Below are 57,671 nucleotides of genomic sequence, written 5' to 3' on the forward strand. Positions count from 1 at the left end.
CCCGACCCGCCGCGAACCCGACCCGCCGCGAACCCGACCCCGTGAAATTGTGGGATTGAATGGTTGGGGCGGCCGGCGACAGGCCGATCCCCGATCGCGGTCGCCTCCACGAAGAAACCATCCTGAGGCGGGCTCACGGCGATCACCTGAGGTCCACGGGCTTCTCGGCCGCCGAGCACATGGACAAGCCGATCCGCGGTCGGCTAATGTCCGACGGGCAAGGACGATCACCGGTTGAACGACRGTGGCGGTTACTTCCGACGGTCCGTCCCAGGGGGAAGCGGCGTGCTCGGCGCGGGAGTTTGGCCGAATGGTGGTCAGTTCGAGGCTGCGGTCTCCACTGGCGCGGAGGTATTCACGGATCCACGGCTGCGGACCGCCCGGTTCGAACGGGACGCTTTCGGTGCCCCGGTGCAGGTCACCGGCGAGTCGGCGGTCGTTTTCTTCGGAGCGGCGACGGGCAGTGCCTTCGCGCTGCGCTGTCCGACCCGGCCGCTGACCGGCGGAGCCGAACGCTATGCGGCGGTAACGAATCATCTACGTCGTCATCGGGTGCTGTCAGCCTTCCCGAAAGCCGAGTGGGTCGCGCAGGGAGTGCGGGTCGGCGAGAAATGGTGGCCGGTGGTCGTCATGGACCAGGTCCAGGGCACCACCCTGCGGACCTACGTCCGCCAGCACCTCGCATCTCCGGAAGCACTGCGTGACCTCGCCGCCGGATGGAAGCTTCTACTCGGTGAGATGAGCAAGGCCGAGATCGCCCATGGCGATCTGCAGCACGGCAACGTGTTCGTCACCGAACAAGGTTCAGTACGCCTCGTGGACCTGGACTCGGTTTGGGTCCCGGCGGTCGCGCACCTGCCGCCGGACGAGCATGGACATCGCCACTACCAGCACCCCCGCCGGCAGTCGACGGGCTACTGGGACCGCCGCGTCGACACCTTCCCGGGTCTCGTCATCTACCTCTCGGTGCTGGCGGTCGCCGCCGACCCGGCCCTGTGGGAAGAGTTCCACCGCGACGAGAACCTCATCCTGAGCGCGTCCGACCTCGCCCAGCCCGACCACACGCCGATCTGGTCACGACTCGCCGCAAGCCGGGACGGCGAGGTCCGTCGGCTCGTCCCGCTGCTGAGGCGCTTCTGTCTCGGGCCGCCGGCGGTTGACGTCGATTTGCCGACGCTGCTGCGCGACGCCGACAGCGCCCTGCCGGACGCGCCTGTCAGCGAGGCGGTCGCGCCGTCCCTCGGCGCGGGGAGTTCCTGGTGGGAACCGAGCCAGGCGTCCGTCCCGACGAAGCCGATCGATCCCAGCCAGGGCTGGGCGACCCCGCCGACCCCGCCCTCTCCGTCGGGAGCTCCAGCCACCCCAGGCACCCCGGCCACCCCAGCCGCGGGACGGAATCTCTGGGACGCGACGACCAGGACATCGCCGAACACCGGTCCCTCGGCGGGTCAGGGCGGCACGGCCGCGGGCGCCGGTGACGCCTCGGGTTCCAGCCGGGCCGGCGCGACCTCCGCGGCCGGCGACGGGGCGCGGCGGGCGTCGCCCTCCGGATCCGTGCCGAACCGCGGCTCCGGGTCGCGCACGGCGGCTCTCGTCCTCGCGGCCCTGGCCATCCTCGCACTCATCCTGATCATCCTCACCGTGGGATGACACCAGACGACCGAAGGCTCGAGACACTCGAGACAACCGATGGGAGGCGGCATGGCGCCGTCAGGCGGGCCGGACGACACCGCGTGGCCGAGCCGCCACCGGCGGATCATCGGGGTCTGCATCCTCGTGGCCGCGGTCACGATCGCCGTCGTCGGCCTGATCTCGGGCGGAGGCGGAACGGCTCCGTCGCCGATCAGGATCCTGGTGACGACCTCCGCCGACCAGGCCCTGCGGGCGGCCGGCGGCAACGACGTCAACCAGGTGATACTCGTGGCGTCGTCGGCGCCGCAGCCGGACGAGCCCGAGCTGTTCATCCAGTACAAGGTGCGGGCCGGGGAGACCCGGGAGCAGATCGCCGCGGCACTCGGGATCAACCCGGACGCCGTGGCCGATCATCCGTTCAAGGACGGTGAGCTGCTCCACGTCCCGCTCCCGCCCCGATTCACCCGCGGCACGGGAAAGGACGGCCCGGTCTTCACCGCCTACACCCCACCTGCGGCATCGTCCACGGCCGGCGTTTCGTTGCTCGGGGTGCCGGCCGCCGACGTCCCCCGGCTCGCCGAGGTCGGCGCCCGGCTGCTCGTCGCCGTCGGTCCGGGTGCCCGCCCGGACGTCCACAAGGTGGCCGAGGCACTTCCGGACACGGTCGAGGCGATCGGTGACGACGACAAGGTCCTGGTGCCGGCCTCGGTGCACGACGGCACCCACGGCCCCGGCCGGATCGGCACCGCGCTGCGCTGGCTTCTGATCTTCGCGGTCGGCCTTGCCGTGGTTCCGCTGGCCGGCTTCATCCACGCCGTGACCGGTCGCGGCACCTACCCGGAACCGACGTCGCCCCGGGACTTCCGGCCGGCCGACTTCCGGYCGGCTAGGTACCCGCGGCCGGCACCGCCGGCCGACTTCCCGCCGGCCGCCTCCCAGCGTCCGCTCCCGCCTCGGCGCCCGGCCCCCCCGGGACCGGGCGCCGCCGTCCATCCGATCGGAGTCGAGGTGATCGATCGACGGACGCTGCTGGAGGACCCGCAGTGCTCGTGCGGGAGCGTCCAGGTCGACGCGTCCTACGCCTGCCGCGCATGTCCGAACTCATGGCGGGTGGGCGCCGGCGAGCCCTGGCCGGACATCCTCCCGACGAACCCGGCGGACGATCCCCCGGGCGCTCTCTCCGCCGACGACCACCTCCCCCCGTACTGATCCGACTCCCCCGGTACTGATCCGATTCCTGAGGAAGCGCGACGCCCATGCCCTACACCAAGCAGATCGACCGGCGTGCCCCGGGCTGCTTCATCTTTCTGCTGGACCAGTCCGACTCGATGAACTACCCGATCGCCGGGCGTCCCGGCATCTCCAAGGCGCAGGCCCTCGCCGACATCGTCAACGACACCCTCGCGATGATCATCCGTCGGTGCAGCAAGGAGCGCGGCGAGGGTCCGCGTCCCTACTACGACATCGCCGTGCTCGGCTACAGCGGCCAGGAGGCCCGCTCACTGTTCACCGGAGCGCTCGCCGGCCAGTGGCTGGTCTCGGTACCGGACCTCTTCTCCTGCGTACTGCGCCGGGAGGAGCGGCACGGCTCCTCGATGCCAGTGTGGTTCGAACCGTTCGGGGCGGGCCTCACCCCGATGTGCGCCGCCCTCGACATGGCCGGGAGCCTCGCCTCCGGCTGGGCCCAGAGCCACCAGGACTCCTTCCCGCCGATCATCATCAACATCACCGATGGAGCCGCCACCGACGGCGAGCCCGAGAAGGTGCAGATGTGGGCCGACCGGCTACGGTCACTGCGCACCGCGGACGGCAACCTGCTGCTGTTCAACATCAGTATCTCCGCGGTCGCGCAGACCACCACCACCTTCCCCGCGGCCGAGTCCGAGCTGTCCGACGAGTGGGCTCGCGGGCTGTTCCGGATGTCGAGCGAGCTGCCGCCGCTGATGCGCACCGCGGCGGAGCGCCTGGGCGTGCAGACCCGGCCCGGCGCCCGGGGATTCGTCTCCAACGCGACACCCGACGCGATCGTCCTCGCCCTCACCGTCGGCACCCAGGTGGCTCAGGTCGACGCCTGAGTGGGGCGGTGGGCCGACGGCTGCGGTGGGTCCCGAGGAAGGAGAGGTGCGGGAGTGCGGGTCACGGGCCGTGTGCAGGTGTGGCTGCCGAAAAACAGCGGCTATGCCTCCGAAGACGCGACGATGGTGAGCACGGCGCGCCGGCGGGCGGCCGTCGCGGATGGCGCGTCGGAGGGGGTCGACGTGCGGCGGTGGGCAAACCTRCTGGTCACGCGATACGTCAACGCGCCGCCGCCGATCGGGGCCTCGGCCGAGGGCATCTACGAATGGTTCCGCGAGACGATCAGGATCTGGAACCTGAGCCCGCCGACGGTCGATCCCGACGACTGGCGGTTCCAGGGCGTCGGTGCGACGGAAGCGGCGTTCGCCACGTTTCTTGGGCTGCAGTTCAGGAGCGAGGAGAACGAACACGACGGCCGGCTGGAGTGGGAGGCGATCGCGGTCGGCGACTCCTGCCTGGTCCGGGTGCCCTCGCCGAAGGCCATCCTGGCGGGCGCGCAACCCGAGTTCTTCCCGTACTCCGCATCGGCAGCCTTCACGAGCACCCCCGACCTGGTGCCCAGCGACCTCGGGCGGGCCCGTCGGCTCGCGCCGACCGGGGAGGGCTGGCCGGTGCGGGTGCGGCGGGGCTTCGCCGAGGCGGGGGAGGTCTTCCTGCTCGGCAGCGACGCGATCAGCAAGTGGCTCTACACCCTGCCGTGGACTGATCCGGAGGTTTGGCGGCGACTTCCCGACCTACGCAAGCCGAACCTGGAGGGGCTCGCCCACCAGCTCAAGGACGCGGGCGAGATCGACCACGACGACCTCACGCTGGTGGTGCTCCGGGTGCGCGAGGACCCGCGGAGGTGACGCACGGGCGTGGATCCTAAACGACGGCCGGGCGCCACCCTCGCTGAGACAGATGGACGCCCGGCCGTGGCCGGTCCGCGGGATCGATCAGCCGGCCCTGCGCTTCTCGATCGCCTCGATGAGCTGCGGGACGACGTTGAACAGATCGCCGACCAGCCCGTAGTCCGCGAACTCGAAGATCGGCGCTTCCGGGTCCTTGTTGATCGCGACGATCGTCTTGGACGTCTGCATCCCGGCCCGGTGCTGGATCGCGCCGGAGATGCCGACCGCGATGTAGAGCTGCGGGGACACCGTCTTGCCGGTCTGCCCGACCTGGTTCTGGTGCGGGTACCACCCGGCGTCGGTAGCGGCACGCGACGCGCCGACCGCGGCGCCGAGGGTGTCGGCCAGCTTCTCCACCAGGGTGAAGTGCTCGGCGGCGCCCAGACCGCGACCACCGGAGACGACGACCTGGGCCTCGGTGAGGTCCGGGCGGCCGGACTTCGCCTCGACGACGCGGTCGACGATCTTGKCTCCCTTCGCGGCGCCGGAGATCGCGATGTCCACCGTCTGCTCGGACGGCGTCACCGGGGCGGCCTCGGGCGCCGTCGAGTTCGGCCGGACGACGACCACCGGAACACCCTTGACGACCTTCGACGTGACGATCGTCGAGCCGCCGAAGATACCCTGGGTGGCGACCAGGTCGGGGGTCAGCGCGACAGCGTCCCAGATCAGGCCCGAGTCGGTCTTCGCGGCGACGCGGGCCGCGATCTCCCGCGAGTCCGCGGTGGCGGCGACCAGAACGGCGGCCGGCGACGCGTCCGCGACCAGCTTGGCCAGCACCTCGGCCGCCGGCGCGCCCACGTAGCCGACGACGTCCTCCGACTCGACGACGTAGACCCTGGCGGCGCCATACTGCGCGAGGTACTCCTTGGCCTTCGCATAGGTGCCCGGCGCTCCGAGGAACACCGCGGCGGCCTCGCCGAGCGAACGGGCGAGCGTCAGCAGTTCCGCGGTGACCTTCTTGGGTTCACCATCGGCGTGCTCGACGAGCACGAGAACTTCAGCCATCGGACAAAACCCCTCAGATAAGCTTCTGCGCCGCGAGGAACTCCGCGACCTTCGTGCCGCCGTCGCCCTCGTCCTTGACGATCGTGCCACTCGACCGCGGCGGCGCGGGCTCCGAGGCAACGACCGTCGACGTGGCGCCGGCCAGCCCGACCGCACCGGCGTCCAGACCCGCGTCCGCGGCGGACAACGTCGTCAGCGGCTTCTTCTTGGCCGCCATGATGCCCTTGAACGAAGGGTAACGCGGCTGGTTGATCTTCTCGACCACGGCGACCACGGCCGGCAGGCTTGCCTCGACCAGGGCGTAGCCGTTGTCGGCGAGACGCTCGATCGTGACCTTACCCGCGGCCGGATCCACCGTGACCTTGCGGGCCTGGGTGAGCTGGGGAAGGGCCAGCCGCTCCGCCAACAGGGCACCGATGACGCCGCCACGGGCATCGGAAGCCTCGCTGGAGGTGATGACGATGTCGGGTGACAGCGTGGAGATCACCTTCGCCAGCGCGGCGGACGTCGCCAGCGCGTCCGACCCGTGCAGCAAGTCGTCCGTCAGGTGCACGGCCTTGTCCGCGCCCATCGACAGGGCCTTGCGGATCGTCTCGGCCGCCTTGGCCGGTCCCATCGTGACGACGGTGACCTCGCCCCCGTGCGCTTCCTTGATCTTCAGGGCCTCTTCGACCCCGTACTCGTCCATCTCGTTCATGACGCTGTCGACACTCTTACGGTCGACGGTCTTGTCCGCGGCGTCGAGCTTCTTCTCCGCCCAGGTGTCAGGAACCTGCTTGACGGTAACGACGATGTTCACGCGTTGGGGCCTCCGTAGCCAACATCCGATGTCAGTCCCTTGACATCGTCGCATCTGGGGCGCTCACGCGCTCAATGATCGACGACGTGACGCGGACCGCAGTACGCCCCTGACCTGGACAGCCGGGCCGAAACCGGGCGGCAACTACGCTCCGTTATGGAGCCTAGTCCGTCCGCGCCCATCTCCGGCCCTCCAGCGCTCTCGGGGCGCGCGGAGACACGCCATGCAGATGTATGTGCAGAAAATGGATCCGCCACTTTCCGTAATGATTGAGATATTCCGCACGTTCTTTTACCGACCATCCGGGGATCCGCTAGAGGCATCGGCCCCGACTGGTCGTRCATTCCGGCCGGGTTATGCACACCCTCTTCCTTGCAACGTGACTTCTCGGCTACTTTCTGCCCAAGAGGTGCGCAAGGCACCGACATTATGGATTTAAGCCATCTTTACCTCGACGGGGGACACATGTCGAATACGTCGTCCGGAGATCCCTCTCCCACGACCCAGTTCGAGCGTCTGCTGCGGGAGGCCGGGGTATCCGACACCCGGTTCGCCCGGCAGGTGAACGCCCGCGCCCGCCATCAGCGCCGGATCGAGCTGGGCCTGGCCAGGACCACCGTCGGTCACTGGCGTCGCGGGATGCGGCCGCGTGACCCGATGGTCGCCGAACTTGCGGCGGCCGAGATATCCGCGGCCCTGGGATACCCGGTCCGGCCGGTGGATCTGGGCTGGCGCGGGGAGTCCTATGAACGCGACGACCTCGGGCTGTCGAGCTCGAACGCACCCACCGAGACCCTAAGCACCCTTGCCGGACTATCGGGACGAGACATGCGGCGACGCGACCTGTTGCACGACGGAACGGCCTTTATCGCATCGGCCTTCGCCGATCCGGTCCTCTCCAGCCTCACCGGAGTGGTTGACCGGGTCGCCAGGCCGGAATCAACGGGAGCCTCCGCCGGCGCCGTGATCCGGGATATGACCGAGACCTTCCGCCGGCTGGACGCAAAGTTCGGCGGCGACGAGATCCGGCCTCAGGTCGTCGCCTTTCTGCACGACCGGACCCGGGCCGCCCGGGAGGGGCGGCCGAGCCCCGACCTGTTCAGTGCGCTGGCCGAGCTGACCCAGTTCAGCGGGTGGCTCGCCCAGGACAGCAACCGGCAGGCCCTCGCGCAGCGCTACTACATCCAGGCCCTCAGCCTCGCCGAGCACGCCGACGACGCCATGCTCGCCGGCCGGGTGCTGTCCGCGATGAGCGACCAGGCCGCCCGGCTGGGCCATCCCCGGCAGAGCCTCGCCCTGGCCCGGGCGGCCCTCGGCCGCGCGGTGCGGCACTCCTCGTATGCCGTGCAGGCCATGCTGCACGACAAGCATGCCTGGGCACTGGCACGCAACCGTGACGAGGCCGGTTGCATGGAGGCCCTGGACAAGATGGACCGGGCGATCGCGCGCAGCGACGGGGACGACGGACCGTCCTGGGCCGGCCACTACAACGCCGGCGACGTCGCCGAGTGCCATGGTCACTGCCTGTTACTGCTGGGCCGCGCCCGACCGGCCGAGACGAAACTGCTCGAGGCCCGGAGCCTGCAGGGCGCGGCGCGCGCCCGAACCCGCAGCTACGCCGAGGCCGACCTCGCCTTGGCCTACCTGCGCCGACCGACTCCGGACCTGGAGGCCGCCCTGGAGGCGGGCTACCGAGCCGTCGCCGTCGCCGGGCAGCTGTCGTCCTCTCGGGTCACCGAGAAGCTGCGGGAGCTGGACCGTGAGCTCGACACGCACCCGACGGTGGCGGTCCGCGAATGGCACGAACGGGCGCGCCCGCTGGTCGGCGCCGCGGCCTGCGCCACAGCCGCCACCTGACCAGTCACCGATAGCCGCCGCACGGGCGCCGACGGCTCCCGGCCCCGGCAAGCTACGGCCATCGGCCCCACCGTTACCGACCTCTCACCACCGAACGGGCCGTCCGGGAGCACCCGCCTCCCGGACGGCCCTGTCAGCCGGGCACTCTGGTGAAGTGAGTTCCGCGCAGGAGTCCGGTTCCGCCGTGCCGGATACCGACCCCACCTCCCGGCACAAGGACATCCCGGTCGCCGCCCCGGAGCCCCGGCCGCACCCGACCTTCCCGGTCCGCCCCCTGGTCGTGATCGTCGCGTGGGTCGCGGCGGCCGGACTCGGGGGGATCGCCCTCGGCCGGTTGGCCCATCTCGACGATGCGGTGGGCTGGCCCTACTCCGCGATCAACGCCGGGACCGAACTGCTCTACCTCCCGGCCTACGCCACCGTGGCGGTGGCCTTCGCGCTCCGTCGCAACCTGCTGATGATCATCTCCATGGCCCTGATCGCCATCCATCTGTTCTGGACCCTGCCCGAGGTTTTCCCCGGCGGCGCCGAGGAGGCCCCGCAGGGTGCCGCGCGCCTGCGGGTGATGTCGGCGAACCTGCTCTACTACAACGACCACGCCGACCGGCTGGGCGCGCAGATCCGCGCCGCGAACCCGGACGTGCTCGTCCTCGTGGAGCTCTCCCCGCTCACCCTGGCGCGGGTCACCTCGTCCGGAGCGCTGGCGAGCTACCGGTACCGCGAGGTGCACCCGGAGCCGGGTGCGTTCGGCGCCGCCGTGTTCTCCCGCTTCCCGCTGCACGACGCCGCGGCCCCGATCGTCGGCGGAGCAATGTCATTGCGGGCCACCGTGGAGGTGGATGAGCGTCGACGCTTCGTCGTGTACGCGGTGCACACGATCTCACCGACGACCAGCGCCTACACCGACCGCTGGCGGACCCAGCTCGACACGCTGCGCGCGCAGCTCGAGCACGCCACGCTGCCGGTCGTCATGGCCGGCGACTTCAATGCCACCCGGGACCACCGGCCGTTCCGTCGGCTGGTGAACTCGGGGGTACGCGACGCGCACGACGTCGTCGGCGGCGGATGGCAACCGACCTGGAACTCCAAGAGCCTGATCCTGCCGCCCGTGCTGCGCATCGACCACGTGCTGGCCTCACCCGCGTTCGCGGTGACGGGTTTCGAGGTCGGCGGCGACTTCGGCAGTGACCATCGGCCGGTCATCGCCGACCTGGCCATGCGGTAACCCCCGGATGGCGCCTTCGGCGCAATCCGGGGACCCCTACCACAGACACCGCACGGGGTCTCCGTCGAATCGCCTCCGGCGATCCTCCTGGGACAACCATCGCGCGCCTTCGGCGCAATCCGGGGACCCCTACCACAGACACCGCACGGGGTCTCCGTCAGCGGCCGATGAAGTCGGCCTTGCCGGGCCCGCTCTCGAGGAAGGACTCCATTCCGATCCGCCGGTCCTCGGTGGCGAACAGCCCGGCGAACAGCGCCGCCTCCAGACGTAGCGCCTCGGCCAACGCGATCTCCGCGCCGTCGTCAACCGCCTGCTTCGCCGCCGCGAGCGCCATCGCCGGGCCGTTCGTGTACCGGCCCGCGATCCGCTTCGCCTGCACGTACACCTCACCCGCGGGAACGACGGCGTCGGCCAGACCGATCTCCGCTGCCTCGGCCGCCCGGACCTGCCGGCCGCTGAAGATGAGGTCCTTGGCGCGGGACGGGCCGATCAGGCGCGGCAGCCGCTGGGTGCCCCCCGCGCCGGGGATCACTCCGAGCAGGATCTCGGGCTGGCCGACCCGGGCGTCCTCGGCCAAGACCCGCACGTCCGCGCACAGGGCAAGCTCCAACCCGCCGCCCAGGGCATAGCCCGTCACCGCGGCGACCACGGGCTTCGGGATCCGGGCCACGACCTCGAAGGTGGAGTTCAGATCGCCCACCCAGGTGGATACCTCGGCGTAACCCATCGGCGCCATCTGCCGGATGTCGGCCCCGGCGGCGAACACCTTTTCCCCGCCATAGAGCACCACCGAGCGGACGTCCGACCGCCGGGTCGCCTCGACCGCGGCGGTCCGCAGCTCCGCGGCGACCGTGGAGTCCAGCGCGTTCATCGGCGGCCGGTCTAACCGGATGGTGCCGATCCCGCCGTCAACCTCGAGCCGCACCACACTCATCCGCGTTCCTCCCGCTTCAGGCCCTCGATGACCGGCGAGGCGTCCGGCGCCCCGGCGTTCCCCACCCCGTCCGACCCGCCGAGATCGTCGACGGTGCCGGCTTTGAGGATGGTTTCGATGTCGCTGTAGATGTCGGTCGCCACGATAGGCCGACACCCGCTGATCTTCATCAATCATCTCCAGATCGGGTTCGGGGATCGCTCGGTTCCACCCGGCGCACTAGCCCATAGCAGAAAATAGCGGACATTGCCAACGGTCGGCCGCCGGCCGGTCCCCTCTCACGCCCGGAACCTGCCGACCGCCGGAACCTGCCGCGCAACTCCTGAGAGTTGACGGGCCTTCGTGGTAGACCGGGGGGGCAGCGTGTGACCGTRCTGTTCGTCCCGAGCCGACCCAGGAGGAGCCGTGACCGACACAGGTGTCAGCGTCTCGACCGGTCTCGAGAACGTCGCCGATCTCGAGGCGACCCTGGAGAGTCTGCTGTCGGTGGAGCGTTTCGACCCATCGGCAGCCTTCACCCGGCGCCTGCCGATGGACGCCGACCGGGCCGCCGCCGAGGCGGACCCGAACGCGTTCTGGGCTCGCAAGGCCGAGGAGCTGCTGACCTGGCACACGCCGTTCACGCAGGTACTCGACGACTCGAACCCGCCCTTCTACACCTGGTTCGCGGACGGGATGCTGAACCTGTCGGAGAACTGCCTGGACCGGCACGTGGCGGCCGGGCGCGGCGAGCGGGTGGCCTTCCACTGGCACGGGGAGGAGGGGGAGCGGCGCACCGTCACCTATGCGGACCTGCTCGCCGACACCCAGCGGCTGGCGAACGGGCTGCGTTCGCTCGGCGTGCGCGCCGGCGACGTGGTCGGGATCTTCCTGCCGATGATTCCCGAGGTGGCCGTCGCGATGCTGGCCTGCGCCCGGATCGGCGCGGTCCACAACGTGGTCTTCGGCGGTTTCGCGCCGTCCGCGGTCCGGKAGCGGATGGAGGTCTCCGACGCCAAGGTGCTGATCACCGTGGACGGCGCGCGGCGCAAGGGACGGACGGCGCCGGTGAAGGCCGCCGTCGACGCGGAGCTCGGTGACCTCCCGGCGCTGGGGCACATTGTGGTCGTGTCCGGGCCGGGCGGTACCGGGGCGCCGATGACCGCGGGCCGGGACGTCTGGTACCACGAGCTGCTGGCCACGGCGGCGCCCGACTGCCCGCCGGAACCGCTGTCCGCGGAGCATCCCCTGTTCATCCTCTACAGCTCCGGGTCGACCGCGAAGCCGAAGGGGATCCTGCACACGACCGCGGGTTACCTGCTCGGCGCCACCTACACTCACCGGGCGGTCTTCGACATCGACCCGGACACCGACGTCTACTGGTGTTCCGCGGACGTCGGCTGGATCACTGGGCACTCCTACATCGTCTACGGCCCGCTATCGAACGGCGTGACCAGCGTGATGTACGAGGGGGCGCCGGACTACCCCGACTACGACATCTGGTGGCGGCTCATCGAGGAGTACAAGGTCACCGTGTTCTACACGGCRCCGACGGCGATCCGTACGTGCATCAAGTGGGGCGCGCGGTATCCCGGTCGGCACGACCTGTCCTCGCTGCGGGTACTCGGCACGGTCGGGGAACCGATCAACCCGAAGGCGTGGTTGTGGTACCACGTGGTCATCGGCGGTGGTCGMTGCCCGATCGTCGACACGTGGTGGCAGACCGAGACCGGCTCCGCGCTCATCTCGCCGCTGGCCGGCGTCACGTCGACCAAACCGGGTTCGGCGACCCTGCCGCTGCCCGGTATCAGCCCGGCGCTGCTCTCGGAGGACGGCGAGCCGGTCACTGAGGGCACCGGAATCCTGGTGATCACCAAGCCGTGGCCGTCCATGCTGCGCACCCTTTACAAGGACGACGAGCGATTCGTCAAGACGTACTTCTCCCGCTTCGGCCCGTCAACCTACGTCGTCGGCGACGCCGCACGCCTCGACGCCGACGGCTACTTCTGGATCATCGGGCGGATCGACGACGTCATCAACGTGTCCGGGCACCGGCTGTCCACCGCGGAGGTGGAGTCGGCGATCGTCGCCCATGAGGCCGTCGCCGAGGCGGCGGTGGTCGCACAGTACGACGAGCAGACCGGCCAGGCGATCGTCGCGTTCGTGACGCTCGCCGGTGACCGCTCGGGCGACGAGGCCACCGAGGCCGAGCTGCGCGAGCACGTGGCCAGGCGGATCGGCAAGCTCGCCCGGCCGCGGCGGATCATCTGGGCCGACGACCTGCCGAAGACCCGGTCCGGCAAGATCATGCGCCGGTTGCTGCGTGACATTGCCGAAGGCCGGGAACTCGGCGACGTCACGACCTTGCGCGACCCCGCGGTGATGGCCGCGCTCACGGCCAAGGTGGGCACCGCCCGAGACAACGAGTAAGGGCGGTTCCGGTCCCCGATTCCGGACAATTCTGGCTGTCATCGGGTCGACATGACAGTTGTTTCCCGGCCGGGACCAGCTGGCCGCACCCGGGTGTGTCGACGTCACCGGCACTGTCTAGGCTCACGTCTTCGTGAGAGCCCTCCGACGGTTCACCGTCCGTGCGCAGCTCCCCGGGCAGCTTGCTCCACTGGGGGAACTAGTCCTGAATCTTCGCTGGTCCTGGCATCCCGAGACGCTGGACCTGTTCGAGTCTGTTGATCCGGAGCTCTGGCGGGCGACGAAGGGAGACCCGGTCCGCCTGCTCGGCGAGGTGGATCATAACCGGCTGCTCGCGCTGGCCGCCGACCGCCGGTTCGTGCGCCGACTCACCGACGTCGCGGACGACCTCCAGGAGTACCTGACGGCCGATCTGTGGTATCAGCAGCGGAAGGCCGAGGGCGCCCCGTCGGCGATCGCCTACTTCTCCCCGGAGTTCGGTATCACCGAGGTGCTGCCGCAGTACTCCGGCGGCCTCGGCATCCTCGCCGGGGACCATCTCAAGACCGCGAGCGACCTCGGCGTGCCGATCATCGGCGTCGGCCTGCTCTACCGGGCCGGGTACTTCGTGCAGTCGCTGTCCCGGGACGGCTGGCAGCAGGAACGGTACCCGGGCATCGATCCGCACGGGCTCCCCCTGACCCAGCTGACCGATACGGCGGGGATGCCGGTGAAGGTGGCCGTCGGGCTGCCCGAGGGTCGCACGCTGCACGCGCAGATCTGGAAGGCGCAGGTCGGACGGGTCCCGCTGCTGCTGCTCGACTCGGACGTCGAGGACAACCAGCCGGCCGAGCGGGGGGTGACCGACCGGCTCTACGGCGGCGGAACCGACCACCGGCTGCTCCAGGAGATGCTGCTGGGCATCGGGGGTGTCCGCGCGCTGCGCGCCTACGCCGCGGTGACCGGGACTCCGGAGCCCGAGGTGTACCACACCAACGAGGGGCACGCGGGCTTCCTCGGCCTGGAGCGGATCCGGGAACTCGTCGAGAACGGGCTCAGCTTCGACGAGGCGCTCCAGGCCGCCCGCGCCGGCACACTGTTCACCACCCACACCCCTGTCCCCGCCGGCATCGACCGGTTCCCTCGCAGCCTGGTCGCCCGCCATTTCGGCGGGGACAACGGCTGGCCCGGCGTGCCGGTCGAGCGGATCCTGCAGCTCGGGGTGGAGGCCGACCCCAACGTCTTCAACATGGCCCACATGGGCCTACGGCTCGCACAGCGTTCGAACGGCGTCAGCAAGCTGCACGGCATCGTCAGCCGGGAGATGTTCGCGGGGCTGTGGCCCGGCTTCGACACCGCCGAGGTCCCGATCGGCTCGGTGACCAACGGGGTGCACGCCCCGACCTGGGTGTCCCGGCCCATTATCGAGCTTGCTGACCGCGAGCCCGACCCGGGCCTGCTTTCCGACGACGCGGCCGGATTCGAGAAGATCTCCACGTTGCCCGACGAGGTCGTGTGGGCCGCCCGGCGGCAACTGCGGGAGCGCCTCGTCACCGAGGTCCGCCGCCGGCTGCGGGCCTCCTGGCTCGAGCGCGGCGCGGCACCCGGTGAGCTGGAGTGGGTGGAGTCGGTTTTCGACCCGGACATCCTCACGATCGGTTTCGCCCGGCGTGTGCCGTCCTACAAGCGGCTGACCCTCATGCTGCGGGACCGTGACCGGCTGCGCCGGCTGCTGCTGCACCCGCAGCGGCCGATCCAGATGGTCATCGCCGGCAAGGCGCACCCCGCCGACGACGGCGGCAAGCAACTCGTCCAGCAGATTGTCCAGTTCTCCGACGACCCGGCCGTGCGGTCGCGCATCGTCTTTCTCCCCGACTACGACATCGGGATGGCGCGCTTCCTGTACTCCGGATCGGACGTTTGGCTGAACAACCCGCTGCGTCCGCTGGAGGCGTGCGGCACGTCGGGGATGAAGGCCGYGCTGAACGGCTGCCTGAACCTGTCCATCCGGGACGGCTGGTGGGACGAGATGTTCGACGGCCAGAACGGCTGGGCGATCCCGACCGCGGACGGGGTCGAGGACCCCGACCGGCGCGACGACATCGAGTCCGCCGCCCTGTACGACCTGTTGGAGAACACTGTCGCCCCCCGCTTCTACGACTCGGAGCCCGGCGACGGCATCCCGCGGCGCTGGGCCGCGATGGTCAAGCACACCCTGTCGGCCCTCGGTCCTCAGGTCCTGGCCAGCCGCATGGTCCAGGAGTACGTCGAGCGCTACTACGTGCCGGCCGGTGTCTCGGCCCGGGCCGCCGCCGCCAACGGCTTCGCCGGAGCCCGGGACCTGGCCGCCTGGAAGAGCCGGGTGCATGCCGCGTGGCCCGGGGTCCGCGTGCTCAACGTCGACTCCGCTGGTCTCGGTGACACCCCTCAGGTGGGCCAGTCGCTGGTGGTGCGGGCCACGGTCGACCTCGGTGAGCTGGCACTCGGGGACATCGACGTCCTCGCCTCCTACGGCCGGATCGACCAGACCGACCGGATCCTGGATCCTTCGACGCTGTTCCTGCAGCCGGTTGGCGAAGGGGAGGGCGGTTACCGCTACGAGGGCACCATCCCGCTCGGGCGCACCGGACCCTTCGGTTACACGGTGCGGGTGCTGCCCCGGCACGCACTCACCRCGAGCATCGCCGAACTGGGCCTGGTCACCAATCCTTAGGGGTCCCCACACCGCGGGGAAGCCGCCGTGCCGGGGGGATGGGCTCGTAGGACGAGCACGCTGTGGCCCAGCACGGTCAGGGACTCGCCGCCGACGTAGCTGGTTCCCGGTACCGCGACGGTCGCCGGGAATCCGGCAAGATCGTCGTCGGCGGTATTGAGCAGCAGGTCGTGGCGGGCCGCCCAGGGAGCACCGGGCAGGGTGACGACGGTGTCGCCGCGATCCGGGTGGAACACGTACACCAGGCCAGCGCCGTGGGCCGGTAGATCGTGCGTTCCCCGCCCGCCGGCAGGATCCTCATCGACGGGGCTGCCGGCGACGGGGCTGCCGGCGACATGGGCCACGAGCGTCTCGACCTGCGGGGCGTTCCAGTCCGCCACCGACATCACCGCCCCGTCCGCACGGAACCAGGTGATGTCCGCGAGTCGCCCGGGTGCCGACTGGCCGCCGTGGAAGAACCGCCCGCGGCGCAGCACGGGTTCGGCGGAACGCAGTGCCGCCAACCCGCCCACCAGCCGACACAGCGCCGGGTCGGGGCCGGCCGGGTCGGGGTAGGCGTGGTCCGGCTCCGCGACGTCCTCCGGTCYGGTGACGCCTTCCGGTCCGGTGACGTCCTCCGGTCCGGTGACGCCTTCCGGTCCGGTGACGCCTTCCGGTCCGGTGACGTCCTCCGGTCCCACGAGGTCGGTCGGCCAGTCGAGCCAGGACACCGCGTTGTCCTGGCAGTAGGCGTTGTTGTTGCCGCCCTGCGAGCGACCGAACTCGTCGCCGGCGAGCAGCATCGGGACGCCCGTGGACAGCAGCAGCGTCGTGATCAGTCCCCGGCGCACCCGGCGGCGGATGGCCAGGATCGCCGGGTCGTCGGTCGCACCCTCCATCCCGTGGTTCGCCGAGCGGTTGTCCGCCTCGCCGTCCCGGTTGCCCTCGCCGTTGTCCTCGTTGTGCTTCTCGTTGTAGGAGACCAGATCGGCCAGGGGAAAGCCGTCGTGGGCGGTGACGAAGTTGATCGATGCCCAGGGGCGTCGGCCGCCGTGCTCGAACAGGTCCGACGAGCCGGACACCCGATAGCCCAGATCGGCGACGCCGCTGGTGTACCTGTTCCACACGTCGCGCACGGTGTCACGGAACCRCCCGTTCCACTCCGCCCAGGGTGCCGGGAACCCCCCCACCTGGTATCCGCCCCAGCCGACGTCCCACGGCTCGGCGATCAGCTTCACCGTGGCGAGGATCGGGTCGGCGTGGATGGCGGTCAGCAGGCTTGCCGCGGGGTCGAAGGCGTCGGGATTGCGGGCGAGCGCGGTGGCGAGATCGAACCGGAACCCGTCGACGCCCATCTCCGTCACCCAGTACCGCAGCGAGTCGCAGATCAGCCGCACGACGTGCGGTGAGGACGTGTTGAGGGTGTTGCCGCAGCCGGTCACGTCACGGTAGCGCCGGGGATCCATCGGCTCTACCCGGTAATAGGTCGTGTTGTCCAGGCCACGCAGGGACAGCGTCGGGCCCCGCTCGCTGCCCTCGGCGCTGTGGTTGTAGACGACGTCGAGTATCACCTCAATGCCGACGGCGTGCAGGGCTGCGACCATCGCCTGGAATTCGCCGATCGGATCGTCAGTGGCCGCGTACCCGGCATGAGGGGCGAAGAAGGCCAGGGTGTTGTAAGCCCAGTAGTTGATTTTTCCGCGCTCGAGCAGGGCCGGTTCGGAGACCGAGGTGTGCACCGGCAGCAGTTCGATCGCGGTGACGCCGAGCCGGCGCAGGTGCGCCAGGACGCTCGGGTGGCCGAGCCCGGCGTATGTCCCGCGTAACCGTGGCGGCAGGTCCGGGTGACGTTTCGTGAGCCCGCGTACGTGCGCCTCGTAGATGATCGTGTCCGACCAGGGGATGGTGGGCCGGTTGTCCGCCGGGTGTACGCCGTGACCCGTCAAACCGCCACTCCCGGATCCGGGGTCCCCGATCCCGGGGTCCCCGAATCCGGACTCCCTGGTCCCGGCGGAGCCCCGCTGCGCCCGCCCGGGCCCGGTCACGACGCAGCGGGGCACGAAAGGTGCGGAGTCCCGCGGGTCCGGTTCGAAGCCGTAGGGGTCGCCGCCACCGAACCCGTAGATCGCCGGGTCCGTGCGCAGCGTCCCGGCTACCGATCGGGTGTAGGGGTCGACCAGCAGCTTCGCCGGGTTGTACCGCTGGCCCCGCTCCGGGTCATAGGGACCGTGTGCCCGCAGGCCGTAACGCTGACCGGGGCGGACGCCAGCCAGATAGCCGTGCCACACCCCGCCGTCACGCTCCGGAAGTCGATGGCGTGTCTCGCGGCCATCGGCATCGAACAGGCAGAAGTCGACCGCCTCGGCCCCGGGGGCGACGACGGCGATGTTCACCCCGGACCCGTCCCAGGTCACGCCCAGTGGCACCGCGCACCCCGGCGCGAGCCCGGAGGCGGTCGGCGCCGGTACGCCCGGGGATGCCGCTATGTCCGGTGAGACGGTGGTCTTCACGGTGTCGGACACCTTGGCGACGCTAACCGATCCCCTTCTCCGGAGCACGGGAAACACGGTGGCCGTGGAACAGGCCGGGGATGACGTCAAAAGAAGGGGGACGGCTGCGCGGACGGGGACGGCTGCTAGGGCGCAGGGGTGGCGTGGACCCCCCCTACGTCCGGCCTCGACTGGCCGCGTACAAGGCTGTGGCCCACGTCGCACTCAACCAGGCAGATGAAGCCCGGTCAGCCCTGACGTGAAGCCCGGTCAGCCCTGACGGTGATGCAAACGAGCCGGACAACCCTGCCGCCCTATCCCGCCGCCGCGGCCTGGGAGGAGAGCGAGGAACTGATCTGGGCGGCTATGGCCCTGGCTGAACTTGGCGATTCCTCCGAAGTTCAGCCTCGCGTCACCGAAGCCCTGTCGGGCCTACCGACTCTCTCTCACCAGGCTCGCGCGAATGCCCTGTTCGCGGGGGCGCACGCCCAAGTAGACGATCCGGCGGCAGCGGCAGCGGGAGGACTCGCCGCGCTCGACGCGAACGCGGCGTGGCCATCCGCATCGGTCGTCGGCAGGGTGCGTCGGCTATCTGTGGCACTTCCGTCCGGGCCGGGCGCGCCTGCCGAGGTAGTCAAGTTGCGCCGAGCTCTCAGCACCGCACCCCCGCACGTTGCGGATAACGCCGCCGTCTGACCTTCCCGAGCCTGGTGTGCTACGCCGGACGCACGGTTACAGTTCCGGCGGTCCTGGTACCGACGTGGGTGTTCCGCCGCTACCGTTGATGCGGGTAGGGATCGATGGGAGACGGAGAGYAACAGGAGGCGGCGTGGTGCAAAGACCTAAGCACCGGGATAAACGGGGTAACACGTCCGGCGGATCAAGCACCGGGCGTTCCGGGACGAAGCGCGGCGGGACAAAAAACACCGCCGACCCGGACGACATGGTCAACCAAGGCCCACTCACCTGCCCGACGTGCGGCGGCTCCGGGCGGGCCGGCCGCCCGACCGCTGAACTCGACGCGGACGGCATGTTCGACGGTCAAGGTAAGGACAAGTGCACCAGCTGCGACGGCACCGGGAAGCAGAAAAGGTGAGTGATGAGCCGTGATGAGCCGTCAGCCCAGGACAACACCCCCGAGGGGCCAGACGTGATCATTCTGGAGTGTCCGAAGTGCCGGCGCGCCCAGGCACAGGCCCGCGCGAACGCCCGGAAGGGCAATCGGGACCGGGACGGCCTCCCGAATCTCAACCTCCAGGCGGTCCCTGACCGCTGCCCCCACTACCGGGACGTCTGGACGCCTGGGATGGGCCCCGGTTCCGATCCGCTGCCGCCGCCGGGCACGCCGGAGGAGCGCCGCCAAGGCCCGGTCTGACCGGGCCCGGAAGTCGCGCGAGGAGGTTCAGCGACTCCCGGCGGCGATCTCGGCCCGGACCCGCGCGACGAACGCCGCCAGCACCTGTTCGCCCGCGAGCACCCCGGCCGCGGCGGTGACGGTGACATTCGGGCCCGACCAGCCCAGCTCGTGCAGCTCACCGTGGGCCGGACGGATGGCGTGGTCGGCCGCCGCGAGCATCGGGACGTCGAGCACAGAGTCCCCCGCGGCCAGCAGCCGGGCGGTACCGGCACGGCGGGCGACCTCGACCACCGCGCGCTGCTTGGTCAGGACCGATGGGACGAAGTACACCTTCCGCCCCTGCACCGACATCGCCCAGCCCGCGGCCCGCGCCGTCTCGGCCTCCCCGGTCAGGTCGGGAATGCCAGCGCGGTCGTGGGCGACGAGGTAGACGAACAACCCGTCGGCGACCCGCACGAGCCGGGCCCAGCCGCCGGCGGCGGACCGCTCGGCGAGCGCCACCATCTCCGCCAGGGGGGCGCAGGCGGCGGCGGCCTCGGCAGCCACGTCCGCCGCCCAGGCCGGATCGGGAACCCCGTCGACCAGCAGGTGCCCGCCGTTGGCCGCGATCGCGTAGCGCGGCCGGACCCCGAGCTCGACCCGCGCGTACTGGGCGAGGGTGCGGGTGGTGACCGGGACGAGGACGGCGAGGTCGTGCAACTCGGCGAGCAGGGCCAGCGACCGCGCCGTCGCGAACGAGATCGGCGCTCCGTCGAGGCGTTCGACCTCGACGAGCTCCGGTGCGGGCCGGTCGTCGGCCAGCAGCAGCGAGTGCCGGGAAAAGATCAGCGTCTTGTCCAGGTCGCAGGCCAGCAGATGACGCGGCCCGGACGCGGCGGACGGACCGGCCGTCACGGGGGACGAGTCGGCCGTCACAGGACGTCCGGGCGCCAGCGCGCGTTCGGGGTGTGGAAGACCGGTGCCGCGCCGACCGGGCGGACCAGCCCCACACAGGAGAATGGCAGGTCCGCCAGCTCCTGGACCTCGACGTCGCGGTCGGCGGCCAGGGCCAGCACGTGCGTCAGCTCGTCGAGCCGGTCGGGGGCGACGAGGATGCGCCAGGGCACCCGGCGCAGYAGGACCCGGGTCGTCTCCCCCACCCCCGGCTTCACCATGACCACGTCGGGGATGTCGAACGCGGCCGCGATGCGCTCCACCGCCGCCCAGCCCGCCCAGGTCGGACTGCGGTCGGCGGCCCACAGCCGCGGCCAGGTCTCGGCGACCTCGTCGGCCACCTCGGGGAAGTGGGCCGCCACCGTCTCGACGAAGTGCCGGGACAGATCGTGCGCCGCGAGTTCGGCGTAGTACTTCGCACCGTGGAAGTCATCAGGACCGATGTGCTCGGCGTTGAGGACGGTCCGGCTGACCAGCCCGCTCACCGTCGAGTTCAAGCAGGCGCTCGGGATGAGGAAGTCGTCGCGGGTCCCGTAGAGCGGCACGCACCGAGCCGGGTCGGCCAGCACGGCGAGGGTGTCGTCCAGCCCGAGCCGGGCCACCGCGTCGGTCAGCACCCGGGTCATCACCCCCTTGCCGGTCCAGCCGTCGACGAACTGGATCACCTTCCGGTCGTGCCGGGAGGTGAGGTAGCGGATCGCGTTCAGGTCCACGCCGCGATCCTTGATCACCGAGATCGCGTAGTGCGGGGTGTCGAGCCCGTGGCGCCAGCCGTACCAGCGCCGCATCAGGATCCCCACCGGGGTACCGGCCCGGGCGATCGAGGCCAGGACCGGCTCGGGCTTGGTGACCCGTACGAGCTCCGCCACGAGGCCGGTGGCGAGCGCGACCCGGCGGGCCGACCGGTCCAGCGCCCGGTGGTAGAGCTCCAGGTAACCGGCGTCGGGTTGGTACTCGACCGGCAGGTCCTCGGAGTAGTGCCGGCCGGCCTGCATGGCCTCCTCACGGTCCTCGGTGGGCCGCTCCAGGGCGACCGCGCTGAGGTCGGTCAGCAGGAAGGTCACGTCCGCCGGATCGTATGAACCCGAGCCGACGGTGCCGGTGAGCGCGGGATCCACCGCGCCGATCCCGCTCACCGGGCATCCCCGGGCGCACCGGTGAGCGGTCCGGCGGCGGGCGGCGCACCGGTCGGTCGAGGGGACGGCCGGTAGGAGGGCTGGTAGGAGGGCAGTGTCAGCACCGTGACCGGAGCGCATCGGCGTAGCTGAGTAAGCATGCCGTGGAGGCCGGTATCCGCACGGGGAGAGCTCCGGTCCGCCCCCGGGGCGACGTCCGGGACAGAGTCGACGACCCGGACAGAGTCGACGACCACCACGATGTCGTCGTACATCCCGGGCCGGACGTTGTAGACGTGGCTGGCCMGGCCCGGGTCGTCCGGCGCGGGAAAGGTGAGGGCGGCGCGGATGGCGTAGCCGTCGACGTCGACGGGGTGGACCGGCGAACGCGTCGTGGACTGGTAGCGGATCTCACCCGGACTCGTCCGGGCCAGCGCGTCCGCTATCCGCATCGGCGTGTACATCAGTTCCTCCGTCCCGAGCACGAGCGTGCGACCCGCGGGCCGGGTCAGCGCGGCCAGTACCGTCGCGGCGACCGGCGGCACGACCTCGTCGAGGCGGTGGCGGTCGGTCGGCGACCAGCGATGACGGCCACCGTCAGGCAGGTCGGACGGCCAGTCGGCCACCAGCCGGCGGACCGGGTGGGCCACCAGCGCCCCCGTCGCCCGCGCCGCGTCCCGACCGCCCGCGCCCCCGGCGAACCGGGCGCGGATCCGCGCGGCCCGGTCCGCGATCTCGGCCGGCACGGTGACGGTGGCCGTGAGCGGGGCGACGACATCCAGCCGGACCCCGAGCTCGCCGGCGAGATCGGCGAACGCGGCCCGGGCCGCGGGCGGACGGGCGTCGAGCAGCGTGGCAACCACGTAGTGCTCGCGCGGGGCGTGGGCCTGCAGGATCCGGATCGTGCCGAGGGCGGTACGCCCGGTCGACAGCTCGTCGTCGACGAGCACGATCGGCGCGCCGCACCGCAGGATCTCGCGGTCCTCGGGCATCAGCCAGTGGTGGGTCGCGTGGGAATGGGACTCCACGAACTCGAGGATCGGCGTGACACCGGGCAGCGGCCGCCGGGTGGTGTGCAGGTAGTGGCTCGCCGGGAGACCGTCGGCGACCGCGTGCCCCAAGGCCGTCGCGGTCTCGCAGTAACCGATCACGATCGGGCCGGTCCGCGGGCCCCCGGGCTGCTCGGCCGACGAACCCTGCACCGGCGGGTCCGCAACCCGCGGGTCCGCAACCCGCTTTCCGGCCTCCTCGAAGCCGKGCAGTGCCCGGACCAGCGCGGCAACCCCGGCCCCGGCCGCGAGCGCCTCGGCCGGTGCCACCGGCAGATGCTTGCCGAGCACCCGGCTGACCAACAGGTGCGCCCGGCGTGGGTTGCGGCGCAGGGCGAGTCCCACCAGGGCGTGCAACCCCTGGCCCGCCACGTCCGCGGTGACCTGGACATCAAGGCCCAGCTCGGTCCACAGCCACATCCCCGCGGGGGCGGCCGCTGGGCCGCGGGCGGGCGCGGGCGCGGGCGGGTGAGGGATGGGCGCGCCGGTGGGGGCGTCCGTCCCCGCCGTCGCCGTCATCGGGCATTCCACTGGTCGAAACGACCGTGCGTCGCCGCCAGCACCTCGACGAAGGTGTCGCCCTCGCGCAGGACACCGAACGCGCGCGCCCGGCGGATCACCACCTCGGCCCAGGCCCGGTGCGGACGCAGCTCGTTCATCTTGTTCGCGTAGCTGCTCGGCCGTACCCCGCCGGCATCCCCGTCAAGGACGGTCTCGGCATCGGTGTACTCCTCCTGGGTGACGACGTGCAGCGCGTGCACGGCGGGCACGTGGCTGGGGTGGATCACCGTCTTGCCGATCAGGCCGTTGGCCTTGTCCAGAACAACCTCCCGGATCAGCCGGTCGAGGTCCGCGGAGACCAGTTCGCTGCGCATCCGGATCGCTTCCTCCCCGCCGTCGACGCGGTCCGCCTGCGCGAACGGGGTCACCCGCAGCGAGCTGACGAAGAGCCGTTCCGGCTGGGCGAAGTACTCCCACACCGGTCCGGTCACGACGTGGTCACCGCCCCGCGCGCAGATGTTCACGATGTCGGCGATGCAGTCCCGGACGACGGCGATGTCGTAGATCGTCAGGTCGCGGTCACGGCGCAGCCCGAACAGCCCGCACAGGTCCGTCGCACCGAGCCGGATCGCCAGCACCTGGTCGGCGTGCTTGTCGACCAGCCGCCGGACCGCCGACAACGCCTCCACCCGGGTCTCCCGGTTGATGACCTGCGGGCTCTCCAGCACCGGCATAGTCCACAGCGGACGACCAACCGTCTCGGAGGCCCGCAGCACCGCCTCCATCGCCGCCTCGCCACCCTCCTCGGCGAACTTGGGCAGCACGAACCCGGCGAGACACCCGACTCCGGCCGGCCCGAGCCGGTCGACAAGATCCGGGATCTGCCCGACCGCGCGGACCCGGACGAACAGCAGCGGCATCGCGCCCGCGGCCCAGGGGGGCTCCGCCGCGAGCGCGCGCAACGCGGCGACGACGTTGGCCTCGGCTGCGGCCACCTCGGTGTCGGCGATGGAGTCCTCCAGACAGAGAACCATCGAGGTCACCCCCGCCGCGGTCTGTCTGCACACGTCCGATGCCAACCGGGGGCGCGTCCCCGGGGCGTAGAGGGTCGCGCCGAGCGCGGTGRCCAGCAGATGACGATCATCATTCACGGTGATGTCCTCCGGCGGCCGGAGGAACAGCGCGTCAACCGTCTCGGGGCCTAGAAAGGCGAAGTGGCGCAAGCAGCGTTCTCCTCGTCGAAGGCAGGGGCGTCGTTCGACGAGCATCCCGAAACGGTGCGCGCCGACCGAAGCCGGCAAGATCGTGAAACGTTGCCTCTCGGTGACGGTACCTGGCGAAAGGCATCCGACGACAGCCCGCGGGAACTGACAGCCAGCCGACACACGGCGGCCATCTCGGCGCCATCTACGGGGCGCCGATCTGCGGCGCAGCGTCCGCGAGCGGCCAGCCACCAGCCGGCAGCGGGCGGCAGCGGGCGGCGCCCGCCGGCCTGATCGGGAACGGGTGGTCCGGGAACGGATGACCCGGGAACGGGTGGTGGGCCGCGGAAGGCTGTGTCGCCCGCGGCCCACCACTCCCGGCCGACCCTCGATCGACCCCCACTAATGCGACTAACTGGCGCCGGATCCGAAGAGCTTCTTGTACATGGCGGCCGCCTTCGGGTTCTGACCGCCGTTCGTGATGGTCGAGCAGACGTTTCCGGGAGTGGGGTCGCTGAAGTAGGCGTCGTATCCCATCACGTCGCTGGCCGCCTTGAAGGTGTCGAACATCTTCTGGATGTAGAAGGGATTGTCGCCACCGCCGTCACCGCTGCAGGAGGCCACCCCCCATTCCCCGACGCCGACCTTCTTCCCGTGTTCCCGGGCGAACCTGATCACGTAGCACAGGCCGTTGACGTCCTCGCACTGCTTGTTCCACGTCGCCTCGTCCTTCGACGGGGGGAAGTGGTCGTAGGCGTCGATGCCGACATAGTCCACGTACTCGTCGCCGGGGTAGGCGCCCCAGGGACTGTTGCCGCTGGGTACCGGGGAGGCGTGCGCGTTGAAGGTCCAGTCGATCTTGACTTCGGAGTCGGTGGACCGGATGGCGGTCGCGATTTTCCGGAAACAGTCCCGGAACACCGTCGGGTCGGCGTCCGTATGCCAGTACATGAACGTTCCGTTGAACTCCCAGCCGATCCGGATGATGGAGTCCGCCYGGCCGTGCGCCACGAGGAAGCTGCCGAGCTTCTTCCATTCGGAGTCGTACTCGCCTCGGGCACAGGCGGYGTTGTCGCCCTGGCCCTTGGGGAATGTCGGCTGGCTGATCAGCAGCTTGCCCTGGAAACCCTTGAAGAGATCCACCGGCCAGGCCGGCTCCACCAGCCCGCCCCAACCCTGGTCGCGGCTCGTGTAGACGTGGACGATGTCGTTCGGCCGGCCGCGCCAGTCACCGAACTCGACGAGCTGCGCGAGCTGATGCGACTGGAACCCCGACAGCCACGGCAGGCCCGACCTCGTCCCACCGGCGCCGGTGCCCGTCGATCCCGTACCGGGGGTCGGTCTCGACCCGGACGGGGTCGCGGTCGGCGTTGCGGTCGGCGTTGCGGTTCTCCTGGTGGGGGCGGTCGAGCTGGCGCTCGCGGACGGCGCGGGGGACGGCGACGCGGACGCCGAACCGGCGGCGGACGGGGACGGCGCGGGCGAGACGGCCGGGCTCGGCGAGGTGCCCGCGGACGTGTCCTGCTGCCTGGGAGACGGCGATGTCGAGGGCGCCGTCTTCACCACCGGTTCATCGGGAAGAGCCGGAGCGGCCTGGAACGCCCGGGCGGCCGCCTCCGGTCCGGTCACATCAAGAGCGTCGGTCGCCGTGGCCGTGCCCTGGGTGGCCTTGACGTTGACGGTTCCCGCGAAGTCCGCCGGCACCCGGAAGCCGAGGATGAAACGGCCGTCGGCGTCCGCCCGGGTGAGCGCGCTGCCGCCCAGCTTGGCCGTCTCCGCCACGACGGTGACATCATCACCCGCGGTAAAACTGCGGCCACCGACGAGCACGATGTCCTGGTCGAAAAGGACGAGGGTGATCCGGCTGCGCGCCTGCGGGCTCAGCGTGGTGAGTGGAACGCCCTGCGCGCGGCCACTGCCCGCGTCGCCCCCCGCCCGGCTGGATCCGCTCGTCGCGGATGGCGACACGGCCGGAGTCGGCGACGGTGACTTTCCCGCGGCGCGGGCCAGCGGGGTGACCGCCTGGAGGAGACCCACCACGAACACGGCTATCAGGCCGATCCGGGCTCCGGTCCGGACCCGGCGCTGGGTGTGGATCCGGCCGCTGCGGGGTCGTCGATGGGCTGAGGGAATCGGCTGGCCGACCGGAGGGGYGGGTCGGCCGCGGATGATCGAGGCCATGCTCGCGCGCTGYCTTTCGGTGTTGGCGTGACATGCTCCCGTCGGATCACCCGGCGCGCGACGGCGGAGCATGGCCGGACCACGACCCACGATGGGGCGTCCCCTCCGAGCGGACCGCTCGCACGGCAACCGCTCAGCGCTCCACCGGACTCGACCCGTGCCTCACCAGGCGAGTCGACCGGGCACCGTCAGGTGCCCGTCCGTGAACCCAACCGTCTCCGACCTCGCAGCCGGAACGATTCGACAGGTGCTCCACCCAGGTAACCGATACACACCTGGGCGGTACTGGGACTAGGAGTGATGAGGCCAATCGTAAACGGCGCATCCCAGCCAAGGAACAGCACCCTCATGAATACTTTCCGTAGTAGCGCATATGTTGTAGATCTGGTGCCACAAAACCCGAGGTAACCGCCATAAATCAACGGAAGAACAAGAAGAAATGAGCCGAAGCGGACCACGGAGAGCACATCCACCTGGGATCGCTCCGGATCATCGAATGACCAGTGCGTCGTCCGGTGGTTGGGTGATGGTCCATCCAGTCGGGTGCACCAGCGCAGGCAACAGCCGGACTCCCCAGGGCAGCTGGGCGCCGTCCAGGGTGACGTCGATGGTCCGGGTGCCGGCCTGGTCCACAGCGGCGAGCCGAGACAGCTCGTGGGCCTCCGCGGCAGCCCGCGGCGGTACGGTTCCCGGCCGCGCGAACAGAATCAGATCTCCGGCCGGACCGGTGGTGTGCACCTGTACCCGTAGGGTGCGCCGCCGCCAGCCGGACCTGCTCACGGTGTAGGTGACGGTCGGCTGGACGGCCGGAGCCTGCGGCGGCGTGGGGCCGGTGGACGAACCCGCCGTCGGGCCCGACGGCGGGTTCGTCTGCGCCTCCGACGCGTGCTCCGGCACCGGGCGGAGGGGGCCGGTGGCCAGGGGCTGCGGGTAGGTGCCCGTCGCCGCGGGCAACGGCACAGCACCCGTCGCCGCAGGCAACGGATAGCCCCCGGTGCGGGGCTGGGTCGGCCCACCCGGCGGCTGCATCGTGATCGGGTCGGCGACGGTACCAACCACCGGCCGGCCCGAGACCACGCCAGCCGAGACCACGCCAGCCGAGCCTCCCGGGCTGCTCCCGGACGCCGCCGGCATCGGGGGTGGATCAGGACGCGTCGCGGGGCGCGCCAGCACCGAGACGCCGGCCGCGACCACCCGGGCCACGCCCCCCGACCGGTACACCGGGTAGCAGGCCACGTGGTAAGCCCACCCGTCCCGCGGCGCGGCGAGATGCCAGCCGCCCTTGATCTCCAGACTGGTATTGGTGACCTTGGCGCTCGCGGCGTAGGGATCATCCGGTCCGGTCGGCGGTTGGTCACGGCGCCAGAGCACCCGCGCCTCGGTGACCCCCGGTGGCAGCTGGAAGGACAGCACGATCGAGTCGCCTCGATCGTCGGCGCGCAGATCCCGCACGGGTTCGATGGCGAGGTGACACACGGCCCGGCCGACGACGGCCGTCCCGCCATGGACCGTCAGCGGCGTGTAGATGACCTCGCCGACCTGTGCCACCTCGCTGACCTGCCCGGAACGGCTCAGCCCCACAAGACGTGACGAATCGGGGATGGCGGCGAGCGACACGTCGCAGCCTTCCGGCCCGATGCCGATCATCGGCAGGGGCCCCGACCCCGGGTAGGGCCACGGGCCGGTGCTGGTCGCGTGAGCGGTGCTGGTCACGTGGGTGATGGCGGCGGGGACGGCCGGCGGCTGCGGCACCGGGGTCGCGTAGATCCGCACCTCCCAGCCGGGCGGCGGCGTCCAGCGCAACGTGGTCCGCCCGGCGGCGGTGGCCGCCGTGAGGTCATGGACGGGCCGCGGGCGGGCGGCCACCTCCAGCGTCACCTCGGCTCCGGGGGTCCGGGCCGGGTGTCCCCGCGCGTCCTGGTACTCGACGAAGACGTGGTAACGATAGGTCACGCCGACGACGACATCGGTGTCGTGGAAGAGGCCGCCGGTGCCCCGCGCCCGCCGGGGCGGCTGGCTGACCGCGGCGGGCGGTGCCACCGTCCGCTCCACTGTCACGGCGGCCAGCGCCCCGCCGAGGCTCCAGTCCAGGCGGATCCCGGCGGCGGTGCGCTCGGCCCGCAGGTCGGTGATGTCCCGGGTGAAGACGAGCGGGGCGGTCTCCACCGGCGTGGAACGGCGCTCACCGCAGAGGGCAGTCACCTCGTATCGCACCGGAGTCCAGGCGGGAGCGCCGGCATCGCACAGCTCCGTCGAGCGGGTGGTACCGAGGCTGCTCCGCCCCGGGGCCACCCCCTGGCCGTCGCCAGCTTCCACGGGCACGACGCGTTCCACCCGGTAGGAGACCGGGCCCCCGACCGAGGGCGAAGCGCGCCACCACAGCTGCACCGAACCGTCGGGGCCCGGCACCGCGGTCAGGTCGGACGGCGGGGAGAGCGGCAGAGCCGCCATCGCCGCGAGCGCCTCCCGGTTGTCCGCCGCCGTCGCGAGGACCGCGGCGAGGGCGGCCTCCTGGTCCTCGGGTGGTAGCGCGCGCGCCGCCTCGACCCGCCGGCGGATCACCGCCTGGGCGGCAATGAGCTCGGCCAGCACCTCGGCCGGTTTCCGGCCGTCGGGGGTCGAACCGCTGCCGGCCGTCGGGGCCGGGGACGTCGGCGGCCTGTGCCGCGAGCCACCGGGCATCGGCAAGCGCCGCATCCGCCCGGCACGCCGCGCGGGCCTCGGTGAGTGCCCGCCAACCGGCGTCCGCGGCGCCCAGCGCGGCGGAGACCCGGGCTCCCAGTTCCTCCGCCGTCCCGGCGACCGGTCCACCGACGGCGGCCAGCACCGGATGGGCGGTCGTGAGGATCTCGCCGGCCTGGCGGGGATGACCGCCCTCCAGGGCGCGACGCACCGCGACGAGCGCATCGGCCGCCTCCCTGGCCTGGCGCAGGCTGTGCCCGCAGTGCCGGCAGACGACCGCCGCCGCCTCGGTCATCGATCCGCAGGACGGGCAGGTGGTGTAGAGGTCGGTGTCGCAGTACCGGCAGTGCCGCACGGACCCGGCCGCCTCCGGCCGGCCGCATCCCGGGCATACCACGTAGTCGACGACCCCGCCGACGTTCACCGCGGCGCCGAGCTCCCGAGCCGCCTCCAGGACGACGGACTTCGCCTGAGCCGCGGTCAGTCCGCGCCCGGTCGCGAGCGCCGCCCGGACGAGACCCTCGAAGGCGACCGCGGTGAGCTCGCCGTCGAGCACGACGTGTTCCTCGACCGCGGRCCGCAGCTCGTCCACGGCGTCCGCCATCAGCCCAACGGTGTACGCGGCGGGGTCGCCCTCGATCAACCGGGCGGAGACGAGGGCGAGCAGGTCCGCGGTGACCGTCTTCTCCCGGTCATGGGGACGGTGGTGGTTGCCCGCCACCATCGCGGCGTACGCGGCCCGCAGCCGCTCCGGTGAGGCGTCCGGGGCCAGCCCCAGGAAGGCCCACAGCGACGCCGTCGAGACCCGGTCCCCGCCGCGCAGGGCGCGCAGCTCGCCGAGCCGTTCGGAGATCTGCCGGCGGACCTCGGCCGGCAGCGGTTCGACGCCCCCGCCGACGGCGTCGATGATGATCTGCTCCCGGCTCAGGCGGGCGTCGAACTCCTCGACCGTCACCCCCGCGGCGACGGCGAGGCGGCGCAGGCCGTCCACCCGGGATGCCGGGATGCCGCCGAAACGCTCCCGGACGGTGGCGAGATAGCCGTCGACCTTGGCGAGACGCTCGGCGTCACCGCTACGCCGGGCTGCCAGCACCCGGGCGCGGACCCGTTCCCGGGAGTCCGCGTCCCGCAGCGGCTCCTCCCATTCCGCCCGCCGACGGACAAGCTCGGCGGCGAGGGTCGCGTACTTCGCCGAGTTGCGTTCCCGCTGCAGGAAGGCGAGCACCCGCACCAGGTGCGCCCCGACGTCGGAGTCGGTGTACGCCACCGTCGGATCGAGACCCGCGAGGAGGAACGGGTCGGCGGTGTCCAGGGAGGCGCGGGCCCGCAGCGGCGCCAGCACCCGCTGGCGATAGCCGCTGCCGTCGAACGCCGCGCTCACCGATCCACCTTCGTCCCACGTGCCCACCGTGCCCACCGTGCCCGCCGGGAACCGGCCGGCGGCCCGTCGTCAGGCGCCGATCGTGGAGCGGCCGTCGACCACTCCACACCTGAGAGTACGAAGCCGCGCCTCGGCGCGGGCCGCGGACGCCAGGTTGGCGCCGCCCGCACGCACTGCGCGCACCCACGTCCCCGCGAGGCCTGTAGGGCGCTCCACCGGACGCGGTGCCTGGTCAGGCTGAACCCTATCCACTCCGGCGTCGGCCGYCGCGGGCCGGAACACTCGTGCGGGAACACTCGTGGGGGAGGCCGAATGGCCCGGCACCGGCATCGATCCACGGCGAGGTCCGATCCGCCGCGGGGTCCGATCCGCCGCGGGGTCTCAGTCCCGCTGCTTGAGCAGGCTGACCTTCGCCGACTCGACGGCCCGCATCTCCTCCGAGCCGACCCCGGCGCGCACCTCGAGCACCAAGGGGGTGGCCGCGCCCTCGTGCGAGGCGGTGACCTGGATCGTCTGGTCCCCGCCCATCGTGAAGGTCACCTCAACGGGGGTGCCCAACGGGTGGCCAGGCGGAATCCCGCTGATGGAGCCGGCGACGATCACCTTGTTGTCGTCGATCGCCGTGGACTCGGCGGTGGTGCCCTGCTCGAAGACCCGGATGTCCACCTCGGCCTGATCGTCGACGACGGTGTAGAAGGTCCGGGTGACGGCGATAGGCAGCGGGTCGTTCTGGTGGGCGAGGAAGGCCGCGACCGGTGTGCCCCGGTCCTCGGCGAAGATCCCGAAGCCACGTGACGTGACGTTCGTCACTTTCGTGCGGACGAGATCGACCACGGAGGCGGTCGAGAGTCCCGCCTCCTCGGCGCTGGCTGCGGCCGCCTTCTCCACGTCCACGGCGTCGGCTGCGGCGAGTTCCTGGTCGGGACGTAGATGCCCGCTGGCGACCAGGTCCGCGTGGACCTCGCGCTCCAGTGCCTTCTTCTGCCCGTACACCGCGGCGCCCTTGGCGACGGCGAGATCGGGATCGGCAAGCCGAGAGGTGAGCCCGAAGGACTCCTGCAGCCGGCGGGCCACCGCCGGTGTCTTGCTCATGCCCCCCACCAGCAGGCACAAGTCGATCTTCTCGACACCCTTCTCCCGGGCTCGCGCCAGCACCGAGCCGGTCAGGTCGATGGTGCGCCGCAGCAGCGGGCCGGTGATCTCCTCGAAGACGGTCCGGGTCACCGGCACGCTTGTGCGCCTGCCGTTGTGCACGACCAGCACGTCGACGCTGTCCCGGCCGGACAACGCCAGCTTCGCGTCCTCGGCCGCGGCCAGCAGCTCCTGCTCGTCGTAGACGTCGTCGAGCGGGTCGCCCGCGTCGGGCTGCGCCTCGGTGAACTTCTGCGCCAGGTAGCGGACGAGTTCGTTGTCCCAGTCCGCACCGCCCAGCTCGTGGTCGCCATCCGTGGCGACCACGGTGATCGCGCCCTCGCTCAGCCTGATGACCGTGGTGTCGAACGTGCCACCGCCGAGGTCGTAGACCAGCACGGTCGACTCCTCGGCCCCGTCCTGGCCGAATCCGTAGGCGAAGGCGGCGGCGGTCGGCTCGTTGATGATGTCGACCACGTTGAGGCCGGCGAGCTCGCCGGCCAGCTTCGTCGCCTTGCGCTCCTCGTCACCGAAGTACGCGGGCACGGTGATCACTACATCGGTGACCGGGACACTGGTCGCGCGTTCGGCATCCGCGGCGAGCGCCTTGAGCACCAGGCTCGACACCGCGGCGGCGCTGTACTCCTCGTCATGCGCCACGAACCGCCAGTCCGACGCGCCCATGTGCCGCTTGACCAGCCGGGCGACGTCGTCGGGACGGATGCGAGCCTGGCGCTTGGCCTGGGTTCCCACCACGAAAGAGGTTGGGCCCTCCGCCCCAGTGTCGAACAGGACGACCGAAGGCGTCGTCGGCTGGGACTCGATGTTGCGGATCACTTCCGGTCGGCCGTACTCGTCGACCTGGGCAATGCAGGAGTAGGTCGTGCCCAGGTCGATCCCGAACACCTTGGTGCCTGCCACCGTCTAATTCTTCCCTTCACAAGCCTCGTACCTCCGCGGCTCAGCGCGATCGGTAGACCTCGGTCTCCGCCGGTCGGACGACCGTGGTCTCGCCGCGGACGAAACCCGGACGAACGGTACGAGCGATCGTCCCGTCCCGTCCCGGGTCGTCCGTCGGCACCCGACGCACCCCCAGGTGCCGCGCCGGGTCGAAGGTCCCGCCCGGCACCGCCGTGTACGGGCGGACGTCCACAGCGACATCGAGCACCTGGAGCAGCTGCTTACRCAGGATGCCGGCGACACTCTGCGGATCGTCGGCCCCCAGGCTACCCATTTGATCATGAAGTCGAATCAACCCCCGCAGAAGGGGGGCCATGGCTTCGGTAAGCTCACCACTACGTAGCCGGGCATTCTCGGCATGCAATCGGTCCACGAGTTGGGTATCGTGACGCCGTAGCCGGGCCAGCTCGTCAACGCGGCTCGCGAGGCGTTCCAGCGCCACCGCCTGGACAGCACCGATCGAACCCACCAGATCCGTCCCGCCGCCGTCAGGGCCCGGACGGTCCACGGGGCAGTCCTGATCCGCCGAACCGTCCTGAGGAACCTGATCATCCTGAGCCGCGGTGCCGCCATGGTCGACCGGGCCGCGCTCCGCATCCCGTTGATCCGGGCCCGTCGGAGACCGTGTCGGCGTCGCCGGTCCGGCGTGCTCGGCGCGCTCGGATGCCACGGCCGACTCCGGCTCGTCGGGCCGGACCTCGTCGGGCCGGACCTCATCAGGCCAGACCTCATCAGGCCAGACCTCATCAGGCCAGACCTCATCAGGCCGGACCTCATCAGGCCGGATGTCCTCAGGGCCACCCGCCCCGCGGTCCCCGGCCTCGGGACCGGTCTCGCGCCACTCAGCCTCCGGCAGGTCATCGGCCTCGCGCGGATCGGTCGCCTCGTACGCGGGCGCGCCCCGAGAGCCCGCGACGGAGCGGTGCTCCTCCCGCGCCCCATACCCCGATCCGGCATGGTCCCCGTAGCCACTCGACCCGCCGTGGCTTGGCTGCGAGGGGGACCATGCCGGGGCGTTCCGTCCCGGGAACCGGTCCTCTCTCGGCGGATGGGCGTCCACCGGAACCTGCCCTCTCCGGCCCTGTTCCCAGCCGGCCGCCCGCGAAGGACCGGCGTACGCCGGGTCGGCCTGGCCCGGATCGGCGCCGGTCACCGGCCCGCCGCGATCATCGGCGGAGTATCGTCCGGGCCGCTCCCGGCCTCGCCCGGAAGCCGGGTCACGATCAGGATGAGATCGGTGCCCGGGGTGGGCCCGCTGGTCGCAGCTCGCACGGTCGGCGCGCGCCTGCTCGGGCGAGGGCTCGCGACGTGGCTGGAACATCGAGTATCGATCCTCCTCGCCGACGGGCGGCGGGACCGGATGGCTCATCGCGGACTACCGGCGTCACTTGCGGCCGGCAGTCCAGTTCAGGCCCCAGCCGTAGGCCTCGTCGAGCTCGCGGTGACCGCTGACGTAGCGGACCTCCCGGCTGACCTTGAAGTCGTTGCCGGTGTTGGTCAGCAGGGCGATGGCGCACATCCGGGCGCCACCGGCCTGCTCGTCCAGCCGGACCTCGATCGGGGCACCCTGCGCCGGAGTCAGGGTGACCACCGCGTCGGCCTGGTCGAACGAGGCCACCCCCTCGTAGATGAAGGCGAACACGAGGATGCGGCGGATCTGGGAGATGGCGGCGAGGTTCACGTACAGGTTCTCGCCACCGACCGCGGCGCCCGTGCGGTCGTCCGCGTCGAGGTTGATGAAGGGGGGATCCGTGAAGGAGCCGAACGCATCACCCAAGGCCTGGACCACACCCGCACGGCCGTCGGAGAGCTCGAACAACGTGGCGAGGTCGAGATCAATGCCGCCGCCCGCGGCGCCCAGCACCCGCTTGAGGAAGCCGCCCTTCTGCTGGCCGCCGCCCGGCTGCTGGTTCCAGTTGAGGTTCACGTGCAGCCGCCCGCCACCACCCTGCTTGCTCAGCGAGACGGTCGGCGCGGATTTCGTCAGTGTCACCTTGCTCAGCGAGACCGGGCCGGAACCGGCCGCCGGTGTGGCGGGACGTTTGCTGTAGTCGATGCCCATGATCCGCTCCCTCGCGGTAGCTGGGTGTCATCCATGATCAGGTGATCATCGCCTGGCAGGATCGGACGCCAGTACCCGACGATGTCACATCCGCGGCGGCGCTCTCCAGACCGGCCACCCAGGCCCGGTGCGCCGGCCGGCTGTCGCCGCCCGGCGCACGGCCGCTACATCGGGGCGCCGACGGCCTCTCGTGGCTGCCCCGGGCCGCCCTCGTCCTCGCCCGGGACGGACCCGGCACCCGCCAAACCGCGCTCGGCGGACCGGTGGCGGATGGAGGACAGCAGCGACAGACCGATGAAGGCCACCCCGATGAGACCGGTGACGATCTCCRGAACCTCGGTCTCGATCGAGATGGCCAGGATGATGGCCAGCGCCCCGATCGCATAGTGGGCACCGTGCTCGAGGTAGATGTACTCGCCGAGAGTGCCCCGCCGGACCAGGTAGACGGTCAGGGACCGGATGTACATCGCGCCGATCCCGAGACCGGCCGCGATGACGAAGATGTTCTGGGAGATCGCGAAGGCGCCGACGACTCCGTCGAACGAGAACGACGCGTCGATGACCTCGAGGTAGAGGAAGAGGAACGCGGCGGCCTTGCCGGTGGCGAGCACCAACTTCGGCGGGCCGCCGGTACCGTTCGACCGGACCGGGGCCAAGCCTGCCGACTCGGCGACGGAATCGTCGTCATCGTCCTCGGCGCCCACACCGCGGGCCTCGAAGAACTCGCCGAGTCCCCGCACGCCCAGATAGGTCGCGAGCCCCGCCACCCCGGAGAGCAGCACCTGCTGCTGGTGGTCGCCGGCGAAGGCCTGGCCGACCACCAGCAGGGCGATGAGCCCAAGCACGATCGGAACCACATCGAGCTGGCCCGCCCTGCGCAGCGGCTCCTCCAGCTTCTTGATCCACTGGATCTCCCGTTCGGGGTCGAACAGGAAGTCCAGGAACAGCATGAACAGGAAGATCCCGCCGAACGCGGCGATGGCCGGATGCGCGTCACCCAGTTTCTCCGCGTACCGGGCACCGTCGTTCAGCGCCAGGTCGAAGACCTCGAGCGGACCGAGATGCGCGGTCAGCGCCACGATGGCGATCGGGAAGATCAGACGCATGCCAAACACCGCGATCAGGATGCCGAGCGTCAGGAAGATCCTCTGCCAGAACTGGCTCATCCGGCCGAGGATCGTCGCGTTGATGACGGCGTTGTCGAAGGACAAACTGATCTCGAGCACCGCGAGGATCGCGACGAGCGCCGCGTTCCTGGGGCCACCGATCACCCCCGCCGCGGCCACCCCGATAACGGTGATCGYCAAGGACCATCYGAAGATTCGCAAGGCGTGCACGCCTACCAACACCCTCCCGGACCGGTCGCCAGACCCCGGCCGCGCCGCGCGGGCGGATCCGCGGTCCGTCGGATCCCGCATCGCTCAAGCATCGCCGGAGACCGCGTCGTCCCGCGGCCTGTTGGCCCGGTGCGGCGGTCGTCGGCATCGTAACTGCTCGTCTGGTGGGCACGACCTGACAAAAGTGCTACACCCGATGTGTATCGCTCTACCTGTACATGTCACCCACACACGACCGGACCCATAGCATCTGGTCATTACCGCGCCGGCCGGCGCGGTCGGACCCAGTGACCCGGTCGGACCCGGTCGGACCCAGTGACCCGGTCAGACCCAGTGACCCGGTCAGACCCAGTGACCCGGTCAGACCCAGTGACCCGGTCGGACCCGGTCGCCTGACCGAGCCCGACTGCGCATCCGGGGTTCAGACGTATCCGGGGTTCAGACGTTGACGCCGAAGTCGCGCGCGATCCCGGCCAGACCCGAGGCGTAGCCCTGTCCGACGGCTCGGAACTTCCAGTCCGCGCCGTGCCGGTAGACCTCGCCGAACACCATGGCCGTCTCGGTGGAGGCGTCCTCGGTGAGGTCATAGCGGGCGATCTCGCTGCCGCCGGCGCCGTTGACGATCCGGATGAAGGCGTTGCGGACCTGGCCGAAGTTCTGCTGCCGCGAGTCCGCGTCATAGATCGAAACCGGGAAGACGATCTTGTCAATCTCCGCCGGCAGGGATGTGAGGTTCACCGTGATGGCCTCGTCGTCGCCCTCACCCTCGCCGGTCAGGTTGTCGCCCTGGTGCTCGATCGCACCGTCGGGGCTCTTGAGGTTGTTGAAGAAGACGAAGTGCCCGTCCGACACGACCTTGCCGTCGGCCCRGCACGCGATGGCGCTCGCGTCCAGGTCGAAGTCCGCGCCGGTTGTGCTCCGAACGTCCCAGCYGAGCCCGACCAGGATGTTGGTGAGTCCGGGCGCCTCCTTGGTCAGCGACACGTTGCCGCCCTTGCTGAGGCTGACTCCCACTGCTCCTCCTGCTGTGCGTTGTTCGAAAGGGCTGCCGTTCAGATGTTGCTGCCGTTCAGATGTTGCTGCCGTTCAGATGTTGCTGCCGTTCAGATGTTTCGGGGGCCGCTCGAGCGGCCCCCGCGGAAGCCGGCGACCCGGGGCGAGGTGCGCCCCGGGTGTCCCCGGGTGTCCCCGGGTGTCCCCGGGCGCCGGCAGCCTACTGCGCGGCGTGAACGCCACAGTGACTCTCCGCCCACGAAGGCCACGTGGCCGGAGTACTGTGCCCTGCGGGACGAACGAGTGGGCCACGAGGTTCCCGCAGCCGGTGCCACACCGCCCCGTAGCCGCGCCGGCTGCGCCCGAATCGTCCCGGTGCCGCCCGCCCGCCACGATCGGGCCACCCCTTTACGCGCCGGCAACCGCGGCGGAACACCACCCGAGCCACCCCGACCCCATCACACAACATCACCACAATGATTCCGGAATGCGCCGGGCGTCCGCCGCCGGGACCCCGGTGACGCTCCGACCTCGACCCCGCACCCGGAGCACCGCAACAGAGGAGGTTCGGACGTTCGACAGGGCCGCAACTGGGGAACATTGCCTTCAGCGCGGGCCATCCGGGCGGGACGGACCGACCCATCCCAACGACAACAATCGCCCATGCGATGGTCGCGGGCAGTTCACACAGAGGTGTCGCCAATCGCCACGTACAGGGCGGACCATTGAGGTGTGGTTCGTCTGGATAAGGTCGTCATGATGATCGGACGTTCAGTAGGCCGGGTTGTCGTCTCCGATGTGACACCGACCGTCTCGTGTGGCCAGTGGCCGGCGCGGGCGGTCGCGGGCGAAATTCTCACCGTCGGTGCAACGGTGTTCCGCGAGGGTCATGACCTCATCGGCGCGAACGTCGTGCTGTCAGGTCCCGACGGGCAGGGAACTCCGTTCATCCGGATGCGCTCCGCCGGCCCCGGTACCGACCGTTATGAGGCGGAGATCACCGCCGGGACCGAAGGCCTKTGGGGATATCGGGTCGAGGCGTGGGCCGATCCGGTCGCCACCTGGCGGCACGGTATTGCCCTCAAGGTCGGCGCGGGCCAGAGCACGGACGAACTCGCGGTGGACTTCGAGGACGGTGCGCGCCTGCTGCTGCGGGCCCTGCCCGCAGTCCCCGAACCGCGCCGGGCGGAGATCGCTCTCGCCGTGGCCGCGCTGCGCGACGACGACTGCACCGACCCCCGCGACCGGATCGCCGCGGCCCTCGATCCCCGGCTGGTGAGCCTGCTGGACGCCTGTCCGCTGCGCGAACTGGTGACCCGCTCACCGCTGTACCGGCTGTGGGTGGATCGTCGGCGCGCCCTCTACGGCAGCTGGTACGAGATGTTCCCGCGCTCGGAGGGCGCGAGCCTCGACCCGCCCCGGTCCGGGACCTTCCTCACCGCGGCCGAACGCCTGCCCGCGGTCGCGGCGATGGGCTTCGACGTGGTGTACCTGCCGCCGATCCATCCGATCGGCGAGGTCAACCGCAAGGGTCCCAACAACACCCTCACCCCCGGTCCGACGGACCCCGGCTCGCCGTGGGCCATCGGCAGCGAACACGGCGGCCACGACGCCGTGCATCCCGACCTCGGCACGATCGACGACTTCGACCTGTTCGTCGCCCGGGCACGCTCGCTGGGCATGGAGATCGCGCTGGACCTCGCCCTGCAGTGCGCGCCGGACCATCCATGGGCGAAGCATCACCCGGAGTGGTTCGTCGTGCGTAGTGACGGCTCCATCGCCTACGCGGAGAATCCGCCGAAGAAGTACCAGGACATCTATCCGCTGAACTTCGACGCCGACCCGACCGGGCTCTATCAGGAGATTCTGCGCGTCGTCCGGTACTGGACTGCACACGGAGTACGAATCTTCCGTGTCGATAATCCGCATACAAAGCCCGTCGAGTTCTGGGAATGGCTCATCGCCCAGGTGAAGTCGACCGAACCAGATGTGCTCTTCCTCGCGGAGGCATTCACCCGGCCGGCGATGATGCACACGCTCGCCAAGGTCGGTTTCACCCAGTCATATACCTATTTCACCTGGCGCAACACGAAGTGGGAGCTCGAGAAGTACGCGCGCGAACTGGTGTCGGCCGCGCACTACATGCGGCCGAACTTCTTCGTCAACACCCCGGACATCCTGCCGGAGTACCTGCAGCACGGCGGCCCGGCGGCGTTCCGGATCCGGGCGGTGCTCGCTGCGACGCTGTCACCGACCTGGGGCGTCTACTCCGGGTACGAGTTGCGCGAGAACACCCCGGTCCGACCGGGCAGCGAGGAGTACCTGGACTCCGAGAAGTACCAGTACCGGCCACGCGACTGGGYCGCGGYGGAGCGTGCGGGCCAGTCGCTCGCGCCGTACCTGACCAGACTCAACCAGATCCGCCGTGCCCACCCCGCCCTGCAGTGGTTGCGCAACCTGCACTTCCACCATGCCGACGGGGACGAGATCATGGTCTTCTCCAAGCGGGTGGACTCCCTGCGGGCGGACGGCACGGATCCCGGGGACACGGCCGCCGCCGACACCGTGCTCATCGTCGTCAACCTCGACCCGCACGCTCCCCGGGAGACCACCGTGCGGCTCGACATGCCGGCCCTCGGCCTCGGCTGGGAAGACTCCTTCGAGGTCACCGATGAGATCACTGGTGCCACCTACGCGTGGGGCAAGCAGAACTACGTGCGGCTGGACCCGGCGGTCGAGCCCGCGCACGTCTTCGCTGTGCGGGCCCGGTCGTGATGGATTCTGAGCCTCTCAGCGAACCGATCGGCGACCACACCCCCGGCCCGGCCCCCGCCATGCCGGTCGGGGGGACTTTACGCGACCCACACTGGTTCAAGCGAGCCGTGTTCTACGAGGTGCTCATCCGCGGCTTCGCGGACTCCAACGGCGACGGCACGGGGGACATTCGCGGCCTGATCTCCAGGCTCGACTACCTGGAGTGGCTCGGTGTCGACTGTCTGTGGCTGCTACCGATCTACTCCTCGCCGTTGCGTGACGGCGGCTACGACATCAGTGACTACTTTCAGATCCTGCCGGAATTCGGTGACCTCGGCGACTTCGTTAGCCTGGTTGACGAGGCCCACCGCCGGGGCATCCGGATCATCGCGGATCTGGTGATGAACCACACCTCGGACGCCCATCCCTGGTTCCAGGCGTCCCGCTCCGACCCCGACGGGCCGTTCGGGGACTTCTACGTCTGGTCCGACAGCGACGAGCTGTACCCGGACGCCCGGATCATCTTCGTGGACACCGAGAAGTCGAACTGGTCGTGGGATCCGGTCCGCGGTCAGTACTACTGGCACCGTTTCTTCTCCCACCAGCCCGACCTGAACTATGACAACCCCGAGGTCCAGGAGGCGATGCTGGAGGTTCTGCGCTTCTGGCTCGATCTCGGCATCGACGGGTTCCGGCTCGACGCGGTCCCCTACCTCTATGTCCGGGAGAACACCAACGGCGAGAACCTRCCGGAGACCCACGAGTACCTCAAGCGGGTCCGCAAGGAGGTCGACGCCAAGTACGCCGACCGGGTGCTGCTCGCCGAGGYAAACCAGTGGCCCTCCGACGTCGTCGAGTACTTCGGCAACGACGACGAGTGCCACATGGCGTTCCACTTCCCGTTGATGCCGCGCATCTTCATGGCGGTCCGGCGGGAGTCCCGCTACCCAATCTCGGAAATTCTTGCTCAGACACCCCAGATCCCGCCGAACTGCCAGTGGGGCATCTTCCTGCGCAACCACGACGAGCTGACGCTCGAAATGGTGACCGACGAGGAACGGGACTACATGTGGGCCGAATACGCGAAAGATCCGCGTATGAAAGCCAACATCGGCATTCGTCGCCGGCTGGCGCCGCTGCTGGACAACAGCCGTGACCAGATGGAGCTGTTCACCGCGCTCCTGCTCTCGCTGCCCGGCTCGCCAGTGCTGTACTACGGCGACGAGATCGGGATGGGCGACAACATCTACCTGGGCGACCGGGACAGCGTCCGGACTCCGATGCAGTGGTCACCGGATCGTAACGCCGGTTTCTCCACCGCGGACCCGGCCCGACTGTACCTTCCCCTGATCATGGATCCGGTCTACGGTTATCAGGCCCTGAACGTCGAGGCCGGACAGCGCATGCCGACCTCGTTCCTGGCCTGGACCAAGCGGATGATCGAGGTACGCAAGCGTCATCCGGTCTTCGGGCTCGGCGACTACACCGAGCTCGGCGCGTCCAATCCCTCGATCTTCGCCTTCGTCCGCGAGTTCGGCGACGACCGGGTCCTGTGCGTCGCGAATCTGTCCCGCTTCGCCCAGCCGGTGGAGCTCGATCTGCGTCGTTTCGAGGGAATGGTTCCGGTGGAGCTGCTCGGCCGGGTGCACTTCCCGCCGATCGGCGAGCTTCCCTACCTGCTGACACTGCCAGGTCACGGACATTACTGGTTCGCGGTGACCAGACCGGGGGAATTCACCCCCTAGCCGCGTTGGGCGGACCGGGGCAACGGAGGCCGTCGGGGCGGTCGGGCAAGGAACAGCCAAGGAGCACTGGAACCGCCTGAACGACGTGCGGCCCGGCCCGGGTCGGGCAAAAGGCTGCTATGGAGGCAGTGGACGTTAGGTTAGCTGGCATAATGATCGTTGAGGACGGGCACCGGGAGGTCGATGATGGGTGACCACCACGCGGAACTGACCGGCCTGTTGCGCGAGTGGCTCCCCCGGCAGCGCTGGTTCGCCGGGAAGGGCAGATCCGGGGGCGGCCTGCGGATCCGTCACGACGTCATGGTCTTCGAACCGCTACGGCTGCTCGTCGTTGACGTCGACTACGACCACGGTCCGTCGGACCATTACCAGGTTCCGGTGGTCATCCGCTCGGACGCGCCCTTCGGCCACGAGGGCTTCCTGATCGGCGAGAGTGCCGGCGGCCTGGTCTACGACGGCCTGCACGACCCCGATGGCAGCTCGGCCCTGCTGAGTTTCCTCCGCCGGTCGACACACCGCGACGGCCTCGTCGCCGAGGCGCTGGAACCACTGGACATCCTGCCCGCCCACGCCGTCGGCGCCGAGCAGTCCAACACCTCGATCGTCTACGGCGACGCCTACATCCTCAAGGTGTTCCGGCGGCTCTGGCCGGGCGTCAACCCCGATCTGGAGGTGACCCGGGCGCTGGCGGAGGCGGGCAGCACACACGTGGCCCGCCCCGTCGCCTGGTACTCCGGCCGTGTCGACGGGACATCGACCACCTTCGGATTCCTCCAGGAGTACCTGCGCAGCGGTACCGAGGGCTGGCGACTGGCGCTGGCCAGCGTGCGCGACCTGTACGCCGAGGCCGACCTGCACGCCGACGAGGTCGGCGGCGACTTCGCCGCGGAGGCCGAGCGGCTGGGTACCGCCACCGCCGAGGTGCACGCCGACCTCGCCCGGACGCTGCCGACGAGGCCCGCGACCGCCGATGCCCTGCGCTCCCTGGTGACCTACCTGCATGGCCGGCTGGATGCGGCGGTCGAGGCCGTCGCCGAGCTGCGTCCCTTCGAGGCGGCGATCCGCAAGAGCTACGACGAGGTGACGGGGGCGTCGGCGCAGGCCGTCCATCCCCGGCCCTTCCAACGGCTACACGGCGATCTGCACCTGGGTCAGGTCCTGCGGGTCGACTCGGGCTGGGTGCTGTTCGACTTCGAGGGGGAGCCAGTCCGCCCGGTCGCCGACCGTGTGGGGCTGGAATCGCCGCTGCGCGACGTCGCCGGGATGCTGCGCTCGTTCGACTACGCGGCCCGGTCGATGCTGCTCGAACGCGGTGACGAGCCGTCGTTGGCCTACCGCGCCCAGGAGTGGGCAGATCGCAACCGGGAGGCGTTCTGCCGGGGCTACGGTGCCGCGGCCGGCCGCGATCCTCGTGCGGATGCCGTGGTGCTGCGTGCGTTCGAGCTCGACAAGGCCGTGTACGAGATCCTGTACGAGGCCCGCCACCGACCGGGGTGGATCGGGATCCCGCTGTCCTCGGTGGAACGACTGACCCGGTCCAGCCCGTCGGCGGGGTAAGCCACGGCCCGGCCCGGGCCGTGGCGGCCGCCCGGCAGCGGTGCCGGCACCCGGACGCGGATCAGCCAGAAGACCCGACAGAAGACCCGAAAAATCACCGCGCAGAGAGGCAGGGGTGTCCCAGTGAACAACGGCGACGTCAACAACGGCACGGCGCGGACGGGACGCCTGGCCACCGGGCTCGCCCCCGACCGACCGAACCCCCGAGGGGCGGCCACCGCCGTCCGCAACGGCGGTGGCCGGGTGGCGCTGGCGGACCGCGACGCATCGTCCGCCAGCGCCCAGCCTGGACAGACCGCCGACGATCCCGCCGTGCCATCGGCCCCACCATCGGCCCCACCATCGGCCCTGCCCGCAGACCCGCCCGCGGTTGCGCCCGCGGTCTCGGTCGACCTGCCCTACGACGACCTGGAGCGGTTGGTCAGCGGGGCGCATCACGACCCGCACGCGCTGCTCGGGGCGCACCCGCATCCCGGGAGCGACGCCACGGTCGTCCGGGTGCTGCGCCCCGATGCGAGGGCCGTGACCGTCCTCGTCGGGCCGGCCCGCTACCCGGCCACCCGGCTGCACAGCGGCGGGGTGTTCGGAGTGGCCGTGCCGGGAATGCTGCCCGACTACCGCATCGAGGTGACCTACCCGGACGGCCCGTACCTCATCGACGACCCCTACCGGCACCTGCCCACCCTCGGTGAGATGGACCTCCATCTGATCATCGAGGGCCGGCACGAACAGCTCTGGAAGGTGCTCGGGGCRCATCCGCGCGCGCTGACGACGCCGGGCGGCGCCACAGTCACCGGGGTCAGCTTCGCCGTGTGGGCCCCCTCCGCGCGGGGAGTGCGGCTCGTCGGCGATTTCGACTTCTGGGACGGGCGTGCCTTCCCGATGCGCTCGCTCGGCCGCTCCGGGATCTGGGAGCTGTTCGTCCCCGGCGCCGGCACCGGCGCCCGGTACAAGTACGAGATCCTCGGCTTCGACGGGATCTGGCGGCAGAAGGCGGATCCGCTGGCGTTCCACACCGAGGTGCCGCCGGCCACCGCGAGCGTGGTGTTCGCCTCCGACTTCACCTGGAACGACGGCGCGTGGCTCGACCGGCGGGCCCGGACGGYCTGGCGCACCGAGCCGGTGAGCGTCTACGAGGTCCACCTGGGCTCCTGGCGGCGCGGGTTGTCCTATCGGGAGCTCGCTGAGGAACTGACCGCGTACGTCGTCGAGAACGGCTTCACCCACGTGGAGATGCTGCCCGTGGCCGAGCATCCCTTCGGCGGCTCCTGGGGCTACCAGGTGTCGGCCTACTACGCCCCGACGGCCCGCTTCGGCAGCCCCGACGAGTTCCGCCACCTTGTGGACACGCTGCACCGCGCCGGCATCGGGGTGATCGTCGACTGGGTGCCGGCGCACTTCCCCCGGGACACCTGGGCGCTGGGCCGCTTCGACGGCACCCCCCTGTACGAACATCCCGATCCACGCCGCGGTGAACAGCCCGACTGGGGTACCTACGTCTTCGATCTGGGCCGCCCCGAGGTACGCAACTTCCTCGTGGCAAACGCCCTGTACTGGTTCGAGGAATTCCACATCGACGGGCTACGCGTCGACGCGGTCGCCTCGATGCTGTACCTCGACTACTCCCGGCCGGAGGGCGGCTGGCTGCCCAACATCCACGGCGGCCGGGAAAACCTCGACGCCGTCTCGTTCCTGCAGGAGACCAACGCCACCGTCTACCGCCGTTTCCCGGGCGCCATGATGATCGCGGAGGAGTCGACCGCGTGGCCCGGGGTCACCCGCCCCACCCACCTCGGCGGCCTGGGCTTCGGCTTCAAATGGAACATGGGGTGGATGCACGACACCCTCGACTACAACTCCCGGCTGCCGATCCACCGCATGTACCACCACCATCAGATGACCTTTTCGATGGTGTACGCCTACTCGGAGAACTTCATCCTGCCGTTCAGCCACGACGAGGTGGTCCACGGCAAAGGTTCACTGCTACGCAAGATGCCCGGCGACCGCTGGGCACAGCTCGCGAACCTGCGGGCGCTRCTCGCCTACATGTGGGCGCATCYCGGCAAGAAGCTRCTCTTCATGGGCTGCGAGTTCGCCCAGGACAACGAGTGGAACGAGTCCGCGTCCCTCGAATGGCCCCTGCTGGACGATCCCGCCCACGCCGGTGTCGCGGACCTCGTGCGCGACCTGAACGGTCTCTACCGGACGGTCCCGGCCCTGTACCAACACGACGCCGACCCGGCGGGCTTCTCCTGGATCGACGCGAACGACGCGGAGAACAACGTCTTCTCGTTCCTGCGGTGGTCGGGCGAGGACCCGGCGGGCGGCGTGCTGGCCTGCGTCACCAACTTCGCCGGCATCGGGCACGAGGGCTACCGCATCGGGCTGCCGTTCCCCGGCCGCTGGCGCGAGATACTCAACACCGACGGGTACCGCTACGGCGGCGGCAACATCGGCAATCTCGGCTCGGTCCAGGCTGTCGAGGAGCCGCATCACGGTCTCGACGCCTCAGCAACCCTGACGCTGCCGCCTCTCGGGGCCATCTGGCTCTCCCCCGCCTAGTGCCTTCCCCCGCACGGCGGCTTCGCCGCAGTGCGGGGACCCCTGGCCCAGGGCGCCGTACGGGGCCTCCGTCAGCTCGCCTTCGGCGACCCTCCTGGGATAGCCTCCTGGGATAGCCATCGGGGCTTCGCCGCAGTGCGGGGACCCCTGGCCCAGGGCGCCGTACGGGGCCTCCGTCAGCTCGCCTTCGGCCGGTGAATGTGGGGATCTGAGCACGGTCCGCGGTCCCTGGACCGTGCACTGGCTCCCCACAACTCGACTGCCGCGTCCTCAGAAGAGAGCGGCTGCCAGGAAGCGTCGAGCCGGGGCCACCGCGGGCTCCTCGTCACCCAACGCCTGGAACAGCCCGACGAGGTGCGCTCGGACCCTTTCCCGCTCCGGTCCCGCCGTCCGGCGGACGACCTCGACGAGACCAGCGAGGGCCCCGGCCACGTCTCCCTGCGCGATGCCCAGGTCGGCCGCGGCAACCGCGGCCTCGACGTCGTCCGGATTCGCCACCAGCCGGTTGCGGACGTCCACCGGATCGTACCCATGCACCCGGCGCAGCAGTTCGGCCCGCGCGAGCCCGGTCAGGGCCTCGGGATCCGCGGGCGCCTCGGTGAGCCGGATGCGGTAGGACTCGACCGCGGTGTCGAAGTCGCCACGGGCAAGCGCCGCCTCGGCCGCCGCCACATGTGGGTCACGGGCGGGGCCGCCCGCGGCTGCCGCGCCCGGGACTGCGCCCATCGCCTCGCCGACCAGGGAGAGCAGCTGATCGAGCCAGCTCCGCACCTCCCGTTCGGGCACGGCGCCGGTGAACTCTCCGATGATCCGCCCGCCGATCACCGCCTTCACCGCGGGGATGCCCTGCACGTCGGCGGCCTGCGCGAGGCCCGGGTTCGCGTCGACGTCGATCTTGGCGAGGATCCACCGGCCGCCGTCCGCCGCGGCGAGCTTCTCCAGGATCGGGCTGAGCTGCTTGCACGGGCCGCACCAGGAGGCCCAGAAGTCCAGCACTACGGGAACCTGCATCGACCGGCTGACCACGTCGGTGGCGAAGCTCGCCTCGGTGACGTCGATGACCACGGGCCCGGCTGGCGCGCCGGGACGGGCGTCCGGCGCGGCCGTGGCGGCGCTGCTGGCGGGGGGAGGCGGGGTCGCCGGCTTGGGGTCGAGCGGGACGGCGCCGGCGAGGCGCAGACCGCCGAGGCTTTCGGGCAGACGTCCCGCGCCTCCCGCACCGCGCGGCGATCTGGATGGGACTGGTGGCCTACGTTGCATGCCTCCATCGTGGCATCTGGTCGCGGTCAGTGGGCTCGGCACCGGACGACTTTTCCGGTCCTCATGTCCGCCTCGCCCGGGGTCGGACACAGACGCCCAATCCGGGCCGGCGGGCCGCGGGCCGCGGGCCGTTGCCCGCCGGCCGCGGTCAACGATCAGTGGCGTCCGCGCCGGTCTCGCCCCCGGCCAGCAACCGGTCGATCGCGGCGACCTTCGTGTGCAGAGCGTCGGTGACTCCCGGGCGAAGATCGGCCTTCAGCACCAGACTCACCCGGCCAGCACGGGCCGAGACCGCCTCGGTGGCCCGGCGGACGACGTCCATCACCTCGTCCCACTCGCCTTCGATCGTGGTGAACATGGCGGTCGTCTCATGGGGCAGCCCACTGGCCCGCACTATCCGGACCGCCTCGGCGACCAGATCCGCGACCCCCTCGCCCTGACCGATGGGCGTGACACTGAAGGCAACAAGCATGCGGTCAGACTTATCACGACAGTCCGCTCACCGCGCATCGAACAACGCAGGGCCACTACCCTGCTACGCCGACGCACCGAGGTCGTCGGTAAGCTATTTGCATGTCACGAAACGTCGCCAGAAAACCGGCCGGCGATCCAGTTGAGCAAACCCGGAACAACGGTCTCTGACGGTACGCCCTACCATTGCCCGCCGTGGGGTGGAAGAAGACGGATAATGAGGCGTAGGTGGGGTCACGCATCTTGCTCGACGCGCTGACGGACCTGGCTGTGGTCGTCGGCACGGATGGTCGTGTCACCGACATGGGTGCCGCCGCCCGCGCCTTCCTCGGTGACCGGGTTCCCCGCGTCCCCCATCTGCGCGATCTTGTCGACGTCGTCGATCCCGCGTTCCGCCTCGCTCTCGGTGAGGCGGTGACGGYCGCGCTGGGGCGGACCGGGCAGTGGCGTGGCTCGGTGGGACTCGTCGACCTGGCCGGGGCCACCGTGCCCCATCACGTGACGGTCCGGGTCGACCCGGAGGGCGGGCTGGTCGTCGTCGCTCGGGACACCAGCGACCAGCGCGCCCGCGAGGTCGCCGAGAACGAGTCACGGGCCAAGGACGAACTGATCGCCCGGCTCGGCCACGAACTGCGGACCCCGCTGAACGCCATGCTGGGCTTCGCGCAGCTGCTGGAACTCGAACCGCTCACCCCCGACCTCCACGACGACGTCGAGCGGATCATCACCGGTGGCCGCCACATGCAGGCGTTGATCGATGACGTGCTGGACCTGGCCAGGCTCCGCGCGGGCCGGGGGGACATCAACAAGGGGCCGGTCAACGTCCTCGACATCGTCCAGGGCGTGGTGGAGCTCGTCGAACCGCTCGCGGCGCAGCGCAGCATCCGGCGGGTGATCCATCCGGCGCTGCCGCTCGTCGCCGACGCGGACCGCCGCCGCCTGTGGCAGGTCCTGCTCAACCTTGTCGGTAACGCGCTGAAGTACGGCCGGGAGGGCGGCAGCGTGCGCGTCGGCATCGTGCCCATCACCGGCTCGCGGATCCGTATCGAGGTCGAGGACGACGGCGCGGGGCTCTCCCCCCGGGCGATCGACCGACTGTTCCGGCCCTTCGAGCGCCTCGGCGCCGAGCGCAGCGGAATCGAGGGCAGCGGGCTGGGCCTCGCGCTGTCCCACGCCCTGGTCACGGCGATGGGCGGGGTGCTTACCGTCGCCAGCCGGTACGGCGTGGGAAGCGTGTTCGCCGTCGTGCTCGACGCGGTCGACCTGCGTTTCGAGGATCTCGATGATGACAGCGGGTTCGTGGGCAGTTACGGTGGCCTCCCAGGTCGCTCCGGCGAGTCCGGCACGGTCACCCTCGGCCGTCCTCCCACACCCGGCGGCCTGCGGGTCGTGCACGTCAGTGGCGATCCCGCCCTGCGTTCCCTGGTCGCCGAGACCCTCACCGATTTCCTGGCTGCGGACACCGTGACCGTTCCCCGCGCCGGTCTCGCCCTCGACGCGGTGCGGGGGGCCCGGCCGGCGTTCATCCTGCTCGACCGGGACCTGCCCGACACGACCGCGGCCGAGCTGCTCGCCCAGCTCGCGGCGGACCCGACCGCCGGCGTCATCCCGGCCCTGGTCCTCAGCGAGGACACCGACCCCCGCGAGCGGGCGTACCTGCGCCGAGCCGGYGCCGTGGACGTCCTGAAGATCCCGCTGGATCCCGGCGCCCTAGTCGCCGCGGCAGCCGCGCTCACCACCGCGATGACCGCCCCGAGCTGACCTGACCGGGCCGCCCCGAACGGCGCCTGATGCGGGGAAGAGCTCGAAGTCCAGAAAGTCGAAGCCAGGCGCCACCACGCAGCCGACCAGGACGTGCTGTCCATCGCGCGGGACCGCGGTCTGCCATTCGCCGGCCGGCACGACGAGCTGCGGCGCTTGGCCCGCGGCCAGATCGGGCCCGAGGATCCGCCGGTCGGCGGCGACCGGCGCCCGGCCCGGCCCGCCGAGAGTGAGATCGAGGGCCCCGCCGCCCTGCCAGAGCCAGATCTCGGCCGAGGCCACCCGATGCCAGCCGGACACCTCTCCCGGACGCAGCAGGAACAGGATGGACGTCATGACGGGGCGCCTGCCGCCATGTGCGTCGATCTGGTCGGGACTGGCCCAGGTCCGGCGGTACCAGCCGCCCTCGGGATGTTCTTCGAGACCAAGCTCCCGCACCAGGTCGTCGGCCAGCGTCGCGGGGTCGTCGATGCGGGTCATCGCGGGAGCCTCCCCGAGGCCTGCCGTCACGCCGGAACGCGCAGCACCAAGGCGTCTCCCTGGCCGCCGCCGCCGCAGAGACCGGCGGCCCCGATCCCGCCGCCGCGGCGCTTCAGCTCGTTGGCCAGGGTCAGGGCGATCCGGGCACCGGAGGCTCCGACGGGGTGACCGATCGCGATCGCGCCGCCGTTGACGTTGGTGATCTCCGGGCCGATCCCGAGGTCGCGCATGGACTGGATCGCGACCGCGGCGAAGGCCTCGTTGATCTCGACGAGGTCGAGATCGGCCGGGGTGAGCCGCTCCTTGGCCAGCGCCGCGAGGATGGCGCGCGAGGGCTGGGACTGCAGGGAGGTGTCCGGACCGGCCACGAAGCCGTGGTGACCGACCTCCGCGAGGATCGGCAGGCCGAGCTGTTCGGCCTTCGCCCGGCTCGCCACGATGACGGCGGCGGCGCCGTCGGAGATCGGCGACGACGAACCCGCGGTGATCGTGCCGTTGCCGTCGAAGGCCGGCCGCAGCTTCGCGAGCACCTCGACGGTGGTGTCGGGACGCACGCTCTCGTCCTGGTTGACGACCAGCGGCTCGCCGCGGCGCTGCGGCACCGCGACCGGGACGATCTCGTCGTCGAACAGCCCGTTCTTGGTGGCGGCGGCGGCCCGCTGATGCGACTGGGCGCCGAACTCGTCCTGCTCGGCCCGGCCGATGCCAAGCCCCGCGTTGTACCGCTCGGTGCTCGCCCCCATCGCGATCTGGTCGAAGGCGCAGAACAGCGCGTCGTGCTCGGTGGCGTCGAGCAGCTCGGCCCGGCCGTACTTCACCCCGGAGCGCAGCGAGCGCAGCAGGTGCGGGCCGCCGGTCATGGACTCCATCCCACCGGCGACGACGAGGTCGAACTCCCCGCTGGAGATGTACGTGTCGGCCAGGGCGATCGCGTCGAGGCMGGACAGGCAGACCTTGTTGATCGTGATGGCGGGCACCGACAGCGGGATGCCGGCGGCGACCGCCGCCTGCCGGGCGGTGATCTGACCCGCACCGGCCTGGATCACATGCCCCATGATCACATAATCGACCGCGTCGCCGGACAGGCCGGCCCGCGCGAGGGCACCCGAGATCGCGATGCCACCGAGATCCGTCGCGGTGAAGCTCTTCAGCCCGCCCGACAGTTTCCCGAACGGTGTCCGCACTCCGGCCACGATCACGGAACCAGGCATGGATGCCTCCTCATCTCCAGGAAGATCTTCGGACCGGGACGGCGCCGGCACACGGCATGCGGCATGCGGCATGCGGCATGCGGTGACGTCGTCTCGTGGCGACGGCCTCGAGAACGGCCGTTGCTGATATAATAGCCTGGTCACGTCTGAGATTCCCGGCCGCGATTCTGGCCTCTCAGGGACAAGCGCACCCAGCCGGACCGGCGGGACGGCCAGGAGAAGCGGACCGTCCTGACAGGGACCGTCAGGACAGCTGGCCGCAGGCTGCCACGAACGGCGAGGTGGCCGGGTCCGCCGGCAGGCGTACCCGGTCGGACCGRCTGTCTTGGGCGGCCAGGCCCTCCGGGGTCAGCGCCAGGATGGTCGTGGCCACGGTGAACAGCGAACCGTCGGTCGAGGTCCCGCTGTTGATCCGCAGGGCCCGGTCCATGCAGCGGAACCCGGCGCCGACGTTGCCCTGAACTCCGGCGGCGAGGGTGAGCTGAGCCGGCAGGGAGACGGAGGCCAGCGTGTCGAGACTGGCGTAGCGCACCAGCGCGTAGTTGTCCATCCCGCTCCTCGACGTGGTCTGCACCAGGATCTCGCCGAACCCGTTGGCGTCGATGTCGACGACCGTGTAGTGCAGGGGCACCACGATCGCGCCCAGGTCGACCTGCCCGACAGTTCCGTCCCGGGAGAACACGACCTCGAGTTTGCTCCCGGTCGCCCGCACCTGGTCGGAACGGCCGTCGCCGTCGACGTCGCCCGCCACCGCCGGCTTCACGACGGCCGTCGGCAGCTGAGGGCTGTCCTGGGTCACCGTCGTCGGACTGGCTGACGAACCGGCCGTGACGGGCGGGGAGGACACGCTGGTGCTCGGGAGGGCGGTCGGCGGGGTAGTCGCCGACCAGGTCGCCGCTCCCCCTCCGGACCCACCGCCGGCCCTGGCAGAACGGCCGGTGCCGCCGGTCGAGGGCGCGACGGGTGTCCGGCTCGGCCCCGTCACGGGTGCGGTCACGAGCGGCGGGACGGCTGGCTCGACGAGCTCGTTGCTCGACGGAGGGGGCCGCAGCGCCACCACGGCGAGCCCGATGAGCGCGGCCATGACCATCCCGCCCGCCGTCATCAGCGGCAGACGCCACCGGCGCCGACGGTCGATCCCGGCACGGATCTGCCGGTAAGCGTCCGGCGAGGGCCGGATGGGCTCCACCGCCTCGGTGAGCAGGCGGACGAGCTCCTCCGGTTCCAGACCACTCACCGCAGGCCCTCCAGCTTGCCGCTCAACGCCGACAGCCCCCGGGAGGTGTACGCCTTGACGGAACCGACACTGCAGCCCATCACCGCCGCGGCGTCCGCCTCGGACATGTCGGCGTAGTACCGCAGCACCACCGCCTCCCGCTGCCGGCGGGGCAGCTCGCGCAGCGCCTGGATGACCGCCGCCCGTTCGACGAGGGAGTAGGCGCCCTCCTCGGCGCTCGCGGCGTCGGGCATCGGCTTGGGAGCGTGTTTGAGAGCGACGAGTCGACGACGCAGTGTCGAACGTGCGAGGTTGACGACGGTCTGCCTGAGGTAGGCCAAGGCCTTGTCCCGGTCCTGGAGCCGCCCCCAGGCCGCGTGGACGCGGATGTAGGCGTCCTGCACAACCTCCTCGCAGAGGCCGAGATCGTCAAGTAGTAACGCTGCAAGACGAACCAATGACCGATAGTGTTCGGAATACAACGCGGTCAGGGCGGCATCGGCGTCCCGCGCGACATCGCTACGGGCGGCGTCGCTCCGTGCAGGCACGGGCCGCCACCCTTCCACGACAGTCATGGGCGCGATCACACCCAGTTGGACGCGTACCGAGCACTCGAAGTTGTCCCAAAAGTTCTATCGCGTCGCGCACGAAACAGACAGYCTCCACATCCCGCGACCCCGCCTCCCACCTATGGGTAACATCTGCCGTCTATCCGCCACCAGCACCAGCGTCCTACGGAGGCCGACCGTGAAGGACATTCTCGAAGCGATCATTGCCCAGAGCCCTCCGTCGCCCGCCCGGCGGGCGGAGTTCGCATCCCTCCCGGTCCCCGAGTCCTACCGCGCCGTGGTCGTGCGCCGGGACGAAATCGGGATGTTCGAGGGCATGCCGTCCCGGGACAAGGACCCCCGCCGCTCCCTGCACGTAGACGACGTGCCGACCCCCGAGCTCGGTCCCGGCGAAGCCCTCATCGCGGTCATGGCCTCCTCCGTGAACTACAACACGGTCTGGACGTCGATCTTCGAGCCGATCCACACCTTCAACTTCCTCGAGCGCTACGGCCGAACCTCTCCGCTTGCATCCCGTCACAACCAGCCTTACCACGTTGTCGGCTCGGATCTGGCCGGAGTTGTGCTACGGACAGGGCCTGGCGTACAGGCCTGGTCCCCCGGGGACGAGGTCGTCGCCCACTGTCTGTCCGTGGAACTTGAGCGTCCCGACGGCCACAACGACACGATGCTGGATCCCGAGCAACGAATCTGGGGATTTGAGACGAATTTTGGCGGACTCGCCGAGCTCGCCCTGGTCAAGACCAACCAGCTCATGCCGAAACCCGCGCACCTGACCTGGGAGGAGGCGGCCGCACCCGGTCTGGTCAACTCGACCGCGTACCGCCAGCTGGTCTCGGTCAACGGCGCGAACATGAAGCAGGGCGACGTCGTTCTCGTCTGGGGCGCGTCCGGGGGCCTGGGCTCCTACGCCACCCAACTCGTGCTACGCGGCGGGGCCATCCCGGTCTGCATCGTCTCCTCGCCGGAAAAAGCCGACATATGCCGCTCCCTCGGCGCAGAGCTGATCATCGACCGCGCCGCCGAGGCCTATCAGTTCTGGAGTGACGAACACACCCAGAACCCCCGGGAATGGCAGCGGTTCRGCAAGCGCATCCGCGAGCTCACCGGCGGCGACGACCCCGACATCGTCCTCGAACACCCGGGCCGGGAAACCTTCGGCGCCTCCGTCTATGTGACCCGCCGCGGCGGAACTATCGCCACCTGCGCCTCCACCAGCGGTTTCCAGCACGAGTACSACAACCGGTACCTGTGGATGAATCTCAAGCGCATCGTCGGCTCGCACTTCGCCAACTACCGGGAGGCCTGGGAAGCCAACCGACTCATCATGCGCGGGATGATCCATCCGACCCTGTCCCGGGTCTACCCGCTTACCGAAACGGGGCAGGCCGCCTACGACGTGCACCGCAACCTCCACCAAGGGAAGGTGGGCGTGCTGTGTCTCGCCCCGGCCGAGGGGCTGGGTGTCCGCGACGAGGCACTCCGCTCCCGCCACCTGACCGCAATCAACCGGTTCCGCGGCGTATAAACCCGGAAATCGGCCAGGTCGACAGCCGGCTCCCCTCACGCTCGCATTGACCGTCTGAGATGCTGAGGTCCTATGACCGAACACACCGATCTCATCCCAATGGCCGGCGAGACCGACGGGCCCCCCGCCTTTGATCTGGTGCGCCGTGGCTACGACCCCAATCAGGTCACCCATCACGTGAACTGGCTCGTCGAGCAGCTACGCGAGGCCGAGGCGCACCGGGCGGCGGCGGAGGCGGCCGCGTCGGAGGCTGCGACCGAGGCGGCCCGGGTACGCGACGATCTGGCCGCCAACCGTCCCGCCTGGGAGGAGTTCGGTGGCCGCGTTACCCAGATCCTCCAGCTCGCCGAGGAGGAGGCGGCCACCGTTCGGGCTGAACGCACCCGGGAGGCCGATGCCCAACTCGAGGAGGCCCGCCGGATCGTCACCGAGGCCGAGYAGACCCGGGAGAAAACCCTGCGCGACGCCGACGAGCAGGCCGCGGCCATCGTCTCGACGGCCCGCGCGGAGGCCGAACGGATCGTCGAGGTCGCTCGGGCCGCGGCCGCGCAGGCCGAGGACGACTCGAAGCGTCGGCTGGCCGACCTCGAACGCCAACGCGAACAGGTGACCTCGCAGCTTGCCACCCTGCGTGACCAGGTGACGGCCCAGCTGGGCGCGCTGCGCGACAAGCTGACCGCCGCCTCCGCGTCGATCGCCTCCATCGAGGCACCGCCGCCTGAGGAGCGTAAGGCGCTCGGCAGCGAGCCGAACGCGTTGCCCGCGTCGGCGGCCTCCCGCGGGGTCTAGCCCGCACGGGAGACCGTCGTCTCGTGGGGTCAGCCGTCACGGACGCGCGGCCGGGCCGCTCGGCATCGGCGTTCCCAACACGGCCGGTGCCAGTGTCGACGGTCCTCGATCCGCTCGGGCGGCCAGACCACCACGTGAGCGGCGCCCGGAGTGATCTCATAATCACAACCGGGACACCGGTAGACCTTGGTGGTCGCCGCGCCGCTCGTCGGTCGCACACCCACTCACCGTCCCGCAGGACGACGACCGGATCCGGCATCCACCAGCCGACCGGGTGCCCGCGCTGCGCATCCGACGGCCGGGCCCGGCGTCGGCGCGCCTTCCTCGTCACCGCCCGCGAGCGGGTCTGCCCGATGCCCGGAACCGATCCCGCCGGGTGCGGGAACCCGAACCCGGGGTATCGCCGGCCGGCGGGCCCGCGACCCACTCGCCCCGGTCCACCACCTCGCCGTCAACGATCCGAGGCCGGTCATCCGCCGCCGGTCCGGCCGAGGAGGCCGTCGTGCGCCCGCCCGTCCCCGCCCCGAACCTCTCGCCCGTCCACCGCACCCGCCCGCCGACCCGCTCGAAGCCGGCCATCACGAGCGAGCGGGCGAGCTTGGCCTTGCGCACGGCCCCCGCCGGACTCGCCAGGGCGGACGACGCACCGATGAGCAGCTGGAAGCCGCGATCGCTGCCACGCCAGTGCTCACGCAGGATCGGCTCCCCGGCTCCGACGGCCAGCCGCCGGAAGGCGAACGCGATGACCGCGACGTCGTCGAGCTGACCCACCACCGGAATCGCGTTGGTCAGCCGGTTCTTCGGCGACACGAGGTACGCGAGCGCCGCGGCGGCCTCCACCTTCGCGGACTGCGGGACCCGCGGATCGGCGACGACCCGCCGCAGCAGCTGGACCAGATCGGGAAGGAACATCGTGACTTCCCGACTGAACGCTCGCACGGCGTCCCTGTCGAGCACGACCATCGCCGCTCCAGCCTCCTCCCGCGCGAATCGGGATTTCCCGCCGACCGTCGACATCCTAGTCCGCGCGGACAGAAGCGATCTTGTTCTCGGCGTGACGGGTAGGCTCAGCGCGGCGGGTGGTCGAGGAACCCCCGGCCGGTCTTGYGTCCCAGGAACCCAGCCCGGACCAGCTGTTCGAGCAGGGGTGCCGGGGCGTAGCCGGGCTCGCGGAACTGCGCGTACAACGAGCGCGTGATCGCGAGCGTGACATCGAGGCCGACGACGTCGGYGAGCGCGAAGGGGCCCAGCGGATGGCCGCAACCGACCGTCATCGCCGTGTCAACGTCCTCGATCGTCGCATAGTGCGCCTGGAGCATCTTCACTGCGTCGTTGAGATAGGGAAACAGCAGCGCGTTGACGATGAACCCCGCCCGGTCGGCGCAGAGCACCGGATGCCGCCCGGCCGCTCGGGACAGCGCCAGGACCGTGGCTGTCACGTCGTCGCCGGTGAGAACCGTGGGCACCACCTCGATCAGCTTCATCGCCGGGGCCGGGTTGAACCAGTGCATACCGATGACGTCCCGCGGCCGGCTGGTGGCCATGGCGCACTCGATGACCGGCAACGAGGACGTGGTGGTCGCCAGCACGGCGCCGGGCGCCGCGATCTTGTCCAGGTCGGCGAACAGCTCCCGCTTCACCGCCAGGTCCTCCACCACCGCCTCAAGCAGCAGCTCGCAGTGGCCGAGCTCACCCAGATCGGTCGTGCCGCGCACCCGGGCCAGAGCCGCCAGCCGGTCGGCGTCGGACAGCCGCCCCCTGGCCACCGACGCCGCCAACGACGACTCGATCTTCGCGAGGGTGGCGGCGAGGGTGCGCTCGCTCCGGGCCCGCAGGAGGACGTCGTGCCCGGACCGGGCCAGCACCTCCGCGATGCCACCCGCCATCGTGCCGCTCCCCACGACGCCGACCGAGCGCACCGGGCGGCCCCGCCCCAGGCGGTCGGCGAGCGGATCGACCGCGTCGACCACCTCGGAGGAGTCCGGTGCCGCGTAGGTGTAGAAACCACGACCGGTCTTGCGGCCGAGCAGGCCCGCGCGCACGAGCTGGCTCAGCAGCGGTGCCGGAGCGTGCAGGTGGTCACGGGACTGCCGGTACATCGAGTTGAGAATCTCGTGGGCGGCGTCCAGACCGATCAGATCGAGCAGGGCGAGCGGGCCCATCGGATGCCCGCACCCGAGCCGCATGGCCGCGTCAATGTCCTCCCGGGCCGCATACCGGGCCTCGAGCATGCGCACGGCGTTGTTGAGATAACCGAACAGCAGCGCGTTGACGATGAAGCCCGCCCGGTCCTCCGCGACGACCGCGGTCTTCCCCACGTCGTTGACCAGGCCGATCACCCCGGCCAGCACGGTCGGGTCGGTGACGACCGTGCGTACGACCTCCACCAGGCGCATCACCGGCGCCGGATTGAACCAGTGGGTGCCGAGCACCCGTTCCGGGCGGGCGGTGCCCGCCGCGAGTTCCGTTACCGACAGGGAGCTGGTGTTCGTCAGGAAGACGGTGGCCGGGGGGCAGATCTCGTCGAGTCGGGCGAAAAGCGCCTGTTTGGCGCTCATTCGTTCGTCGATCGCCTCGATCACCAGCTCGCAGTCGGCGACCGCCGCGAGCTCGGTGCCGAGACGCATGCGGGCCAGCACGGCCTCCCTGGTCGCGTCGTCGAGCTTGCCGTGGCGGCCCGCGCGGTCGAGGGAGTGCTCGACCCGGGCCCGGCTGCGGGCGAGCGCGTCGGCGTCACGCGCGATGCCGACGACCTCCAGACCGGCCTTCGCCAGCACCTCGGCGATGCCCGCGCCCATGGTGCCGAGCCCCACCACCCCGACCCGGCGGTGTCTCACCGCCTCGTCCCGGCTGTTCTCCGGCTTCTTCTCCTGGTTCGCGTTCTCCTGGTTCGC

42 protein-coding genes and 1 pseudogene (1 of these 43 running past the window's edge) are annotated in these 57,671 nt (G+C 70.7%); 17 read left to right on the forward strand and 26 right to left on the reverse strand.

Annotation, left to right across the window (positions count from 1 at the left end):
- Positions 1 to 234: 234 nt before the first annotated feature.
- The 4 genes from KBI5_RS03835 to KBI5_RS03850 are packed head-to-tail and all read left to right on the forward strand — an operon-like array spanning position 235 to position 4,556.
- Positions 235 to 1,650 (forward strand): phosphotransferase, encoded by a 1,416-nt coding sequence (locus KBI5_RS03835; RefSeq protein ID WP_085014334.1) that lies wholly within the window; start codon positions 235 to 237, stop codon positions 1,648 to 1,650.
- Between the two features lie 51 nt (positions 1,651 to 1,701).
- Complete coding sequence (locus KBI5_RS03840) at positions 1,702 to 2,841, forward strand: hypothetical protein (RefSeq protein ID WP_133056955.1); 1,140 nt, start codon at positions 1,702 to 1,704, stop codon at positions 2,839 to 2,841.
- Positions 2,842 to 2,888: 47 nt separating this feature from the next.
- Positions 2,889 to 3,707: a vWA domain-containing protein gene (locus KBI5_RS03845; RefSeq protein ID WP_011438032.1), complete on the forward strand. Its 819-nt coding sequence runs from the start codon at positions 2,889 to 2,891 to the stop codon at positions 3,705 to 3,707.
- 54 nt (positions 3,708 to 3,761) lie between these two features.
- Positions 3,762 to 4,556 (forward strand): hypothetical protein, encoded by a 795-nt coding sequence (locus tag KBI5_RS03850; RefSeq protein ID WP_023841113.1) that lies wholly within the window; start codon positions 3,762 to 3,764, stop codon positions 4,554 to 4,556.
- An 87-nt stretch (positions 4,557 to 4,643) separates the two neighbouring features.
- Here the strand turns inward: KBI5_RS03850 and KBI5_RS03855 are convergent, their stop codons facing one another.
- A complete protein-coding gene (locus KBI5_RS03855) occupies positions 4,644 to 5,606 on the reverse strand; it encodes an electron transfer flavoprotein subunit alpha/FixB family protein (protein WP_085014336.1) in 963 nt (320 codons plus the stop codon).
- 13 nt (positions 5,607 to 5,619) lie between these two features.
- Positions 5,620 to 6,405: an electron transfer flavoprotein subunit beta/FixA family protein gene (locus tag KBI5_RS03860; RefSeq protein WP_011438035.1), complete on the reverse strand. Its 786-nt coding sequence runs from the start codon at positions 6,403 to 6,405 to the stop codon at positions 5,620 to 5,622.
- Positions 6,406 to 6,870: 465 nt separating this feature from the next.
- On the opposite strand from KBI5_RS03860, the gene KBI5_RS03865 reads away from it, so the two are divergent.
- Complete coding sequence (locus KBI5_RS03865; RefSeq protein ID WP_043591740.1) at positions 6,871 to 8,262, forward strand: hypothetical protein; 1,392 nt, start codon at positions 6,871 to 6,873, stop codon at positions 8,260 to 8,262.
- 184 nt (positions 8,263 to 8,446) lie between these two features.
- Positions 8,447 to 9,487, forward strand: coding sequence for an endonuclease/exonuclease/phosphatase family protein (locus KBI5_RS03870; protein ID WP_023841111.1), 1,041 nt, complete (start codon positions 8,447 to 8,449; stop codon positions 9,485 to 9,487).
- A gap of 157 nt (positions 9,488 to 9,644) precedes the next feature.
- Here the strand turns inward: KBI5_RS03870 and KBI5_RS03875 are convergent, their stop codons facing one another.
- Both KBI5_RS03875 and KBI5_RS26085 read right to left on the reverse strand, forming a co-directional pair.
- Positions 9,645 to 10,421 (reverse strand): enoyl-CoA hydratase-related protein, encoded by a 777-nt coding sequence (locus KBI5_RS03875; RefSeq protein WP_085014337.1) that lies wholly within the window; start codon positions 10,419 to 10,421, stop codon positions 9,645 to 9,647.
- The gene (locus KBI5_RS26085) at positions 10,418 to 10,564 is read right to left on the reverse strand and encodes a hypothetical protein (protein ID WP_157858550.1); all 147 of its coding nucleotides are present in this window, start codon (positions 10,562 to 10,564) and stop codon (positions 10,418 to 10,420) included. The genes KBI5_RS03875 and KBI5_RS26085 overlap by 4 nt, the downstream gene beginning before the upstream one ends.
- Before the next feature lie 262 nt (positions 10,565 to 10,826).
- On the opposite strand from KBI5_RS26085, the gene acs reads away from it, so the two are divergent.
- Both acs and glgP read left to right on the forward strand, forming a co-directional pair.
- Positions 10,827 to 12,830, forward strand: coding sequence for an acetate--CoA ligase (gene acs / locus KBI5_RS03880; RefSeq protein ID WP_085014338.1), 2,004 nt, complete (start codon positions 10,827 to 10,829; stop codon positions 12,828 to 12,830).
- A gap of 133 nt (positions 12,831 to 12,963) precedes the next feature.
- On the forward strand, positions 12,964 to 15,522 hold the full coding sequence (glgP, locus tag KBI5_RS03885) for an alpha-glucan family phosphorylase (protein WP_085014339.1): 2,559 nt from the start codon (positions 12,964 to 12,966) through the stop codon (positions 15,520 to 15,522).
- Here glgP and glgX read toward each other — a convergent pair.
- Positions 15,519 to 17,927 carry a glycogen debranching protein GlgX gene (gene glgX, locus KBI5_RS03890; protein ID WP_241882647.1) on the reverse strand — a complete coding sequence of 803 codons (2,409 nt, stop codon included), beginning with the start codon at positions 17,925 to 17,927 and terminating at the stop codon, positions 15,519 to 15,521. The genes glgP and glgX overlap by 4 nt on opposite strands.
- Positions 17,928 to 18,819: 892 nt before the next feature.
- Between glgX and KBI5_RS27270 the strand changes: the two genes are divergently transcribed.
- Both KBI5_RS27270 and KBI5_RS03895 read left to right on the forward strand, forming a co-directional pair.
- A complete protein-coding gene (locus tag KBI5_RS27270) occupies positions 18,820 to 19,086 on the forward strand; it encodes a hypothetical protein (RefSeq protein ID WP_023841107.1) in 267 nt (88 codons plus the stop codon).
- A 3-nt stretch (positions 19,087 to 19,089) separates the two neighbouring features.
- Positions 19,090 to 19,365, forward strand: a complete 276-nt coding sequence (locus KBI5_RS03895; RefSeq protein ID WP_023841106.1) for a hypothetical protein — start codon at positions 19,090 to 19,092, stop codon at positions 19,363 to 19,365.
- 27 nt (positions 19,366 to 19,392) lie between these two features.
- Here KBI5_RS03895 and KBI5_RS03900 read toward each other — a convergent pair whose 3' ends face one another.
- The 12 genes from KBI5_RS03900 to KBI5_RS03950 form a co-directional block, all read right to left on the reverse strand.
- The gene (locus tag KBI5_RS03900) at positions 19,393 to 20,262 is read right to left on the reverse strand and encodes a hypothetical protein (RefSeq protein ID WP_011438043.1); all 870 of its coding nucleotides are present in this window, start codon (positions 20,260 to 20,262) and stop codon (positions 19,393 to 19,395) included.
- Positions 20,259 to 21,416, reverse strand: coding sequence for a cysteine protease StiP family protein (locus KBI5_RS03905; RefSeq protein ID WP_011438044.1), 1,158 nt, complete (start codon positions 21,414 to 21,416; stop codon positions 20,259 to 20,261). Before KBI5_RS03905 ends, KBI5_RS03900 begins: the two co-directional genes overlap by 4 nt.
- Positions 21,413 to 22,963 carry a phosphoribosyltransferase family protein gene (locus KBI5_RS03910; RefSeq protein WP_085014340.1) on the reverse strand — a complete coding sequence of 517 codons (1,551 nt, stop codon included), beginning with the start codon at positions 22,961 to 22,963 and terminating at the stop codon, positions 21,413 to 21,415. Before KBI5_RS03910 ends, KBI5_RS03905 begins: the two co-directional genes overlap by 4 nt.
- Entirely contained in the window at positions 22,960 to 24,168 is a 1,209-nt protein-coding gene (locus KBI5_RS03915) for an HpcH/HpaI aldolase/citrate lyase family protein (protein WP_085014354.1), read from the reverse strand. Before KBI5_RS03915 ends, KBI5_RS03910 begins: the two co-directional genes overlap by 4 nt.
- A gap of 390 nt (positions 24,169 to 24,558) precedes the next feature.
- Positions 24,559 to 26,184, reverse strand: coding sequence for a glycosyl hydrolase (locus tag KBI5_RS03920; RefSeq protein WP_347272465.1), 1,626 nt, complete (start codon positions 26,182 to 26,184; stop codon positions 24,559 to 24,561).
- Between the two features lie 633 nt (positions 26,185 to 26,817).
- Positions 26,818 to 28,530 carry a hypothetical protein gene (locus tag KBI5_RS27545; protein WP_241882644.1) on the reverse strand — a complete coding sequence of 571 codons (1,713 nt, stop codon included), beginning with the start codon at positions 28,528 to 28,530 and terminating at the stop codon, positions 26,818 to 26,820.
- The gene (locus tag KBI5_RS27550) at positions 28,511 to 30,391 is read right to left on the reverse strand and encodes a zinc ribbon domain-containing protein (protein ID WP_241882645.1); all 1,881 of its coding nucleotides are present in this window, start codon (positions 30,389 to 30,391) and stop codon (positions 28,511 to 28,513) included. The genes KBI5_RS27545 and KBI5_RS27550 overlap by 20 nt, the downstream gene beginning before the upstream one ends.
- 381 nt (positions 30,392 to 30,772) lie before the next feature.
- The gene (locus KBI5_RS03930; RefSeq protein WP_011438049.1) at positions 30,773 to 32,443 is read right to left on the reverse strand and encodes an Hsp70 family protein; all 1,671 of its coding nucleotides are present in this window, start codon (positions 32,441 to 32,443) and stop codon (positions 30,773 to 30,775) included.
- A gap of 40 nt (positions 32,444 to 32,483) precedes the next feature.
- Entirely contained in the window at positions 32,484 to 33,635 is a 1,152-nt protein-coding gene (locus KBI5_RS27555; RefSeq protein ID WP_241882646.1) for a hypothetical protein, read from the reverse strand.
- A 231-nt stretch (positions 33,636 to 33,866) separates the two neighbouring features.
- The gene (locus KBI5_RS03940; RefSeq protein ID WP_085014342.1) at positions 33,867 to 34,544 is read right to left on the reverse strand and encodes a Tellurium resistance; all 678 of its coding nucleotides are present in this window, start codon (positions 34,542 to 34,544) and stop codon (positions 33,867 to 33,869) included.
- A gap of 164 nt (positions 34,545 to 34,708) precedes the next feature.
- A complete protein-coding gene (locus KBI5_RS03945; RefSeq protein WP_085014343.1) occupies positions 34,709 to 35,881 on the reverse strand; it encodes a DUF475 domain-containing protein in 1,173 nt (390 codons plus the stop codon).
- 438 nt (positions 35,882 to 36,319) lie between these two features.
- On the reverse strand, positions 36,320 to 36,895 hold the full coding sequence (locus KBI5_RS03950) for a TerD family protein (RefSeq protein ID WP_085014344.1): 576 nt from the start codon (positions 36,893 to 36,895) through the stop codon (positions 36,320 to 36,322).
- 735 nt (positions 36,896 to 37,630) lie between these two features.
- Here KBI5_RS03950 and KBI5_RS03955 point away from each other — a divergent pair.
- From KBI5_RS03955 to glgB, 4 genes are all read left to right on the forward strand, one after another.
- Positions 37,631 to 39,649, forward strand: coding sequence for an alpha-1,4-glucan--maltose-1-phosphate maltosyltransferase (locus tag KBI5_RS03955; RefSeq protein WP_085014356.1), 2,019 nt, complete (start codon positions 37,631 to 37,633; stop codon positions 39,647 to 39,649).
- A gap of 59 nt (positions 39,650 to 39,708) precedes the next feature.
- Positions 39,709 to 41,373: a maltose alpha-D-glucosyltransferase gene (gene treS, locus KBI5_RS03960; RefSeq protein WP_085014355.1), complete on the forward strand. Its 1,665-nt coding sequence runs from the start codon at positions 39,709 to 39,711 to the stop codon at positions 41,371 to 41,373.
- A gap of 186 nt (positions 41,374 to 41,559) precedes the next feature.
- Positions 41,560 to 42,930: an aminoglycoside phosphotransferase gene (locus KBI5_RS03965; RefSeq protein WP_085014357.1), complete on the forward strand. Its 1,371-nt coding sequence runs from the start codon at positions 41,560 to 41,562 to the stop codon at positions 42,928 to 42,930.
- 123 nt (positions 42,931 to 43,053) lie between these two features.
- Positions 43,054 to 45,492: a 1,4-alpha-glucan branching protein GlgB gene (gene glgB, locus KBI5_RS03970; RefSeq protein ID WP_085014345.1), complete on the forward strand. Its 2,439-nt coding sequence runs from the start codon at positions 43,054 to 43,056 to the stop codon at positions 45,490 to 45,492.
- Positions 45,493 to 45,762: 270 nt separating this feature from the next.
- Here the strand turns inward: glgB and KBI5_RS03975 are convergent, their stop codons facing one another.
- Together KBI5_RS03975 and KBI5_RS03980 are read right to left on the reverse strand one after the other, a co-directional pair.
- Positions 45,763 to 46,752: a tetratricopeptide repeat protein gene (locus KBI5_RS03975; protein WP_085014346.1), complete on the reverse strand. Its 990-nt coding sequence runs from the start codon at positions 46,750 to 46,752 to the stop codon at positions 45,763 to 45,765.
- A 148-nt stretch (positions 46,753 to 46,900) separates the two neighbouring features.
- On the reverse strand, positions 46,901 to 47,224 hold the full coding sequence (locus KBI5_RS03980) for an MTH1187 family thiamine-binding protein (protein ID WP_011438060.1): 324 nt from the start codon (positions 47,222 to 47,224) through the stop codon (positions 46,901 to 46,903).
- 227 nt (positions 47,225 to 47,451) lie between these two features.
- Here KBI5_RS03980 and KBI5_RS03985 point away from each other — a divergent pair, with 227 nt between their 5' ends.
- Positions 47,452 to 48,984, forward strand: a complete 1,533-nt coding sequence (locus KBI5_RS03985) for a HAMP domain-containing sensor histidine kinase (protein ID WP_085014347.1) — start codon at positions 47,452 to 47,454, stop codon at positions 48,982 to 48,984.
- On the opposite strand, the gene KBI5_RS03990 is transcribed toward KBI5_RS03985, so the two are convergent.
- The 4 genes from KBI5_RS03990 to KBI5_RS04005 form a co-directional block, all read right to left on the reverse strand.
- The gene (locus KBI5_RS03990; RefSeq protein WP_011438062.1) at positions 48,934 to 49,464 is read right to left on the reverse strand and encodes a cupin domain-containing protein; all 531 of its coding nucleotides are present in this window, start codon (positions 49,462 to 49,464) and stop codon (positions 48,934 to 48,936) included. The genes KBI5_RS03985 and KBI5_RS03990 overlap by 51 nt on opposite strands.
- Positions 49,465 to 49,490: 26 nt before the next feature.
- Entirely contained in the window at positions 49,491 to 50,675 is a 1,185-nt protein-coding gene (locus KBI5_RS03995; RefSeq protein WP_085014348.1) for an acetyl-CoA C-acetyltransferase, read from the reverse strand.
- Between the two features lie 244 nt (positions 50,676 to 50,919).
- Entirely contained in the window at positions 50,920 to 51,912 is a 993-nt protein-coding gene (locus tag KBI5_RS04000) for a VCBS repeat-containing protein (protein ID WP_085014349.1), read from the reverse strand.
- Positions 51,909 to 52,466, reverse strand: coding sequence for a SigE family RNA polymerase sigma factor (locus KBI5_RS04005; RefSeq protein ID WP_011438065.1), 558 nt, complete (start codon positions 52,464 to 52,466; stop codon positions 51,909 to 51,911). Before KBI5_RS04005 ends, KBI5_RS04000 begins: the two co-directional genes overlap by 4 nt.
- 172 nt (positions 52,467 to 52,638) lie before the next feature.
- Between KBI5_RS04005 and ccrA the strand changes: the two genes are divergently transcribed.
- Entirely contained in the window at positions 52,639 to 53,988 is a 1,350-nt protein-coding gene (gene ccrA / locus KBI5_RS04010) for a crotonyl-CoA carboxylase/reductase (protein ID WP_085014358.1), read from the forward strand.
- 72 nt (positions 53,989 to 54,060) lie between these two features.
- Positions 54,061 to 54,777: a sugar-binding protein gene (locus KBI5_RS04015; protein WP_085014350.1), complete on the forward strand. Its 717-nt coding sequence runs from the start codon at positions 54,061 to 54,063 to the stop codon at positions 54,775 to 54,777.
- Positions 54,778 to 54,806: 29 nt separating this feature from the next.
- Here KBI5_RS04015 and KBI5_RS28600 read toward each other — a convergent pair.
- From KBI5_RS28600 to KBI5_RS04030, 3 genes and pseudogenes are all read right to left on the reverse strand, one after another.
- Positions 54,807 to 55,036: pseudogene (locus KBI5_RS28600) on the reverse strand (hypothetical protein).
- Between the two features lie 68 nt (positions 55,037 to 55,104).
- On the reverse strand, positions 55,105 to 55,740 hold the full coding sequence (locus KBI5_RS04025) for a DUF1232 domain-containing protein (RefSeq protein WP_011438069.1): 636 nt from the start codon (positions 55,738 to 55,740) through the stop codon (positions 55,105 to 55,107).
- Positions 55,741 to 55,844: 104 nt separating this feature from the next.
- Positions 55,845 to 57,671, reverse strand: the 3' portion of a protein-coding gene (locus tag KBI5_RS04030) for a 3-hydroxybutyryl-CoA dehydrogenase (RefSeq protein WP_085014351.1). It continues 48 nt past the right edge of the window; only the last 1,827 of its 1,875 coding nucleotides appear in the window; its start codon lies off the right edge, out of view; it ends in the stop codon at positions 55,845 to 55,847.

Origin of the sequence: Frankia sp. KB5 (assembly GCF_002099325.1) — a bacterium.
In the GTDB taxonomy this organism is placed as follows: domain Bacteria; phylum Actinomycetota; class Actinomycetes; order Frankiales; family Frankiaceae; genus Frankia; species Frankia casuarinae.

Coding starts and splice junctions, on each gene's coding strand:
- KBI5_RS03845 (WP_011438032.1), top strand. CDS start 2,889: ATGCCCTACACCAAGCAGATCGACCGGCGTGCCCCGGGCTGCTTCATC.
- KBI5_RS03865 (WP_043591740.1), top strand. CDS start 6,871: ATGTCGAATACGTCGTCCGGAGATCCCTCTCCCACGACCCAGTTCGAG.
- KBI5_RS03875 (WP_085014337.1), bottom strand. CDS start 10,421: ATGAGTGTGGTGCGGCTCGAGGTTGACGGCGGGATCGGCACCATCCGG.
- KBI5_RS03895 (WP_023841106.1), top strand. CDS start 19,090: ATGAGCCGTGATGAGCCGTCAGCCCAGGACAACACCCCCGAGGGGCCA.
- KBI5_RS03940 (WP_085014342.1), bottom strand. CDS start 34,544: ATGGGCATCGACTACAGCAAACGTCCCGCCACACCGGCGGCCGGTTCC.
- KBI5_RS03965 (WP_085014357.1), top strand. CDS start 41,560: ATGGGTGACCACCACGCGGAACTGACCGGCCTGTTGCGCGAGTGGCTC.
- KBI5_RS03975 (WP_085014346.1), bottom strand. CDS start 46,752: ATGCAACGTAGGCCACCAGTCCCATCCAGATCGCCGCGCGGTGCGGGA.
- KBI5_RS03980 (WP_011438060.1), bottom strand. CDS start 47,224: ATGCTTGTTGCCTTCAGTGTCACGCCCATCGGTCAGGGCGAGGGGGTC.
- KBI5_RS03990 (WP_011438062.1), bottom strand. CDS start 49,464: ATGACCCGCATCGACGACCCCGCGACGCTGGCCGACGACCTGGTGCGG.
- KBI5_RS04005 (WP_011438065.1), bottom strand. CDS start 52,466: ATGACTGTCGTGGAAGGGTGGCGGCCCGTGCCTGCACGGAGCGACGCC.
- KBI5_RS04025 (WP_011438069.1), bottom strand. CDS start 55,740: ATGGTCGTGCTCGACAGGGACGCCGTGCGAGCGTTCAGTCGGGAAGTC.